The organism is Nocardioides sp., from assembly GCF_036493135.1.
Taxonomy (GTDB): domain Bacteria; phylum Actinomycetota; class Actinomycetes; order Propionibacteriales; family Nocardioidaceae; genus Nocardioides.
Genome location: NZ_DASXQG010000014.1, coordinates 1 through 48,824 on the forward strand (window position 1 = coordinate 1; position 48,824 = coordinate 48,824).

At 71.0% G+C, this 48,824-nt stretch carries 51 protein-coding genes; 36 read left to right on the plus strand and 15 right to left on the minus strand.

All coding sequences use genetic code 11. The annotated features are described in order from the left end of the window. The coding region (locus VGJ24_RS02330) for an NAD-glutamate dehydrogenase domain-containing protein (RefSeq protein ID WP_331498875.1) at window positions 1-2,448 on the plus strand (2,448 nt) is incomplete at its 5' end. Between the two features lie 330 nt (window positions 2,449-2,778). On the opposite strand, the gene VGJ24_RS02335 is transcribed toward VGJ24_RS02330, so the two are convergent. Together VGJ24_RS02335 and VGJ24_RS02340 are read right to left on the minus strand one after the other, a co-directional pair. Then, on the minus strand, window positions 2,779-4,044 hold the full coding sequence (locus VGJ24_RS02335) for a HAMP domain-containing sensor histidine kinase (protein ID WP_331498876.1): 1,266 nt from the start codon (window positions 4,042-4,044) through the stop codon (window positions 2,779-2,781). Next, a complete protein-coding gene (locus VGJ24_RS02340; protein WP_331498877.1) occupies window positions 4,041-4,700 on the minus strand; it encodes a response regulator transcription factor in 660 nt (219 codons plus the stop codon). The genes VGJ24_RS02335 and VGJ24_RS02340 overlap by 4 nt, the downstream gene beginning before the upstream one ends. A gap of 118 nt (window positions 4,701-4,818) precedes the next feature. Between VGJ24_RS02340 and VGJ24_RS02345 the strand changes: the two genes are divergently transcribed. From VGJ24_RS02345 to VGJ24_RS02360, 4 genes are all read left to right on the plus strand, one after another. After that, window positions 4,819-6,606 (plus strand): ABC transporter ATP-binding protein, encoded by a 1,788-nt coding sequence (locus VGJ24_RS02345; protein ID WP_331498878.1) that lies wholly within the window; start codon window positions 4,819-4,821, stop codon window positions 6,604-6,606. Then, window positions 6,603-8,462, plus strand: a complete 1,860-nt coding sequence (locus VGJ24_RS02350) for an ABC transporter ATP-binding protein (RefSeq protein WP_331498879.1) — start codon at window positions 6,603-6,605, stop codon at window positions 8,460-8,462. The genes VGJ24_RS02345 and VGJ24_RS02350 overlap by 4 nt, the downstream gene beginning before the upstream one ends. Window positions 8,463-8,565: 103 nt before the next feature. Then, window positions 8,566-9,078 carry a sigma-70 family RNA polymerase sigma factor gene (locus tag VGJ24_RS02355; protein ID WP_331498880.1) on the plus strand — a complete coding sequence of 171 codons (513 nt, stop codon included), beginning with the start codon at window positions 8,566-8,568 and terminating at the stop codon, window positions 9,076-9,078. Further along, window positions 9,075-9,785 (plus strand): zf-HC2 domain-containing protein, encoded by a 711-nt coding sequence (locus VGJ24_RS02360; protein WP_331498881.1) that lies wholly within the window; start codon window positions 9,075-9,077, stop codon window positions 9,783-9,785. The genes VGJ24_RS02355 and VGJ24_RS02360 overlap by 4 nt, the downstream gene beginning before the upstream one ends. A 78-nt stretch (window positions 9,786-9,863) precedes the next feature. Here VGJ24_RS02360 and VGJ24_RS02365 read toward each other — a convergent pair whose 3' ends face one another. Together VGJ24_RS02365 and VGJ24_RS02370 are read right to left on the minus strand one after the other, a co-directional pair. After that, the gene (locus VGJ24_RS02365; protein WP_331498882.1) at window positions 9,864-10,256 is read right to left on the minus strand and encodes a hypothetical protein; all 393 of its coding nucleotides are present in this window, start codon (window positions 10,254-10,256) and stop codon (window positions 9,864-9,866) included. Window positions 10,257-10,332: 76 nt separating this feature from the next. After that, the gene (locus VGJ24_RS02370) at window positions 10,333-12,654 is read right to left on the minus strand and encodes a CDP-alcohol phosphatidyltransferase family protein (RefSeq protein WP_331498883.1); all 2,322 of its coding nucleotides are present in this window, start codon (window positions 12,652-12,654) and stop codon (window positions 10,333-10,335) included. Window positions 12,655-12,740: 86 nt separating this feature from the next. Between VGJ24_RS02370 and VGJ24_RS02375 the strand changes: the two genes are divergently transcribed. The 5 genes from VGJ24_RS02375 to VGJ24_RS02395 are packed head-to-tail and all read left to right on the plus strand — an operon-like array spanning window position 12,741 to window position 16,869. Then, a complete protein-coding gene (locus VGJ24_RS02375; protein ID WP_331498884.1) occupies window positions 12,741-13,745 on the plus strand; it encodes a zinc-binding alcohol dehydrogenase in 1,005 nt (334 codons plus the stop codon). Continuing rightward, on the plus strand, window positions 13,745-14,143 hold the full coding sequence (locus VGJ24_RS02380; protein WP_331498885.1) for a 6-carboxytetrahydropterin synthase: 399 nt from the start codon (window positions 13,745-13,747) through the stop codon (window positions 14,141-14,143). The genes VGJ24_RS02375 and VGJ24_RS02380 overlap by 1 nt, the downstream gene beginning before the upstream one ends. After that, complete coding sequence (locus VGJ24_RS02385; RefSeq protein WP_331498886.1) at window positions 14,140-15,228, plus strand: glycosyltransferase family 4 protein; 1,089 nt, start codon at window positions 14,140-14,142, stop codon at window positions 15,226-15,228. The genes VGJ24_RS02380 and VGJ24_RS02385 overlap by 4 nt, the downstream gene beginning before the upstream one ends. Beyond that, on the plus strand, window positions 15,225-16,181 hold the full coding sequence (locus tag VGJ24_RS02390; RefSeq protein WP_331498887.1) for a lysylphosphatidylglycerol synthase transmembrane domain-containing protein: 957 nt from the start codon (window positions 15,225-15,227) through the stop codon (window positions 16,179-16,181). The genes VGJ24_RS02385 and VGJ24_RS02390 overlap by 4 nt, the downstream gene beginning before the upstream one ends. Continuing rightward, the gene (locus tag VGJ24_RS02395) at window positions 16,174-16,869 is read left to right on the plus strand and encodes a RibD family protein (protein WP_331498888.1); all 696 of its coding nucleotides are present in this window, start codon (window positions 16,174-16,176) and stop codon (window positions 16,867-16,869) included. The genes VGJ24_RS02390 and VGJ24_RS02395 overlap by 8 nt, the downstream gene beginning before the upstream one ends. Here the strand turns inward: VGJ24_RS02395 and VGJ24_RS02400 are convergent. Further along, the gene (locus VGJ24_RS02400) at window positions 16,833-17,243 is read right to left on the minus strand and encodes a hypothetical protein (protein WP_331498889.1); all 411 of its coding nucleotides are present in this window, start codon (window positions 17,241-17,243) and stop codon (window positions 16,833-16,835) included. The two genes, VGJ24_RS02395 and VGJ24_RS02400, sit on opposite strands and share 37 nt — an antisense overlap. 145 nt (window positions 17,244-17,388) lie before the next feature. On the opposite strand from VGJ24_RS02400, the gene VGJ24_RS02405 reads away from it, so the two are divergent. Further along, entirely contained in the window at window positions 17,389-18,786 is a 1,398-nt protein-coding gene (locus VGJ24_RS02405; protein WP_331498890.1) for an amidase, read from the plus strand. Window positions 18,787-18,791: 5 nt separating this feature from the next. Here the strand turns inward: VGJ24_RS02405 and VGJ24_RS02410 are convergent, their stop codons facing one another. Further along, window positions 18,792-19,550, minus strand: a complete 759-nt coding sequence (locus VGJ24_RS02410) for a VOC family protein (RefSeq protein ID WP_331498891.1) — start codon at window positions 19,548-19,550, stop codon at window positions 18,792-18,794. A gap of 197 nt (window positions 19,551-19,747) precedes the next feature. Between VGJ24_RS02410 and VGJ24_RS02415 the strand changes: the two genes are divergently transcribed. Next, the gene (locus tag VGJ24_RS02415; RefSeq protein WP_331498892.1) at window positions 19,748-20,371 is read left to right on the plus strand and encodes a hypothetical protein; all 624 of its coding nucleotides are present in this window, start codon (window positions 19,748-19,750) and stop codon (window positions 20,369-20,371) included. Next, window positions 20,368-20,565, plus strand: a complete 198-nt coding sequence (locus tag VGJ24_RS02420; protein WP_331498893.1) for a hypothetical protein — start codon at window positions 20,368-20,370, stop codon at window positions 20,563-20,565. The genes VGJ24_RS02415 and VGJ24_RS02420 overlap by 4 nt, the downstream gene beginning before the upstream one ends. 23 nt (window positions 20,566-20,588) lie before the next feature. Here VGJ24_RS02420 and VGJ24_RS02425 read toward each other — a convergent pair whose 3' ends face one another. From VGJ24_RS02425 to VGJ24_RS02440, 4 genes are all read right to left on the minus strand, one after another. Continuing rightward, entirely contained in the window at window positions 20,589-21,860 is a 1,272-nt protein-coding gene (locus VGJ24_RS02425; RefSeq protein ID WP_331498894.1) for an RNA polymerase sigma factor, read from the minus strand. 92 nt (window positions 21,861-21,952) lie between these two features. Further along, the gene (locus tag VGJ24_RS02430) at window positions 21,953-22,327 is read right to left on the minus strand and encodes a YciI family protein (RefSeq protein ID WP_331498895.1); all 375 of its coding nucleotides are present in this window, start codon (window positions 22,325-22,327) and stop codon (window positions 21,953-21,955) included. Window positions 22,328-22,409: 82 nt separating this feature from the next. Next, entirely contained in the window at window positions 22,410-22,949 is a 540-nt protein-coding gene (locus VGJ24_RS02435; RefSeq protein WP_331498896.1) for an AAA family ATPase, read from the minus strand. Then, window positions 22,946-24,622, minus strand: coding sequence for an MFS transporter (locus VGJ24_RS02440; RefSeq protein ID WP_331498897.1), 1,677 nt, complete (start codon window positions 24,620-24,622; stop codon window positions 22,946-22,948). Before VGJ24_RS02440 ends, VGJ24_RS02435 begins: the two co-directional genes overlap by 4 nt. 102 nt (window positions 24,623-24,724) lie before the next feature. Here VGJ24_RS02440 and VGJ24_RS02445 point away from each other — a divergent pair, with 102 nt between their 5' ends. Further along, window positions 24,725-25,207: a GNAT family N-acetyltransferase gene (locus VGJ24_RS02445; RefSeq protein ID WP_331498898.1), complete on the plus strand. Its 483-nt coding sequence runs from the start codon at window positions 24,725-24,727 to the stop codon at window positions 25,205-25,207. A 145-nt stretch (window positions 25,208-25,352) separates the two neighbouring features. Next, window positions 25,353-25,553 (plus strand): hypothetical protein, encoded by a 201-nt coding sequence (locus VGJ24_RS02450; protein WP_331498899.1) that lies wholly within the window; start codon window positions 25,353-25,355, stop codon window positions 25,551-25,553. A gap of 21 nt (window positions 25,554-25,574) precedes the next feature. On the opposite strand, the gene VGJ24_RS02455 is transcribed toward VGJ24_RS02450, so the two are convergent. Further along, window positions 25,575-26,438: a Ku protein gene (locus tag VGJ24_RS02455; RefSeq protein ID WP_331498900.1), complete on the minus strand. Its 864-nt coding sequence runs from the start codon at window positions 26,436-26,438 to the stop codon at window positions 25,575-25,577. Between the two features lie 181 nt (window positions 26,439-26,619). Between VGJ24_RS02455 and ligD (VGJ24_RS02460) the strand changes: the two genes are divergently transcribed. The 10 genes from ligD (VGJ24_RS02460) to VGJ24_RS02505 all read left to right on the plus strand — a co-directional run bounded on the left by ligD (VGJ24_RS02460) (window position 26,620) and on the right by VGJ24_RS02505 (window position 37,640). Then, on the plus strand, window positions 26,620-27,537 hold the full coding sequence (gene ligD, locus VGJ24_RS02460) for a non-homologous end-joining DNA ligase (protein ID WP_331498901.1): 918 nt from the start codon (window positions 26,620-26,622) through the stop codon (window positions 27,535-27,537). Then, window positions 27,534-28,241 carry a L,D-transpeptidase family protein gene (locus tag VGJ24_RS02465; RefSeq protein WP_331498902.1) on the plus strand — a complete coding sequence of 236 codons (708 nt, stop codon included), beginning with the start codon at window positions 27,534-27,536 and terminating at the stop codon, window positions 28,239-28,241. The genes ligD (VGJ24_RS02460) and VGJ24_RS02465 overlap by 4 nt, the downstream gene beginning before the upstream one ends. Further along, entirely contained in the window at window positions 28,238-29,149 is a 912-nt protein-coding gene (gene ligD / locus VGJ24_RS02470) for a non-homologous end-joining DNA ligase (protein ID WP_331498903.1), read from the plus strand. The genes VGJ24_RS02465 and ligD (VGJ24_RS02470) overlap by 4 nt, the downstream gene beginning before the upstream one ends. Window positions 29,150-29,431: 282 nt before the next feature. Then, complete coding sequence (locus tag VGJ24_RS02475; RefSeq protein WP_331498904.1) at window positions 29,432-30,109, plus strand: response regulator transcription factor; 678 nt, start codon at window positions 29,432-29,434, stop codon at window positions 30,107-30,109. Between the two features lie 102 nt (window positions 30,110-30,211). Then, a complete protein-coding gene (locus VGJ24_RS02480) occupies window positions 30,212-32,470 on the plus strand; it encodes a GAF domain-containing protein (protein WP_331498905.1) in 2,259 nt (752 codons plus the stop codon). Window positions 32,471-32,474: 4 nt separating this feature from the next. Continuing rightward, window positions 32,475-32,855, plus strand: coding sequence for a response regulator (locus VGJ24_RS02485; RefSeq protein WP_331498906.1), 381 nt, complete (start codon window positions 32,475-32,477; stop codon window positions 32,853-32,855). Further along, complete coding sequence (locus tag VGJ24_RS02490; protein ID WP_331498907.1) at window positions 32,852-33,991, plus strand: adenylate/guanylate cyclase domain-containing protein; 1,140 nt, start codon at window positions 32,852-32,854, stop codon at window positions 33,989-33,991. Before VGJ24_RS02485 ends, VGJ24_RS02490 begins: the two co-directional genes overlap by 4 nt. Beyond that, window positions 33,988-35,577 carry a peptide ligase PGM1-related protein gene (locus tag VGJ24_RS02495; RefSeq protein ID WP_331498908.1) on the plus strand — a complete coding sequence of 530 codons (1,590 nt, stop codon included), beginning with the start codon at window positions 33,988-33,990 and terminating at the stop codon, window positions 35,575-35,577. Before VGJ24_RS02490 ends, VGJ24_RS02495 begins: the two co-directional genes overlap by 4 nt. Window position 35,578: 1 nt before the next feature. Then, a complete protein-coding gene (locus VGJ24_RS02500) occupies window positions 35,579-36,223 on the plus strand; it encodes a histone deacetylase (protein WP_331498909.1) in 645 nt (214 codons plus the stop codon). Between the two features lie 40 nt (window positions 36,224-36,263). Further along, window positions 36,264-37,640 (plus strand): NAD(P)-binding protein, encoded by a 1,377-nt coding sequence (locus tag VGJ24_RS02505; RefSeq protein WP_331498910.1) that lies wholly within the window; start codon window positions 36,264-36,266, stop codon window positions 37,638-37,640. Between the two features lie 10 nt (window positions 37,641-37,650). Here the strand turns inward: VGJ24_RS02505 and VGJ24_RS02510 are convergent, their stop codons facing one another. Genes VGJ24_RS02510 through VGJ24_RS02520 form a run of 3 tightly spaced genes read right to left on the minus strand, consistent with a single transcriptional unit; the run spans window position 37,651 to window position 39,117 of the window. Further along, window positions 37,651-38,256, minus strand: a complete 606-nt coding sequence (locus VGJ24_RS02510) for a helix-turn-helix domain-containing protein (protein ID WP_331498911.1) — start codon at window positions 38,254-38,256, stop codon at window positions 37,651-37,653. Then, window positions 38,253-38,684: an SRPBCC family protein gene (locus VGJ24_RS02515; RefSeq protein WP_331498912.1), complete on the minus strand. Its 432-nt coding sequence runs from the start codon at window positions 38,682-38,684 to the stop codon at window positions 38,253-38,255. Before VGJ24_RS02515 ends, VGJ24_RS02510 begins: the two co-directional genes overlap by 4 nt. A 34-nt stretch (window positions 38,685-38,718) precedes the next feature. Continuing rightward, window positions 38,719-39,117: a GFA family protein gene (locus tag VGJ24_RS02520; RefSeq protein ID WP_331498913.1), complete on the minus strand. Its 399-nt coding sequence runs from the start codon at window positions 39,115-39,117 to the stop codon at window positions 38,719-38,721. A 209-nt stretch (window positions 39,118-39,326) separates the two neighbouring features. On the opposite strand from VGJ24_RS02520, the gene VGJ24_RS02525 reads away from it, so the two are divergent. The 8 genes from VGJ24_RS02525 (at window position 39,327) to VGJ24_RS02560 (ending at window position 45,904) form a co-directional block, all read left to right on the plus strand. Then, a complete protein-coding gene (locus VGJ24_RS02525) occupies window positions 39,327-41,246 on the plus strand; it encodes a glycosyltransferase family 61 protein (RefSeq protein ID WP_331498914.1) in 1,920 nt (639 codons plus the stop codon). Between the two features lie 123 nt (window positions 41,247-41,369). Next, window positions 41,370-42,623: a CpaF family protein gene (locus VGJ24_RS02530; RefSeq protein ID WP_331498915.1), complete on the plus strand. Its 1,254-nt coding sequence runs from the start codon at window positions 41,370-41,372 to the stop codon at window positions 42,621-42,623. After that, window positions 42,623-43,477 carry a type II secretion system F family protein gene (locus tag VGJ24_RS02535; protein ID WP_331498916.1) on the plus strand — a complete coding sequence of 285 codons (855 nt, stop codon included), beginning with the start codon at window positions 42,623-42,625 and terminating at the stop codon, window positions 43,475-43,477. The genes VGJ24_RS02530 and VGJ24_RS02535 overlap by 1 nt, the downstream gene beginning before the upstream one ends. Next, window positions 43,474-44,415: a type II secretion system F family protein gene (locus tag VGJ24_RS02540; protein ID WP_331498917.1), complete on the plus strand. Its 942-nt coding sequence runs from the start codon at window positions 43,474-43,476 to the stop codon at window positions 44,413-44,415. Before VGJ24_RS02535 ends, VGJ24_RS02540 begins: the two co-directional genes overlap by 4 nt. 28 nt (window positions 44,416-44,443) lie before the next feature. Continuing rightward, the gene (locus VGJ24_RS02545; protein WP_331498918.1) at window positions 44,444-44,638 is read left to right on the plus strand and encodes a hypothetical protein; all 195 of its coding nucleotides are present in this window, start codon (window positions 44,444-44,446) and stop codon (window positions 44,636-44,638) included. 3 nt (window positions 44,639-44,641) lie between these two features. Beyond that, window positions 44,642-45,025 (plus strand): TadE/TadG family type IV pilus assembly protein, encoded by a 384-nt coding sequence (locus VGJ24_RS02550; RefSeq protein WP_331498919.1) that lies wholly within the window; start codon window positions 44,642-44,644, stop codon window positions 45,023-45,025. After that, entirely contained in the window at window positions 45,022-45,468 is a 447-nt protein-coding gene (locus tag VGJ24_RS02555) for a hypothetical protein (RefSeq protein ID WP_331498920.1), read from the plus strand. The genes VGJ24_RS02550 and VGJ24_RS02555 overlap by 4 nt, the downstream gene beginning before the upstream one ends. Continuing rightward, window positions 45,461-45,904, plus strand: a complete 444-nt coding sequence (locus VGJ24_RS02560) for a pilus assembly protein TadG-related protein (protein WP_331498921.1) — start codon at window positions 45,461-45,463, stop codon at window positions 45,902-45,904. The genes VGJ24_RS02555 and VGJ24_RS02560 overlap by 8 nt, the downstream gene beginning before the upstream one ends. 15 nt (window positions 45,905-45,919) lie before the next feature. On the opposite strand, the gene VGJ24_RS02565 is transcribed toward VGJ24_RS02560, so the two are convergent. Then, window positions 45,920-46,111, minus strand: a complete 192-nt coding sequence (locus tag VGJ24_RS02565; RefSeq protein WP_331498922.1) for a hypothetical protein — start codon at window positions 46,109-46,111, stop codon at window positions 45,920-45,922. A gap of 234 nt (window positions 46,112-46,345) precedes the next feature. On the opposite strand from VGJ24_RS02565, the gene VGJ24_RS02570 reads away from it, so the two are divergent. The 3 genes from VGJ24_RS02570 to VGJ24_RS02580 all read left to right on the plus strand — a co-directional run. Further along, on the plus strand, window positions 46,346-47,113 hold the full coding sequence (locus VGJ24_RS02570) for an NPCBM/NEW2 domain-containing protein (RefSeq protein WP_331498923.1): 768 nt from the start codon (window positions 46,346-46,348) through the stop codon (window positions 47,111-47,113). Window positions 47,114-47,145: 32 nt separating this feature from the next. Next, complete coding sequence (locus VGJ24_RS02575; RefSeq protein WP_331498924.1) at window positions 47,146-47,949, plus strand: hypothetical protein; 804 nt, start codon at window positions 47,146-47,148, stop codon at window positions 47,947-47,949. Window positions 47,950-48,027: 78 nt separating this feature from the next. Next, on the plus strand, window positions 48,028-48,824 hold a 797-nt coding region (locus VGJ24_RS02580), incomplete at its 3' end, for a PCRF domain-containing protein (RefSeq protein WP_331498925.1).

Consider the following 48,824-nt stretch of genomic DNA (forward strand, 5'->3'; position numbering starts at 1 on the left):
CGCGGCGGCAAGGTGGCGCGCGGCGGCATCCGCTGGTCCGACCGCAAGGAGGATTTCCGCACCGAGATTCTCGGGCTGATGAAGGCGCAGATGGTCAAGAACGCCGTCATCGTGCCGGTCGGCTCGAAAGGCGGCTTCTTCTGCAAGCAGCTGCCCGACCCGGCGGACCGCGACGCGTGGCTCGCCGAGGGCATCGCCTGCTACAAGACGTTCATCTGCGGCCTGCTCGACATCACCGACAACCTCGTCGAGGGCGCGACCGTCCCGCCGAGCGACGTCGTGCGCCACGACTCCGACGACTCCTACCTGGTCGTCGCCGCCGACAAGGGCACCGCGACGTTCTCCGACATCGCCAACGGCGTCGCGAAGGACTACGGCTTCTGGCTCGGCGACGCGTTCGCCTCGGGCGGCTCGGTCGGCTACGACCACAAGGCCATGGGCATCACCGCCCGCGGCGCCTGGGTCTCGGTGCAGCGCCACTTCCGCGAGCGCGGCATCGACTGCCAGGCCGAGGACTTCACCTGCGTCGGCATCGGCGACATGTCCGGCGACGTGTTCGGCAACGGCATGCTCTGCTCGGAGCACATCCGGCTGGTAGCGGCGTTCGACCACCGCGACGTGTTCCTCGATCCCGACCCCGACCCGGCGAAGTCGTTCGCCGAGCGGAAGCGGATGTTCGACCTCCCGCGCTCGAGCTGGCAGGACTACGACGCCTCACTGATCTCCGAGGGTGGCGGCATCTACCCCCGCTCGCTGAAGTCGATCCCGATCAGCTCGCAGGTACGCCGAGCGCTCGGGCTCGACGAGTCGGTGACCAAGCTGACCCCGGCCGAGCTGATGAAGGCGATCCTCCAGGCGCCGGTCGACCTGCTCTGGAACGGTGGCATCGGTACGTACGTGAAGTCCTCCGCCGAGACCCACGCCGACGCCGGCGACAAGGCCAACGACGCGATCCGCACCGACGGGCGCGAGCTCCGGGCCCGGTGCGTGGGGGAGGGCGGCAACCTCGGCCTCACCCAGCTCGGCCGGATCGAGTACGCCGAGTCCGGCGCGGCTCGCGGTGCCGTTCGACCTGGCGGTGCGATCAACACCGACTTCATCGACAACTCCGCCGGGGTCGACACCTCCGACCACGAGGTGAACATCAAGATCCTGCTCGACCGGGTGGTGGCCGACGGCGACCTCACCGAGAAGCAGCGCAACCACCTGCTCGCCGAGATGACCGACGAGGTCGCCTCGCTGGTGTTGCGCGACAACTACGAGCAGAACCTCGCCCTGGCCAACGCATCCGCGCACGCGACGTCCCTGCTCCACGTCCACGAGGACTGGATGCGGACCCTGGAGAAGAGGGGCGTGCTCAACCGTGAGATCGAGGGGCTGCCGCCCTCGCGCGAGGTGCGCCGCCGGATCGAGCGCGGGGAAGGACTCACCACGCCCGAGCTGTCGGTGCTGCTGGCATGGACGAAGATCGTGCTCGCCGACGAGCTGATCGAGTCCGACCTGCCCGACGACCCCTACTGCCACGTCGACCTGGTCGCCTACTTCCCGACCCAGCTCAAGGAGGGCTTCGAGTCCTCCATCGCCGCCCATCCGCTCCGCCGGGAGATCATCGTGACCCAGGTCGTCAACGACCTGGTCAACGGTGCCGGGATGACGTTCTGGCCGCGCCTCGCGGGCGAGACCGGCGCGACGCCGGAGGAGCTGACGCGGGCGAACTTCGTGGCTCGCGAGATCTTCGGCTCGCTGCCGTTGCGCGAGGAGCTGCACAACTACGACAACGCGCTGGACGCCGGCTGCCAGACGCGGATGCGCGTCGAGATGCGCACCTTGGTCGAGCGGGCGTCGCGGTGGCTGGTCAACAACCGGCGTCCCCCGCTGGACAGCCAGGGCACGGTCGACTACTTCAGGGGGCCGGTGCAACGGCTGATGGCCGAGCTGCCGTCGCTGCTGACCGGCCGCGAGCTGCGGGCCTACGAGGGCCGGATGTCCCGGCTCGTCGATGAAGGCGTTCCCGAGGACCTCGCGTCCCGGGTCGCGGTGCTGCACCCGGCCTACCAGCTGCTCGGCATCCGCGAGATCGCCGACCGCATGGAGCTCGACCCGGTCGAGGTCACCCGGTTGCACTTCGCGCTCGGCGAGCGCCTCGGGCTGCCCGACCTGGTCGCGCGCATCCTGGCCCTGCCGCGCGACGACCGGTGGCAGACCATGGCGCGAGCCGCGCTCCGCGACGACGTGTACGCCGTGCACGCCCAGCTCAGTGCGCAGGTGCTGCGCGACACCGACGGATCGGACACGGTGCCCGTACGCATCCAGGAGTGGGAGGACGGCGACGCCGTCGTGGTCTCGCGTGCGGCCACGACGCTGGAGGAGATCTGCGCGGACGAGAACGCCGAGCTGGCCCGGATGTCGGTCGGTCTGCGGGTCGTCCGCGGGCTGCTGGCCAACTGACGCCCGTCCGGCCGGTTGCCTCGCCGAGGCTCCGCCTCGGGCCGGCCGGAGCGGGCCCACCCGGCGGCCCCCCATCACCGACCACACGACGGTCACGACAGCCACGGTCAGAGTCAGGGTCAGGGTCAGGGTCAGGGTGATGATCGCGCCACCCTTGATCCACGACGCACCACCGGGCCCCGTCGAGGAGACGGGACCCGGCGGCCTCGGGGTCCGGGCCGGCCCGGGGCCCGTCCGGGTGTCGCCGGCCCAGGTCTTGGGAGGCTCTGTGCCGGCGACACGCCTCCAGAGTGGGTCCGGGTTCCTGCCACGCTCCTGATCGGTACGGCTTCAGCGGGCGGGCACCCGCACCTCGAACCGGCCGCCCGGGCCTGGTCGGGCGACCACGTCGCCGCCGATCGCGCGCACCATCCGCCGTGCCAGGGACAGGCCGAGCCCCGACCCGTCTCCGTGCGTGGTGTGGCCGGGCTCGAAGACCCGCTCGAGGTCCTCCGCGGCGACGCCGGGTCCGTCGTCGACGACCGAGATCACCACGGTCCGCCCGTCTCGGCCGACCTCTATCCGGGGCTCGCCCGCCCCGTGGCGGCCGGCGTTCTCGAGGAGCGGGCGTACGGCGGCGGCCAGCGGCGCGACCGGCGCGGCCAGCACGACCTCGTCGTACGCCGTGCGCGGGAGGTCGAGGGCGCCCATCAGCTGTCCGATCGTGGTCCGGTCCCCGCCGGAGGAGTGCGCGCGAGCCACCGAGAGCATCGTGTCGATCGAGTCGCGCATCCGCACCGCGGCGGCGTGGATGTTGTCGAGGCCCTCGCGTTGCGCATCCGTGGCGTGCTGGCGTGCCAGGTCGGCCTCGGCGAGCACCACCGCGAGGGGGGTCCGCATCTCGTGGGCGATCTCGTCGGTCAGTCGCCGTTCGGCGGAGAGCGAGTCGACGATGCGGTCGAGCATCTGGTCCAGGGTGCGGCCGAGGTGCGCGATCTCGTCGCCGCCCTCGCCCGGGTCGAAGCGGCGGCCGACGTCGTGCTCGCGCCAGTCGTCGGCCAGGTCCGCCATCGCCTGCACCCGCCGCAACGACCGGGTGGCCGCGACCCAGGCCGCGGCGGTGGCGAAGACCACGGTGACCAGCCCGAGCACGACGGAGAGCCACAGCGAGTGCCGCTCCGCCTTCTCGTACGGCTCGAGGTCCTCGGCGGCGACGACGGTGGCGACCTGCCTCCCGGCGCGGGTGACCGGCTGGGCGACGTACACGACCTCGTCGACGGTGCGCTGCTGGGCCGTGGTCGCGCCGGACAGGGAGCCGACGGTGCGAGCGAGCGCGGACTGCGGCAGCCGGCCCTCCAGGAGCTTCCGCCGGGAGTCGAAGGTCCACACGTTCTGGTCCAGGACCGCTGAGCGCTCCTCCAGCACCCGGACCCGTCCGCCGGATACCTCGACCGTCGCGCCCGCCGCCACCGCACGCGACTGGGCCCGGGAGACCGCGGTCGCGTCGTTGCTGCGTCCGAGGATGACCTGAAGACCGACCACCAGCACCGCCGCGGTGAGGGTCGAGACGAGCAGCGCCGTCGCGGCCATCCGGGCGCGCAGCGAGGGTGGCCTCACCGCCACCGGTAGCCGACCCCGCGGACGGTGCTGATCGCCGCCAGGTCCAGCGGCTCCAGCTTCTTGCGGATCCGGCGGACGTAGGAGTCGAGGGTGTTGTCGCTGACCATCGCGCCGTGCGGCCAGGCGGCGGCCACCAGCGCGTGACGGCGTACGACGGTGGTCGGCTCGGCCATCAGCCGCCCGAGGAGCCGGAACTCCGTGGGCGTCAGCGACACCTCGGTCTCGTCCAGCACGAGGGCATGACGCGCCGGGTCCAGGACGGCACCTCCGGGATCGGCCGCCGCGGGTGCCGGCGTACGACGCAGCAGCGCGTCGAGGCGCACCCTCACCTCGTCGAGGTCGAAGGGCTTGGTCAGGTAGTCGTCACCTCCCGCCTCGAAGCCGGCGATCTTGTCGTGGAGTCCGTCGCGTGCGGTCAGGAACAGGACGGGTGCGTCCACCCCGGATGCCCGAAGGGCCAGGCAGAGGTCGCGCCCGTCGGCGTCCGGGAGCCCGATGTCGAGGATCATCACGGCCGGCCGCTGCCTGGCGAAGGCCCGCAGCGCCTCGGCCGCGGTCGCCACGACCAGCGGCTCGTGACCCATCGCCCGCAGCGCGCGCGTGAGGACCGAGCGCAGGGCGGGCTCGTCCTCGCAGACTCCGACGAGAGGCACATCCGGAGCCTAGGAGAGACCGCCTGGCCGGAACCTGACTGTAAGGGGCACTCACGGCGTTCGCGTCGTACCAAATGATTCGGCGGATGTCGGCGCGACGGATTAGAGTCGAGCAACGATGCCTGCCGATCTCGCCGACCCCACCGTCCCGCACAGCCATCCGCCCGCCAGCGTGAAGTCGCTCTGGCGCCTGCGCGGCTACCTCCGGCCACACGTCCCCGCGCTGGTCATCATGCTGATGACCTCCATGACGGGCGTCGGCGTGGCGATCGCGATCCCGCTGGTGATCAAGGCGCTCATCGACGGCCCGATCGAGGACCACCAGGCCAGCGGCATCCTGCCGCTGGGTCTGCTCGTGCTCGGCCTCGGCGTCCTGGAGGCGTTCCTGATCTGGTGGCGCCGCTGGGTGCAGAACAAGGCGGTGCTCGCGGTCGAGACCTCGATGCGCCGCGACCTCTACCAGCGGCTGCAGGAGCTCCCGATGAGCTTCCACAGCCGGTGGCAGTCCGGGCAGCTGCTCTCGCGGGCCACCACGGACCTTTCGGCGATCCGCCGGTTCTTCGGCTTCGGCATGTTGTTCCTGCTGGTCAACATCACCCAGGTCGTGGTGACGACGCTGGTGCTCCTCCACATGTACTGGCCGCTCGGGCTCGTGGTGGCGGCGACCTCCGCGCCGATCGTGTGGCTGTCCATGCGGTTCGAGAAGCGCTACGTCGTGATCTCCCGCGACGTCCAGGACCAGCAGGGCGACCTCGCCACGCTGGCCGAGGAGGGCGCGGTCGGCATCCGGGTGATCAAGTCCTTCGGTCGCTCGCCCCACGTCTCCGCCCAGTACGACGCAGCGGCGCGCACCCTGCTGGAGACCAGCGTGCTGAAGGTCCGCCTGTCGGCGAAGTTCTGGACCTTCCTCGAGATGATCCCCAACCTCGCGGTCGTCGTCGTCCTGCTCCTCGGCGCGATCGGCGTGGGTCGCGGTGCGCTGACGCCCGGCGAGCTGGTCGCCTTCATCACCCTGATGCTGTCGCTGGTCTGGCCGGTCGCCTCCCTCGGCGTGATCCTGGCGATGGCCCAGGAGGCGATGACCGCTGCAGCGCGGGTGCTCGAGATCTACGACATGAGGCCCGACATCGTCTCCGGCACGGCCACGGCTCCGCACGCGCTGGGCCACCTGCGCTTCGAGCACGTCGACTTCACCTACCCCGGCTCCGACACCCCCGTCCTCCGTGACGTCAACCTCGACCTGGCGCCCGGCGAGACGCTGGCCCTGGTCGGCTCGACCGGCTCGGGCAAGACCTCGCTCACGGCGCTGGTCCCGCGGCTCTACGACGTCAGCGGCGGGCGGGTGACCATCGACGGGGTCGACGTCCGCGACTACTCCCTCGTCGAGCTCCGCTCGCTGGTGGCGACGGCGTTCGAGGAGCCCACGCTGTTCTCGATGAGCGCCCGCGAGAACCTCACGCTGGGGCGCGCCGACGCCACCGAGGACGAGATCGCAGAGGCGCTCGAGATCGCCCAGGCCGGCTTCGTCCACGACCTCCCCTGGGGGCTCGACACGCGCATCGGTGAGCAGGGGATGTCGCTGTCGGGTGGCCAGCGTCAGCGGCTGGCGCTGGCGCGCGCCGTACTCGCCCGACCCAAGGTGCTGGTGCTCGACGACACGCTCTCGGCGCTCGACATCCACACCGAGAAGCTCGTGGAGGAGGCACTCCAGCGCGTCCTGGCGTCCACCACGGGCTTGGTCGTCGCGCACCGGGCCTCCACCGTGCTGCTCGCCGACAGGGTCGCCCTGCTCGAGGGCGGCACGATCACCCACGTCGGCGAGCACCGACATCTGCTGGCCACCGTCCCGGCGTACCGCGAGCTCCTCGCCGCCGATGCCGAGGAGCTCGAGGAGCAGTCAGCATGAGTGCCCCCACGCAGACCCCGCCGGCCGAGCAGGTGCCCGAGGGCCAGGACTGGCGTGGCGTCGCCGCCGACGGCCGCGACGACCTCACGGCCGAGACCACCGCGCGGCTCGCCGACCGGTCCCGTCGACTGCTGAAGAACCTGTTGACCCCCTACCGCAGCGAGGTCAAGCTCCTGGCGGTCGCGGTGCTGATCGAGAACGCCGCGCGTTTGTCCATCCCCCTGCTCGTGGCCCTGGGCATCGACAAGGGCATCCCGCCGATCGCGCAGGACAACAACCTCCAGCCGCTGTTCGTGGTCGTGGGCTGCGTCCTGGCCGCCACCCTGATCCAGGCGGTCTCGCGCAACATCTTCCTGGTGCGCTCGGGCCAGATCGGGCAGGACATCCTCTTCGAGATCCGGCAACGGATCTACCGGCAGTTCCAGCGCCTGAGCCCGGCGTTCCACGACTCGTACACGTCCGGCCGCGTGATCTCGCGCCAGACCTCCGACGTCGACGCCATCTACGAGATGCTCGAGACCGGGTTCGACGGGCTGATCACCGCGGCCCTGACCCTGGTCGGCACGGCCGTCCTGCTGCTCTACCTCGACGTCAAGCTGGGCCTGGTCGCCCTGCTGTGCGGGCCGTTCCTCGCCTGGGCGACCAACTGGTTCCGCAAGGAGTCCGCCAAGAGCTACCGGGTGACCCGGGAGAAGGTCGCCCTCGTCATCGTCCACTTCGTGGAGTCGATGAACGGCATCCGCGCCGTCCAGGCGTTCCGCCGCGAGCCCCGCAACCAGGAGATCTTCGACGACGTCAACGACCAGTACCGCGCGGCCAACCTGGTGGCGTTCCGACTGGTGGCCTGGTTCATGCCCGAGATCCGTCTCATCGGCAACGTCACCATCGCCGTCGTCCTGATCTACGGCAGCTATCTCGCCTTCGACGGTCAGGTGACCGTCGGCGTCCTGGCCGCCTTCCTGCTCTACCTGCGCCAGTTCTTCGAGCCGATGATGGACATCTCGCAGTTCTACAACACCTTCCAGTCCGCCAACGCCGCGCTGGAGAAGATCTCCGGCGTCCTCGAGGAAGAGCCGGGAGTCCCCGAGCCGACCGACCCGATCGCACTGTCCGACGCGCGGGGCGACCTCCGGTTCGACCATGTCCGGTTCGAGTACGTCGAGGGCGTTCCGGTGCTGCCCGATCTCGACCTCACCGTGCCCTCCGGCCAGACGGTGGCGCTGGTGGGCACGACCGGTGCCGGCAAGACCACGATCGCCAAGCTCGCGACCCGCTTCTACGACCCCGCCGGCGGGGCGGTCACGCTCGACGGCGTCGACCTGAGGTCGCTCACGTCGGTGGACCTGCACCGGTCCGCGGTGATGGTGACGCAGGAGAACTACCTCTTCTCGGGCTCCATCTCCGACAACATCCGCTTCGGACGGCCCGACGCCACCCAGGAGGACGTCGAGCAGGCGACCCGCGCGTTGGGCGCCCACGGGTTCATCGCGACCCTGCCCGACGGCTACGACACGCGGGTCTCCAACCGCGGCGGCCTGCTCAGTGCCGGGCAGCGTCAGCTGATCGCGTTCTCGCGGGCGTTCCTGGCCGACCCCGCCCTGCTGATCCTCGACGAGGCGACGTCGTCGCTCGACGTACCGTCCGAGCGGCTGGTCCAGCGCGCACTGCGCACGATCCTCAAGGGCCGCACCGCGGTGATCATCGCCCACCGGTTGTCGACGGTGGAGATCGCCGACCGCGTGCTGGTGCTCGAGCACGGGCACATCGTCGAGGACGGAACCCCGTCGGACCTGATCGCCGGCGGCGACGGGCGCTTCTCCGACCTGCACCGGGCCTGGCTCGCCTCCCTCGCGTGAAGCGTCGGTGGGTCAGCCACTCTCTGACCCAGGAGTGTGGTGCCCACCTGCATCATTGAACCGATCGGACCACGGCTCCGTATACCGGGTGTGAGGAGGTGTGATGACGGACAGCCCTGACGTCGTGATGCAACGCCTGCACGATGACCACGCGGGCGCGCTGTGGGGTCATTGCCTCCGCCTCACCAACCACGACCGTGCCCGCGCCGAGGACGTGTGCCAGGAGACGCTCCTGCGCGCCTGGCGCAACGCCTCGCTCCTGGACGAGACCCAGGGGTCGGTCCGCGCGTGGCTGTTCACCGTGGCTCGCAACATCGTCATCGACGAGTCGCGCACCCGGCGCGCCCGCTCCGAGATCCCCATGGGTGACCTCCCGGAGCCGGTGTCGACCGGAGACGCCAGCGACGAGCTGCTGATGACCTGGGTGGTCGCGGACGCGGTCACCCGGCTCTCACCCGAGCACCGCGCGGTGCTCCAACAGACCTACTTCAAGGGTCGCCCGGTCGCCGAGGCCGCACGTCGCCTCGGCATCCCCGAAGGCACCGTGAAGTCCCGCACGCACTACGCCCTCCACGCCCTCCGGCTCGCACTGGAAGAGATGGGGGTGGTCGCATGAGTACGCCGCACGGCTCATCGATCGACTGTCCGTACGAGATGTGGGGCGGCTCCTACGTCCTCGGCTCGCTGTCCCCGGCCGAGCGCCGGGAGTACGAGGCTCACCTCGACGGATGCCGGCCGTGCTCGCGCGCCGTACGAGACCTGGCCGGGCTGCCCGGCCTGCTGGGCCGGATCGGCCCGGAGGTCTTCGACGAGCTCGAGCCCGAGCCGGTCCCCGAGACGCTGCTGCCGCGGCTGTCCCGGGCCGTACGTCGCCGCCAGCACCGCCGTACCTGGCTCACCGCGGGCATCGCCGCGGCCGCCGCGGTCGCGGTGACCGCCGGTGGCGTGCTCGCCCTCGACCACTCGACGTCGTCACCGACCGCCGGTCCGACCACCCCGTCGGTCGTGCAGCCGTCCAGGCAGCCGATGACCCAGGAGTCCCGCGATCCCATGATCGCGAGCGTGGCGCTCACGCCGGTCGCGTGGGGCACCAAGCTCGAGCTCACCTGCAGCTACCCGCCCGGGACCCTCCGGTACGAGCGCGGCGCCTACGCGCTGGTCGTGCACACCAAGGACGGCCGCAGCGAGCGGATCGCCACCTGGAACGGCCTGCCCGGCAAGTCGATGCAGGTCAGCGGCGCGACCGCCTCGTGGAAGACGGACATCGCCTCGGTCGAGGTGACCAAGCTCGACGGCCGCCCGGTCGCCCGGCTCACCCTCTGAGCCCGCTCCGACCCGTTCACCGGCACGAAGAACGCCGAGTCGTCCTAGGACGACTCGGCGTACTTTCTGTCTCCGTCCTCACTCAGCGGCGACGGTGCTGTGCTCGGGCGCGGGCTCGGTCAGCAGCTCACGCGACAGCGAGTACAGGGAGGCGAGGATCGCCACGGACTCCGCGATCGCGGCCGCCCAGACGTAGTTGCCCTGCCACTTCTCGTGGTCGCCGAAGAGGCCGGCAGTCGTCGTCGCGATCGCGAACCCGGCGAGGGTGCTCGCACCGAAGCCGAACGCGAGGAACGGCGCGAACCAGTGCTTCCAGGTGACCAGCAGCACGGCGATCACGACGCCGGCCACGATGTTGACCACGAACAGCGGACCGATCACGTGGACGTGGCGCATGCCGTTGAGCCACTCATAGAGGTGGACGTACGCCGACACCAGGACGGCGAGCGCGGCAATGATTCGTGCGGTCATGGGGCTTTCAACTCCGATCCGGGCCCGGACGGCCCTCTCACCCAGGAGACACGGACCAGCGAGCCGGTCGGTTCGATCAGCGTATCGCCGGGTTCGCGTCGAACGCGTCGAGGAAGCGGTCGCGGAAGTCGTCCATGGGCATCACCGGGCCGTTGCTGTCCGGGCGCAGCCCGGCGGCCCAGCCCCAGCTCCTGATCCGGTCCAGGACCTTCGGGTCGTGGGCGATCAGCGAGATCGGGACGTCGTGGGAGACACCTGTGCCGCTGACGTTGGTGTTGGGCTGGTGGTCGCCGAGCACGATCATCACCAGCTTCTTGTCGTGCGCGTGACGGACGAAGGAGACCAGGGAGCGCAGGGAGTACTGGATCGAGCGGGCGTAGTCGCGCTGCTGGTCGGGACCGCCGAGCAGCTGGAAGAACGACGTGTGCGAGGCGTGCATCCCGTCGTACACCGAGCCGTTCCCGAGCCGGGACCACGGCACCATCCGCGGGAGCGGCGTCCACGGTGTGTGGCTGGAGACCAGGTCGATCTCACCCATCACCGGACCTCGGTCGGGGCGGTCCAGCTCGCGCTGCGTGAACGCGCGGAACGTGTACTGGTCGGGGATCCGCGCGTAGCTGAAGCGCGGCCCCTGGTAACCGACGTTATGGGAGTCGTACATCTGGTCGAACCCGTAGAAGCGGCGGCCCTGCTCCCACTCGCCGTCATCGGACGGGATGTCGCTGACGGTGCGCCAGCCCGCGTTTCCGAACGCCCGGGACAGGGTGAACCGGTCACCGGAGAGCACCTGGTCATAGCGCTGCTGGGAGTCGATCCAGAGCCCGGTCTGCAGGGTCGAGTGCGCCAGCCAGCTGATGCCGCCGAACGTCGGGGAGCGCATCCACCCGCTCCGCGCGTGGAACCCCTCCATCGTCAGCTGGTCGGTCGAGACCCCCAGGGTCCGGTCGACCATGGGCGAGAACCACGACCCGTCGACGGCCACCCGTCCGTAGCTCTCCACGAAGACCAGGAGCACGTCCTTGCCGCGAAGTCCGGTGAGCAGGTCGGCGCTGGGCGTCGAGGCGTGGTCGTCGTGGGCGAGCGCGTGCTCGAAGACCGCACGGTCGTGCAGCTCTGCGCGCACGCCGTGGACCTGGGAGCCCACCAGCGAGGCGGCCGGCGCCGACGCCACGGGGATGCCGGAGACCTGTGCGCCGCCGGTCGCGGCGACGGCCCAGACCACGGCCAGCACCACCACCACGCGGGACCACGCCTGCGGGGCACCATGCACCGCGCGACGTACCCGCACCGTCGCCCAGACGCACAGGGCCAGCGCGAGCACGAGCCCGAGCAGGACTCCGCCGGCGGCCAACACCTCGCCACCGCGCCCGGCCGACCGATGCACCAGGTCGAGCCCGGAGCCGACGTACCCGGGGTCGCTGAGCGGGTTGAACGGACGGTCGAACGCCTCGTAGAACCCCAGGTCGAGGGCGGTGAGCACGAGGGTCGCGGTGAGCAGGATGCCGGCGACCACCGCCAGCACCCTGCCTCCACGCGACGGCAGGACGACCGCGAGAGCGGCGAACACCAACAGCTCGAGCGGGATCGCGAGCAGGGCCCCCCAGGAGAGCTGGTCCGGATGACGGGGCACCACCAGGGCCAGCCACACCACCGCGACCGCGACCAGATCGACCACCGGACGCACCCAGGCCGCCCGGGCGACCACCTGCTCCTTGCGCATGCGCCACAGCACCACGACCTGGTGCCCGAACGACTCGACGAGCAGGGCCAGGGACCCGAGCGCCAGCGCGGTGGCGAGACCGCGGGGGAGGACGTCCGCCCCGACGGCGGTCAGCACGATGCCCTGTACGGCGGCGACCACCTTGGCCCAGCGGCGCGGCGGTGCCGGCGCGGTCAGCCAGGGCCAGACCAGGCCCGCGAGCAGCAGAAGGTAGCGGGCGAGCCCGATCAGCAGCACCCACGCCCCGACGACCGGGACGGCGTACACGCTCAGCACGAGGATCAGGAAGGCGTCGACCTCCATGTCGAACGCCGCGCCGAAGCGGGTCACCTGGCTGCGCATCCGGGCCAGACGCCCGTCGATCAGATCGGTGAGGAGCGCGATCGTCGCGAGGACCACGACCGGGGCGCGCGGCACAGGGGCGTGCCAGGACTGGACGACGAGCGCCGTCACGCCGGCGGTCAGCGCGGCGCGGAGGAGCGTGACCAGGTTGGCCGCGCCGAGCCGGACCAGACCTTCTCGGCGTACGCCGCGGTCGACGAGCAGCCAGGTGGCGAGCGCGACGGTCGCACCCACCACGGCCGCTCCGGCGCCCAGGCCGGGGGCCGCCGCCAGTGCCAGGAGCAAGGCGGCGGCAGCCGGCAGTACGGTCAGTGGACCGAAATGAACCGTTCGCACCCTGCCTCCGTATTTTCGGTTACCAGTCATACGAGGGCGGGTCGGCGTCGGTTCAGGACCCAACGCCGGACGTGGAGGGAGCCGACGTGTCACGAACGGCCCGCGCTTACTGGCTGCGTGAGCCCGGGTTCGGTGAGATCCGTTCCGCGGATCTTCCGGATCCGGGTCCGGGGGAGGTGCTGGTCCGGACCCTCGTGTCGGGTGTCAGTCGCGGCACCGAGGCCCTCGTCTTCCGTGGCGGCGTTCCCGAGAGCCAGCACGCCACGATGCGCGCGCCGTTCCAGGAGGGCGACTTCCCCGGCCCGGTGAAGTACGGCTACCTCAACGTCGGCCTCGTCGAGGCCGGACCGGTCGACCTGATCGGCCGGACCGTCTTCTGCCTCTACCCACACCAGACGGCGTACGTCGTGCCGGCCGAGGCGGTCACGGTCGTCCCCGACGACGTTCCCGCTCGCCGCGCGGTGCTGGCCGGAGCGGTGGAGACCGCTGTCAACGCGCTGTGGGACGCCCGCCCGCTGCTGGGCGACCGGGTCGCGGTCGTCGGCGCCGGCATGGTCGGCCTCAGCGTCGCCCGGCTGCTCACGGGGCTGCCCGGGGCGAAAGTGACGGTCGTCGACACCGACGTGACCCGCGCCGAGCTGGCCGAGGCGTTCGGTGCGAGCTTCGCCCGGCCCGGTGAGGCTCCCGACGACCTCGATCTCGTCTTCCATGCCAGCGGCACCGCCGCAGGCCTCCAGGTCGCCCTCGACCTGCTCGCGGCCGACGGCGTGGTCACGGACCTCAGCTGGTACGGCGACATGCCCGTCGAGCTGAACCTCGGCGGTCGGTTCCACTCGGCGAGGCTCGGCATCCGGGCCAGCCAGGTCGGCGAGATCGCGCAGCCGCGACGCGGCCGGCGCACCCACGCCGACCGGATGGCGCTCGCCCTTCGGATGCTGGCCGACCCCGCGTTCGACGCGCTGCTGACCGGCGAGTCGGGGTTCGACGAGCTGCCGCAGGTGATGGGCAAGCTCGCCTCGGGCTCCATCCCGGCTCTGTGCCACACCATCACCTACCCGGCCGACTCTGCCGATGACGCAGGGGAGCGCTGATGTTCGAGGTGACCGTCAGCGACCACATGATGATCGCGCACAGCCTGCGCGGCGACGTCTTCGGTCCGGCCCGGGCGCTGCACGGCGCGACGTACGTCGTGGAGGCGGCGTTCGCCCGTCAGCAGCTCGATGCGGACGGCATCGTGCTCGACATCGGCCGAGCCGGCGACGCGCTGAAGGCGGTCCTGGCCGACCTCACCTACCGCAACCTCGACGAGGTCGAGTCCCTGGCGGGGCTCAACACGACCACCGAGGTGCTCTGCCGCGAGATCGCGGACCGGCTCGCCGCCCGCGTCCATGACGGCTCCCTCGGCGTCGCGTCCGGCGACCTGGCCCGCATCCGGGTGACGCTCCGCGAGACGCCGGTCGCCTGGGCGAGCTACGAGAGGGCGCCATGACGGTCCCTCTGTACGCCGTGCTTCCCGCCGGCCTCGACGACCCAGGTCGGCCCAGCGGCGGCAACAGCTACGACCGTCGGGTCCTCGACGGGCTGGTCCACCGGGGCCGGCCGGTGGTCGAGCTGCCGATCGCGGGCAGCTGGCCGGCACCCGGACCCGCCGACCTCCACGAGCTCGACGCGCTCCTGGTCGGCATCCCCGAGGGCTCGCTCGTCCTGGTCGACGGGCTCATCGCGTCGGGTGCGGCTTCGGTGCTCCCGCGCTACGCCGTTCGGTTGCGCCTGGTCGTCCTCCTGCACATGCCGATCGGGCCCGACGCCGGCGAGGCGCAGGTGCTCGGCTCGGCCGCCGCCGTGGTGACGACCAGCGTCTGGTCGCGCGAACGCCTGCGCGGCTGGTACGGCGTGCGCCCGGTCCACGTCGCCCTGCCGGGGGTCGATCCGGTCGACCCGGCCCCGCCTCACCGCAGCGCGGCCGGGGGCACGTCGTTCCTCTGCGTCGCCGCGGTCCACCCCGGCAAGGGGCACGACCTGCTGTTCGAGGCGCTGGCCGCGCTCGGCGACCGGGCCTGGACCCTCACCTGCGTCGGCTCCCTCGAGGTCGATCCCGACTACGTCGCGGCGCTCCAGACCCAGGTCTACGCGCGATCCTGGGAGCGCCGGGTGATCTTCACTGGGCCGCTGACCGGCCCCGCCCTCGGTGCGGCGTACGGCGTAGCCGACCTGCTCGTGCTGCCGTCCCGCTCGGAGAGCTACGGGATGGTCGTCGTGGAGGCTCTGGCGCACGGTCTGCCGGTCGTCGCCACGTCGGTCGGCGGTGTGCCGGAGGCACTCGGGCACGCGCCGGTCGGCGCGCTCCCGGGGCTGCTCGTGCCCCCCGAGGACCCGCTCGGCCTGGCCGGCGCCCTGCGCGCCTGGCTCGACGACCCGGGTCTGCGTGAACGCCTCGGGTACGCCACGGCACGCCGCCGCCCCGCCCTGCGCCGCTGGGAAGCGACCGTCGACGACCTCGAGGCCGTCCTCGATCGGGTGGCCACGGCCGTGCCGGCCGGACCGGCGCGCGCCCGGACGGGAGGCCGGTCGTGAGCTCTGCCCTCCCCCACGGCGTACGTCGGATCCGGCCGGCCCTGCGGCTGGCCGGCGGCGCCCTCGTGATGGTCGTCCTGGTCTGGCGGTTCGGCACCGGCCCGTTCGCGGCCGCGTGGCGGGTCACGACCTGGGGCTCGGTCGCGGCCGCTCTGGCCCTGACCGGCCTGGCCACCCTCGCCAACGCCTGGCGCTGGCGGGTGGTCGCGCGCGCCCTCGGCGCACCGCTCACGCCGTTCGGCTCGGTCGCGGCGTACTACCGCTCGCAGTTCCTCAACGCCGCCCTGCCCGGAGGTGTCCTCGGTGACGCCCACCGGGGCGTCCGGCACGGCCGCGACGCGGGCGACCTCGGCGTGGGCCTCCGGGGCACGGTGTGGGACCGGGTCACCGGCCAGGTGGTGCAGGCCGGGTTGCTGGTCGTCGCGCTGGCCCTCCTCCCCACGCCGTTGCGCCCCTATGCGCCGGTCGCGTTCGCCGGCCTCGGGGCCGTCGCGTTGTTCGCCTGGTGGCTCGGGCGCCGGCAGGGCGCGGTCGCGTTCGTCGGACACGACCTGCGGGCGCTCCTCCGGCCGGGCGTCGCCGTCCGGGTGGTCGCCGGCTCCTGTGCCTCCACCGCGGGCCACGTGGCCGTCTTCCTGGTGGCCGTGGCCGTCGTGGGCGTCGACGCCACCCCCGCGCTGCTCGTCGCGATCGCGCTGGCCGTGCTGGTCGGCTCGGCGGTGCCGCTGAGCGTCGCCGGCTGGGGTCCCCGCGAGGGCGTCACCGCCGGCGTGTTCGCCCTGGCCGGGTTGGGCTCCACGACCGGGCTGACGGTCAGCGTCGTCTTCGGCGTCCTAGCCGGCGTCGCGACCGTGCCCGGGGTGCTCGTGCTGCTCGCCGATGCCGTCGTACGTCGTCCTCGGCCGACCATGGAGGAGCAGGCCCCCGCCCTCGAGGAGGCCCGTCGTGGCTGACCGGCCGTACACCCTGCTCAGCTGCAGCATGTCGATCGACGGCTACATCGACGGCGCCAAGGAGACTCGCCTCCTCCTGTCCAACGACCTCGACTTCGACCGGGTCGACGAGGTGCGCGCGGGCGTCGACGCGATCCTGGTCGGCGCCACCACGGTCCGCAACGACAACCCGCGCCTGCTCGTCCGCGACCCCGCCCGCCGGCGGGCCCGGCTCGACCGCGGGCTCACCGAGCACCCGGTCAAGGTGACGGTCACGCAGCGGGGCCGGCTCGACCCCTCGCAGCGCTTCTTCGCCGACGACGGCAGCCGGAAGCTGGTCTACGCCGGCAGCCGGGTCGCCGGGGCTCTCGACGACCGGCTCGGTCGGGTCAGCGAGGTCGTCGACGCGGGTGACCCGGTGCGGATGGCCGACCTCGTCGGTGACCTGCACGCGCGCGGCGTACGCCGGCTCATGGTCGAGGGTGGGGGAGCGGTGCACACCCAGTTCCTGGCCGACGACCTCGTCGACGAGCTGCAGCTGGTGGTGGCACCGTTCTTCGTCGGCGAGCCCGGGGCACGCCGGTTCGTGGGCGAGGGCCACTTCCCGTGGCACCCCGGCCGCCGCGCTGTCCTGGCCGAGACCCGGCAGCTGGGTGACGTGGTGCTGCTGCGCTACGCCCTGTCCGACCGGTGCGCGCCGACGGACTGAGCCCGCACCGGCACCACCACCTCGGGCTCCGGGTCCTCGAGCATGATCGCCAGACCCATCACGATCGCGATGATCTCGACCGTGGCAGCGCCGAACACCGAGAGCCCCGCCCACTTCTCGTGGGTGCCGAACAGACCGATCGTGCTGGCCAGGGTGAAGGCGCCGAGTGTCGACATCCCGAAGCACGCGGCCAGGACGCCCGCGCCCGGGTGGCGCCAGCGCACGAGCAGTGCGGCGATGACCAGCCCACCGGTGACGTTCAGCAGGAACGCCGGGCCGATCACGTGCACGGACCGCATCCCCTGGAACCAGAGGGCGAGGTGGATCGCCACGGAAGCCAGGACGGCCACGGCCGCCACATATCGCAAGGTCATGATGTGTGTCCCCTTCGCCGCCCGTCGGGCGGCCCACCGGTGACACGGCTCCGACCCCCTGCCGGTTCGGTCACCGCGAGGATCTTCACCCCTTCCGGGTCGCGGGCGGGCGCGAACGAGGAAAACTTGACTCTAGGCTTCGCACGTGGCACCGCCTGAGACCGATCCTGCGCCGACCGCCGCCGAGATCGTCGACCGGATCACGGCCGGGACCACCACGCCCGAGGCCGAGGTGGCACGCGCGCTGTCCGCGATCGGCGCGCGCGACGGGCGGCTCAACGCGTTCTCCGTCGTGCTCGCGGACGAGGCGCGAGAGCAGGCGCGGTACCTCGCCCTCGGGCACGGCGAGACCCGTGGCCCGCTGTACGGCGTACCGGTGGCGATCAAGGAGGAGCTCGACGTCGCCGGCTGCGTGACGACGTACGGCGGCAGGGGCAACAGCACGCCCGCGGCCGAGGACGGCGAGGTGGTACGGCGGCTCCGCGCGGCCGGCGCGCTCGTCGTCGGCAAGACGAACATGCCGGAGTTCGGTGCGTACCCGTACACGGAGTCGGTCGCGCACGGCTACACCCGCAACCCGTGGCGTACGGCGTTCTCCCCGGGCGGCTCCAGCGGCGGCTCCGCGGCGGCGGTTGCGTCGGGCATGGTGCCGGTCGCGATGGGTGGCGACGGCGGTGGCTCGATCCGGATCCCGTCGGCCTGCTGCGGGCTGTTCGGGCTGAAGCCGCAGCGCGGCCGGGTCACCAGCGCCCCCCACGAGCACCTCTGGTGGGCGCTCGGCACCGCCGGCCCGCTGACGCGCACGGTCCTCGACTCGGCGATCGTCTACGACGTGATCCGCGGCCACCTGCCGAGCGACCGGTGGCAAGCGGGAGAGGTCGGCTCGTTCACCGATGCCGCACGGCGCGAGCCGGGTCGGCTCCGGGTCGGCTGGTCGGTGAAGCCGGTGGCCAGAGGAGTCCGCCCGCACGCCGATGCCGTCGCTGTGGTCCGTGAGACCGCACGCCTGCTCTCCGACCTCGGCCACCGGGTGCGCGAGGTCGACCCGCACTACCCCGACCCGACCGCCGCCTTCGTCCCGCAGTTCTTCGGCGGCATCCGCTCCGAGGCCGAGCAGGTCGAGCATTTCGAGCGACTCGAGCGGCGTACCCGCGAGACCTGCCGCCTGGGCGCCTGGGTGACGCCCACGGTCATGAACGCCGCCCTCCGGGCCACGGAGCGTGTCTCCGAGAAGGCCAACCGGATCTTCCAAGACGTGGACGTCCTGCTCACTCCGTCGATCGCCCACCGGCCGCCCCGGGTCGGGATCCTCGACCGGACCGGCACCGTCCGCGCCTCGCTCAGGTCGCTGCCGGCGGTCGCGTACGCCGTGCTCTGGAACGTCGCCGGAAACCCCGCCTGCTCGGTCCCGTCGCGCACGGGCAGCGACGGGCTCCCGGTCGGCGTGCAACTGGTCGGCCCGACCGACGGTGAGGAGGTCCTCCTCAGCCTCGCCGCTCAGCTCGAGACCGCACGCCCCTGGCCGCGGGTCGCGCCGGACTGACCGGTTCAGGAGGCCTCGAGGTTGGGGCCGAGCACGCAGAACGAGATGCCCGCGGGGTCGATCATCGTCGCGATCCGGCCGTACGGCGTGTCCGCGGCCGCCGAGACGACCTCGGCGCCGATCGACACCGCCTTCGCGGTCGTCTCGTCGGTGTCGGCGACCTGCAGGTAGAACTGCCAGCGGGCCGGCTCGTCACCCAGGAAGCCGCTGGCGTCCATGATGCCGGCGCGGGCGTTCTCGTTGAGTCCGAGCGTCGTGTACCGGAACTCCGGGGTGTCGCCCATGACGTGGGTCTCCCAGCCGAACGCGTCCTGGTAGAACGCGACCGCCTCGTCGTACCGCGTCGTCAGCGTCTCGAACCACGCAGGCGCGTTCTCCTCGTTCCGGGTCGCGAAGCCGGGGAAGGTGTCGGCCTGCCAGGCGCCGATGGCCGCCCCGGAGGGGTCGGCGAGCTCGGCGAAGGAGCCGAGGTCGCCGACCGGCATCGGCTCGATCAGAACGCGGCCGCCGGCCGTCTTCGCCCGCTCCACCGTGCCGGCCAGGTCGGACGTCGAGAGGAAGACCGACCACGTGCTGGGGAGATCGTCGGGCGTCGGCACGAGGCCGGCGATCGGCTGGTCGCCCCGGAAGAACATCCGGTAGCCCTGGTACTCCTCGCTCGGCGCGCCGGCCGACCACTCGAACAGCTCGCCGTAGAACGAGATCGCGGTGTCGACGTCGTCGGTGGTCAGCTGGATCCAGCAGGGTTCTCCGATGGTGTCCATGGCTGCTCCTCATGGGGATTCCGTGACGCCAGTTTCCTCCAGACGTGCTGGAGGCGCATCACCGCGACCCGGCCGTCTCCACAACTTCTCGGGACGATCGCCACCTCGTCGCCACGTCCGGAGGCTCCCGATCCGGGAGGGTTCCCCGCGCAACAGACCACGGGGGTCTGGTGTCCACACCAGAAAGCAGAACAGAGATGACCAACACACGCAGGGCGACCGTAGGGGTCGCCGCAGTGATCGCGTCCGGGGCCGCGATCGTGGCGACCTCGCACGCGGACGCCGCCAGCAAGACGAACAACTTCCAGATGCACCGATCACCGGGCATCGTGGCCGCGGGCTGCCTGCCCGACGCGAAGGCGAAGGTCAGCGTCCGCAATCGCGGACCGGTCGAGGAGATGAAGGTCCACGCCACCGGACTGCCGCACCGCACCGACTTCGACCTCTTCGTGATCCAGGTGCCCAACGCACCGTTCGGGGTGTCGTGGTACCAGGGCGACCTCGAGACCGACCAGCACGGTGTTGCGAACGGCACGTTCGTCGGCCGCTTCAACGAGGAGACGTTCGCGATCGCACCGGGCACCGCACCGGCGCCTTCGGTGCACTCGTCGCCGATCCCCGACGCGACCAGCAACCCGGCCTTCGGCCCCGTCCACACGTTCCACCTGGGGCTGTGGTTCAACTCGCCGGAGGACGCCGTCAAGGCCGGCTGTCCCGGCGCCACGACCCCGTTCAACGGCGAGCACAACGCCGGCGTCCAGGTGCTGAACACCGACCAGTTCGGTGACCGGCACGGACCGCTGCGGCGTCTGAAGCCATGACCGGGGACACGATGGGCGGGCTGACGGCCTGTCCGGAGTGCACGGCGACCGCCGAGGTGACCGACCGGGTGATGCTCGACAGCACCGATGGACCGGTGGAGCACGCGCGCATCCGTTGTGTGCGGCGGCACTGGTTCTACATGCCAACGGCCGGACTCGTGAGCGGCATGGCGCCCGAGCCGGTGGCGCGCTGACCTGAGACCAGGCTAGGGCGCGATCACGTCGCGCACGCCGCGGCCCGTTGGAGGAGCAGCGCGCGTTCGCCGGCGTTGCCGGTCAGGCCGGCAGCCTCGGTGAACGCCGCTGCCGCCTCGGCGCGGTGACCCGCTCGCTCGAGCAGGTCGCCGCGCACGGCCGGGGCCAGGTGAGATCCGGTCAGGGACCGATGACCGGCCACGGCGTCCAGCACCGCCAGCCCGGCCTCGGGTCCGAACGCTCGTCCATGGGCGACCGCGCGGTTGACCTCGACCACGGGGTTGTCTCCGAGATGTGCCAGCAGGTCGTACCAGTCGGCGATGCCACGCCAGTCGGTCTCCTCCGCGGTCGTGGCGCGGGCGTGGCAGGCCGCGATCTGGGCCTGTACGACGTACGGCCCGAACGGGCGTCCCGACGAGCTGACGGTCATCGCTCGGTCGAGGGCGGCGAGCCCGCGACGGATCATCAGCTCGTCCCAGCGCGAGCGGTCCTGGTCCTCGAGCAGGACCGGTCGCCCCTCCGCGTCGGTGCGTGCGTGCAACCGCGATGCCTGCAGCTCCATCAGCGCGAGCAGCCCGTGGACGTCGGGTTCGCCCGGTGCTACGTCGACGAGCATCCGAGTGACCCGGATCGCCTCGGCACAGAGGTCGGGCCGCGTCCAGTCGTCGCCGGTGGTGGCGGCGTACCCCTCGTTGAAGATCAGGTAGAGCACCCCCGTCACGTCGTCGAGCCGGCGTTCGCGCTCCGGCCCGACAGGGAGCTCGATCGACTCGCCCTCGAGGGACGTCTTCGCCCGCGAGATGCGCTGCCCGACGGTGGCGTCCTTGGTGAGGAAGGCGCGGGCGATCTCGGGCACGGTCAGGCCGCCGACGAGCCGGAGCGTGAGCGCCGCGCGGCTCTCGGGGGACAGGGCCGGATGGCAGGTGAGGAAGATCAGTCGCAGCACGTCGTCCTCGATGTGGTCGACGAAGGTGTCGAGGTCGGGCATCTCCACCTCCTCCCGTTCCAGGGCGTGACCGAGCTCCGTCGTACGACGGCGCAGGGTGTCGGCGCGCCGGAACTGGTCGACGGCGCGGCGTTTCGCGGTCTGCATGAGCCAGGCCGCAGGGTTGTCGGGGACCCCGGACTCCGGCCACTGCTGGAGGGCGGCGACCAGCGCGTCTTGGGCGAGGTCCTCGGCGAGGGCCAGGTCGCGGGTCATCCGGGTGAGGGCGCCCACGAGTCGTGCCGACTCGTCGCGCCACACCCGCTGGACGACCTCCTGGGGGTCCTGGGCGGTCCCGGCCTCGCTCACACGAGGAGCCTAGGGCGTCGCTCCCCCATCGCCCGGCGTCGCGCAGCGGGCCATGGATGGGGAGGGACGCGCTTCGGGACCGCCCCCGGACGTCAGGACCCGGTCGGCGCCTCGTCGGGCTCGGCGATCCGCCGGATCTCGATCGCGCCCTCCCAGCCCGGCCAGTGCTTCAGGTGCAGGTCGGCCATCGCCTGACCCTCGCTGCGGGCTTCCTCCTCGGAGTCGAACTTGACGATGGCCCAGCCGCCGATGACCTCCTTGGCCTCGGCGTACGGGCCGTCGGTGACGGTGACGTTGCCGCCGCGGACGCGGAACTCGACGGCATCGGCCTTGCCGTACAGCCCGCCGCCGTCGACGAAGGAGCCGTCGGCGATGGCCGCGCCGACGTGCACGTCCATGGCATCCATGAGCGCCTGAGGCGGGTTGGCCTGGGACTCGTCCATCTTCACGAAGCACAGGTAACGCATCGGTGTGTCCTCTCGGTGGGTGATCGTTCGCCCGTACGTCGCACGACCGATCCCGGTTTCGACATGGACTCAGAACTTTCTCTCATACGTGCTCGCCGAGCGCCACCAGCAGCGCGCGATAGGTCGTCTCAGGGTCGGTGCTCGGGACGCGCACCGCCGGGAGTGCATCGAGCCGTGCCGACACCGTCAGCAGCGCCGCATCGCCGCCCTCCGCGACCCAGAACCCCGTGGCGTACGACGTCCACTCGTCGTACGCGGCATCGTCCCGGGCGTGGAAGCGCCGGACCACGGTCTCGGGATCGGTCGTCAACATCACGTGGATGTGCTCGGCGCCGGCTTCGCGCGCTGCGGCCGCGAACCGGCCCAGCTGGTCGTGGCGAGCGACCAGCTGGGGCAGCACGACGTCGTACCCGGTGGTCAGGTAGCCGGTGACCAGGGCGAGCGCCGCGGTGCGGACTCGCCCGGCGGCACCGTCGTCGTCCTGCCAGCCGCCGATCATGGTGCGGAGCACGTCGATGTCGCAGAGGAGGACGCCCGGGTGCTCGACGGCGTACCGACGAGCCAGGGTGGTCTTGCCGATCCCGGGCGGCCCGTTGAGGTGGATCAGGCGAGCCCCGCTCATTCGGGCTCCTGCGTGGGGTCGCCCGGCGAGAAGCGCTCGAGCAGCTCGTCGACGTGGCCGCTGGTCACCTCGCGACTGGTCTCCCATCCGGTGACCACTCCCACGAAGCGGTCGCCGTCGAGCAGCCGCACGTCCATCGCGGTCGTGGCCCGGACGGTCGCCGTACGCGGGACCTGTCGCAGCAGCGCGATCTCGCCGACCAGCTCACCCGGTCCGACGGTCGCGATCGGCTGACCGTCACCGAGCACGTCGGCGTTCCCGCTCTCGATGATGAAGCAGCCGTCTCCCGCATCGCCCTGTCGGTAGACGATCTCGCCGGCGGGTACGTGGCACGGGCGGAGCCCGGCGGCGAGCTGCTCGAGGGCAGGCAGGGGCAGCGGGTCGAAGACGGCCACGCGGCGGAGCAGGCTGAGATCCTCGTCGCGGGCCACCATCGCGTCGTCGATCCGACGCAACTGGAACCAGAAGACCAGGACCAGCACGGGTCCGACCGCGCCGACGATCCACAGTGCCTGGCGCAGATCGGTCGACGTCGCGAGCCAGGCGGCCAGCACCGACCCGCCGCCGACGAACAGCCCGCCGATGCATTCGAGCAGCCCGTAGACCCGGGCCAGCACGCGCTCGGGAGCGAGCCGGGCGACGAGCGTGAAGAGGCCGACGTCGACCAGTGCGTTGCCGACCCCGATCAGCGCGAACAACGCCAGGGCCGCCGGTCTGCTGGGGTAGGCGGCGAGAACGACCAGGGGTGCGCCCCACATGGCCACGCCCGTGCCGAACCAGACGGCCAGCCTGCGGTTGCCCACGAACAACGAGGCGAACAGCGACCCGACGATCGCGCCCGCGCCGATCGCCGCGGTCAGCGTGCCGACACCCGGCTCGCCGAGGCCAAGGAGGTCGACGGCCACGAGGACGCTGAACACCGACAGGGCGCCACGGGTGAGGACCTGGGCGGCCAGGAGCGTCAGCAGCACCCGGAGCTGGGGCGAACGGGCCGAGACCTTGGCGCCCAGCAGGAGGCCGGAGAGGACCGAGCCGCGACTGGCCTGGTGCTCGGGCTCCTCGACGGTGAGGCCGAGCGTCACGGCCGCCGAGAGTCCCGAGACGACTGCGACCGCGAGGAAGCCCGACGACGTACTGCCGCCGACCAGGAGTGCGGCGGCCAGCGCCGGACCGACCAGGGTCGAGATGGAGTCGAGGAGCCCGCGGACGACGTTCGCCGACGCGAGCTCCGACGGCGTATGACACAGCAGGGGGAGCAGGGCGGAGTTCACCGGGCGGTAGAGCAACGCGGCGGCGGTCGAGAAGATCGCCAGGGCGTACACCGCCACCTGGGAGCCACCGGCGGCGACGATCAGGGCGATGCCGGCAGCGGTCGCACACCGCGTTACCGAGACGACGGTGAGCGCCAGGTCGCGTCGCCAGCGGTCGGCGAGGGCCGAAGCGAACGGCGCGAGGATCGCCGACGGCACCATCCGCAGCAACGACACCAGGCCGACCGCCTTGGCGCCGCCCTCGTTGAACGCGTACACCGAGAGCACCACGGTGAAGGTCCACTCGGCGGTGCAGGCGCCGGCGAACCCGAGCTGGAGCCGGCGTACGTCGGGGTTGCGCGCGCTCGCGACGAACGAGTCTCCGGCAACACGGAGTCGCCGGCGCCATCCCTCCCCCGTCACGAGGCGAAACCTAACGTCGCCATGGCCGCGTCAGCCAGGGCGACGCACGTCTGGCGGGCCGATGTGCTGTGCCCGGAGGCGACCGCGGGCTACCGTTCCGCCATGCGGGAGCGCCCCGCGCTGTTTCTCGGGCTGCTCGCGGACCAACCAGAACTCATCGCCGAGGTCGGCGTCCTCCGCTGGCGTGCGTCGGGGCAGGGCGGCACCGCCGGCCCGTGGATCGAGTCGACCGCCCGGGACGCCGGACAGGACGGGCTCCCACTGACGCTGGTCGCGATGGGCATCGAGGGGCAGGCGATCGGGGCCCTGACCCTGGGGCACCGCGACGACGACGTCACCGGCTGCGAGGGGCTGGCTCCGTGGCTGGTACGGATGGTGGTGCGCCCGGAGTCACGCCGGTGCGGCATCGGGCGGCTCATGGTCTCGGCCGCCGAGGATCTCGCCCGGGAGCGTGGCTACGACCGCGTCTGGGTGGCGTCGCGCGACGAGGACCTCGAGTTCTACCGACAGTGCGGTTGGGCCGAGAGCGACCAGCCGGGGTACGACGCCACGGCCGTGCTCTGCAAGAGCCTGGGCACCGGCTGAGCCATTTTCAGGGCACCTGCCGGGGCGACCGCTCGACGGGGTTGCGAGGGCGGTCCGTGGGCCGAGGATTTTGTCTCCTCGCATGGCGCCTGCGCGGCGTACAGTCTCGACACGTATCGCCGTGGTGCGACCAGGAGGAGGGGCCATGCCCGCGATCGTCTGGGTGGTCGGAGCTCTGGTGGTGATCGTCGGAGCGCTTCTCGCGGTCGACTGGTTCACCGCAGGTCGGGTCAAGGGTCGGATGCTGGTCCGGGCCCGCGACGGCAGCGAGTCGGACTCGAACGTCAACTACACCCACCACGAGCAGACCGTCCGGGGGATCCAGCACTGGGACCAGGCCCCCTGATCCAGCTCGGCCGGATTCCGCTCAGCTGGCCTTCTTCTTGGCAGCCTTCTTGGCGGTCGCCTTCTTCGCGGCCTTCTTGGCCGGCTTCTTCTCGTCCTTGTCGTCGGACTCGCCTCGCGCGGTCTTGGCGGCGTCGACGGAGCGCTGCAGCGCGGCCAGCAGGTCGACGACCTCGCCGGAGGACTTGGTCGTGGTCGGGGTCTTCTTGACCTCTCCGCCCTCGATCTTGTTCTTGACCAGCTCCTCGACCGCCCCGGCGTAGTCGTCCTCGTACTCGCTGGCGTCGAAGTCGCCGGCCAGGGTCTCGACCAGCATGTTGGCCATCGAGACCTCGGCGTCCTTGACCTCGCCGGTGTCGACGGAGAAGTCGGGGGTGCGGATCTCGTCGGGCCACATCATCGTCTGGAGCACGATCACGTCGTCCTTCACCCGCAGCACGCCGACGGTCGTCCGTTGTCGCAGTGCCACCGTCACCACCGCCATCCGGTCGGCGTCGAGCAACGCCTGGCGCAGGAGGGCGTAGGGCTTGGCACCGGTCTTCTCCGGCTCGAGGTAGTAGCTCTTCTCGAAGAGCATCGGGTCGATCTGGTCGCTGGGCACGAACTTCTCGACCGCTATCTCGCGCGACGACTCGCTGGGCAGCGCGGCCATGTCGTCGTCGGTGAGGATGACCATCTCGCCGTCCTCGGTCTCGTAGCCCTTGGCGATGTCGGCGTACTCGACCTCCTCGCCGTCGATCGCGCACACGCGCTGGTACTTGATCCGGCCGCCGTCCTTGGCGTGCACCTGGCGGAACGAGACGTCGTGCGACTCGGTCGCGGCGTACAGCTTCACCGGCACGCTGACGAGCCCGAACGACACCGCACCCTTCCAGATCGCACGCATCCCATACCTCCGTGAGCTCGTCGTGTGCGTCCAGTATCAGGGAGTGCGCGCCCGAACGCACGTGCCCCACGGGGTCGCCCTCACGAGCCCCGGTTCGATAGTACGTATCAAACAGCCGGGACCGACTCGGGCGAATGCGGCCGGATGATACGTACTATCGGCCCCTGCGAAGATGAGTTGCATGCGTCCCATGCTCGCGACCCGCGGCACGCGCGTGCCGGCCGGTGACGAGTGGCAGCACGAGGTGAAGTGGGACGGCATGCGCGTGCTCGTCGACGTACGCCGTGGCGCGGCACGCCTGTTCAGCCGCAACGAGAACGACGCGACCGTCTCCTTCCCCGAGCTGGCCGACGTGCCGACGGACGACGCGCTGCTCGACGGCGAGGTGGTCGCGTTCGCCGACGGGACGCCCAGCTTCGCGGTGCTGGCCGAGCGGATGCACGTCTCGCGCGCCGATCGGGCGCACCGGCTGGCCGAGCGGATCCCGGTCACCCTGCTGGTCTTCGATCTGCTCCGCCTCGGCGAACGCGACCTGATGGACCAGTCGCTAAGCGCGCGTCGCGAGATCCTCGAGGGCCTCGACCTGAACGACGACCGCTGGCAGACGCCACCCGTGTACGCCGACGGCCCGATGCTGTTCGACGCGACGTACCAGCAGGGCCTCGAGGGGATCGTCAGCAAGCGGCTGTCGAGCCGGTACCGGCCCGGGCTGCGCAGCAAGGACTGGCTGAAGTTCGCCCACCGCCGCCGCGAGTCGTACGTCGTGGGCGGCTGGCGCCTCGAGACGGACTCGCGGGACCGGCTCGGCGCGGTGCTGGTCGGACAACCGACCGCCGACGGGCTGCTCTACCGTGGCCGGGTCGGCAGTGGCATCGCCGGTCGCAAGGCCGCGGTGCTGCGCGAGCTGCTCGCACGGCTCACCCGCGACTCCACCCCGTTCGCCGACGAGGTGCCGCGGCTCGACGCCGTCGGCGCGACCTGGGTCGAGCCGGTGCTCGTGGTGGACGTCGAGTCGCTCGGCCCGTCCGCACAGGGCCGCATCCGCCAACCGTCGTACGTCGGCACCCGCGCCGACCTGACCCCGGAGGATCTGACATGAGGAAGCTCGGGCTCCTGCCGCTCGTGATCACGCTGACCGCCGTCACGCTGGCGGCCACGTCGTCACCCGCCAGCGCCGAGACGCGCCACGTCACCCTCGGTGGCGTCCGGGTCGCCCTGCCCGACCACACCCACCAGGTCGTCACCGTCGACCACACCCGCGGCTACCGCGCACGGGTCGCCTACTGGGTGCTTCGCCAGGACCACTGGCAGCGCCTGTACGCCGTACGCGACGGCCGCATCGGGTACGGCGGGCTGGTCGCGCCCCGCAAGCGCCACCAGGGCACCGGCACCACCCCGCTCGGCACGACGCGACTGATCTCGGCGTTCGGCAGCCACCCACGCGGCGACTCCTGGAGCCTGCCCTACCGACGGATCCAGAAGGGCGACTACTGGGTCGAGGACAACGGCTCGCGCTACTACAACCGTTACCGCAACAGGTCGCAGGGCGGGTTCCGCTGGTGGCTGCCGGCCAGCAACGACAACAGCTCCGAGCGGCTGCGCGACTTCCCGGTGCAGTACGAGTACTCGATCGTCACCAGCTACAACCGCGCCCAGGTGCGCCACCGCGGCGCCGGGATCTTCCTGCACGTCAACGGCAGCGGCGCCACCGCGGGATGCGTCAGCGCGCCGCGCTCCTTCCTGAGGAAGCTGATGTGGCGTCTCGACCCGGACAAGGTGCCGGTCATGGCGGTCGGCAGATGAGTCCCGGCAGCGGAGAGGAGGTCCGGGTCGAGGTCGAGGGCCGCACCCTCAAGCTGTCCAACCTCGACAAGGTCCTGTATCCCCGCACCGGCACCACCAAGGGCGAGGTGCTCAACTACTACGCCCAGGTCGCACCGGTGCTCCTGCCGCTGCTGAAGGATCGGCCGGTCACCCGCGTCCGGTGGCCGAACGGCGTCGAGAAGGCCCGCTTCTTCGAGAAGAACGCACCGGCCGGGACGCCGCGCTGGGTCCGCACCGCCGACGTCCCGACGACCGGCTCCCGCGGCGAGAGCCGGCACGGCGACCGCCTGGTGTTCCCGATCATCGACGACCTCGCGACCCTCACCTGGGCCGCCAACCTCGCCGCCCTCGAGCTCCACGTCCACCAGTGGACGGTCACCAGGCAGGGCAAGCCGCGAGGTGCCGACCGGATCGTGATCGACCTCGACCCCGGCGAAGGAGCCGGGCTCCACGAGTGCTGCCGGGTCGCGCTCCTGGTCCGCGACAAGCTGGCCGAGCGCAAGCTCGACACCCGCCCGGTGACCAGTGGCAGCAAGGGGATGCACCTCTACGCCCAGCTGCCTCGCCGCCGCGACCCCGACGATGCCTCGGCCGTGGCCAAGGAGATCGCCGAGCAGCTCCAGACCGAGCACCCGAAGCTGGTCACCGCGACCATGACCAAGGCCAGACGCTCGGGAAAGGTCTTCCTCGACTGGTCGCAGAACGCCGGCTCCAAGACCACCGTCTCGCCGTACTCCCTGCGCGGCGTGGAGCGTCCGTGGGTCGCCACTCCTGTCTCGTGGGACGAGGTCGACGAGGGGGCCGAGGACCCGCTCGGGCTCGAGCAGTTCCGGTACGACGAGGTGCTCGCCCGGGTCGCCGAGAAGGGCGATCTGTTCACCGACTGATGCCCCTACACCACCAGTGGCCACAGACCGGTGGAGCCGGAGCGCGTCGTTACCATTCCGTGGATCGGCTGTGTGTCAATCGTTGCATTGTCTTACGTACGGTTGCGGTGCCCGGTCCCAGCGAGCTCCAACCCGCACGGTGCCGGTGGCCGCCGACTGCCGGGGGGTGGGGTCGGCTGAGCCCGTGGATCCGCCCGTAGTCCCCGCTGCGGGCGGAACCACGCCCCACCGGGCCGGTTCGAACACCGGACTAGTTGATCGCCGCCACTTATGCTCCGAGCCATGTCACACCGCGTTCTGCTCGTGGAGGACGAGAGCGACATCGTCTCGCCCCTCGTGCAGACGTTGGGGCGCGAGGGCTACGTCGTCGACCAGGCCTCGAGCGGCCGAGACGCGATCGCGGCGGCCTCGCGCGCGACGTACGACATCGTGATCCTCGACCTCGGGCTGCCCGACATCGACGGGCTGGAGGTGTGCCGACGGCTCCGCGCGGCCGGCTACAAGGGCGCGGTCCTGATCCTCAGCGCCCGGAGCCAGGAGATCGACCGCGTGGTCGGGCTCGACGCGGGCGCCGACGACTACCTCGCGAAGCCGTTCGGACTGGCCGAGCTCCTGGCGCGCCTCCGCGCGCTGCTCCGGCGTACGTCGGTCCGCGCGTCCGGGGCGTCGGCGGGCGACCACCGCCTCCAGGTGGACGTCGACGCCCACCGCGTGTACGTCGGCGACCACGAGGTCGCACTGACTGGCAAGGAGTTCGACGTGCTGGCCGTGCTGGCTGCCAACCGCGACAAGGTCGTCTCGCGCTCGCAGCTGATGTCGGAGGTGTGGAGCGAGGCCTGGTACGGCTCGACCAAGACCCTCGACGTCACCATCGGCCGACTGCGTCAGAAGCTGGAGAAGGCCGGCCCGGTCGAGCGGGTCGTCACGGTCCGCGGAGTGGGCTTCCGGCTCGAGGGCTAGCACGTCAGCCCAGCGGACGATTGCCGCGGGCGCCGAACCTGAGGACACTCGAAGGGACGTCGTCGCGGCGCCCGGTGCCTCGGGCGACGGGGGAGGCGGGCGATGAGCGATCGCCGAGAGCATGTCAGCGTCGAGCAGCACGAGCAGCTCCGACGAGACTTTGTCGCCCTCCAGGAGCAGTTCGAGGCCGCCGACGAGGTCCTGTCGGCCATGGGCCGCTCCGCCGCCGATCCCGAGACCGTCCTCAACGCGATCGTCGAGAGCGCCCGCCGCCTCTGCCGGTCACAGTCGGCCTTCCTCTACCTCCTCCAGGAGGACGGCTACTACGAGTTGATCATGTCGACCGGAGTCAGTGAGGCGGCGATCCGGTTCATCAACGAGCACCCGATGGCGCTCGACCGAGACACCCTGATCGGCCGGGTCGGCCTCGAGCGCAGGGCCCAGCAGATCCCGGACGTGCTGACCGACCCGGACTACGGCGCGTTCGACCTCCAGCGGGTCGGCGGCTACCGCACCACGATCGGGGCGCCGATGCTGCTCGACGACGAGGTCGTCGGCACGCTCAACCTCTGGCGCACCGAGGTCGACCCGTTCGACGAGCGGGAGATGGCGATCGTCACGGCGTTCGCCGGGCAGGCCGCGATGGCGGTCAACGGCGTGAAGCTCGTGCAAGAGCTGGAGACGCGCGGCACCGAGCTCGCGAAGCGCGTCGACGAGCTCGAGGCGTTGCGCGAGGTCGGCGAGGCCGTCAGCTCGAGCCTGGACGTGGACCGCGTGCTCTCCACCATCGCCATGCACGCCGTCGAGCTCTCCGGCACCGACGGCGGCTCGATCATGGAGTACTCCGAGCGCGACCGCTGCTTCCGGGTACGCAGCGTCTACCGCACCCAGCCCGAGGTGGTGGCGCGGCTGCGCGAGATCCGGATCGACCTCGACGAGACGTTGGTCGGCCGCGCCGCCCGGGAGCGACGTCCGATCTCGATCTCCGACCTGCGCACGGTCGACCTCGATCCGCATCTACGGATCCTCCACGACGCCGGATGGCGGTCGCTGGTCGCCGTACCGATGCTGCGCGAGGACCAGATCGTCGGGTCGTTGATCGTCCGCCGCAAGGAGACGGGGGACTTCACCGAGGAGAACGTGGACCTCCTGGAGACCTTCGCGAGCCAGTCGGCGCTCGCCCTGCTCAACGCCCAGCTGTTCCAGGAGCTCAAGGCTCAGAGTGTCGAGCTGGAGCTCGCCAGTCGGCACAAGTCGGAGTTCCTGGCCAGCATGTCCCACGAGCTCCGGACGCCGCTGAACGCCATCCTCGGGTTCTCGGAGGTCCTGCTCGAGCAGATGTTCGGCGAGATCAACGAGCGCCAGGAGGAGTACCTCCGCGACATCCACGGGTCCGGCAAGCACCTGCTGGAGCTGCTCAACGAGATCCTGGACCTGTCCAAGGTCGAGGCCGGCCGCATGGAGCTCGAGTACGCCTCGTTCGACCTGCCCCAGATGCTCAGCGGCTCCCTGTCGATGCTGCGAGAACGGGCCGCCCTTCACGGCATCACGATGGACGTCGAGGTGGGAGATGGCGTCGGCGAGGTGTACGCCGACGAGCTCCGCCTCAAGCAGGTCCTGCTCAACCTGGTCACCAACGCGGTCAAGTTCACCGGTGACGGCGGGACCGTGACGGTCCGAGCGGACCGCGACGGCGGCGACATCAACATCACCGTGACGGACACTGGGATCGGCGTGCCCGAGAAGGATCGGGAGCGGATCTTCGAGTCCTTCCAGCAAGGTGGGCGGGGTAGCTCGCGCGAGGAGGGCACCGGGCTCGGCCTGACGTTGTCGCGTCGCATCGTGGAGCTTCTCGGGGGCCGCATGTGGCTGGAGACCGAGGTCGGCCGCGGGAGTACCTTCGGGTTCTCGATCCCGAGCGGCGACCGTGGGCGGAGCGCAGCCTCGACGGCCGGTGAGGCCGGACCGGGCGGTCGGGTCGTGGTGATCGAGGACGACCGGCCGTCCCTGGCCCTGTTCGACGCCTACCTGACGGGGGCAGCGCTGGACGTCGTCACCGCGCGGGACGGTCAGTCGGGGCTCGCCGCCGTACGGCGGTCGCGCCCGGATGCCGTCCTGCTGGACATCCGGTTGCCCGGCATCGACGGCTGGGCTGTTCTGAAGGCGCTGAAAGCCGATCCGGAGACGTCCGGCATCCCGGTGATCGTCGTGTCGATCGTGGACGAGCGGACGCGCGGGGTCGAGCTCGGTGCAGCGGCGTACCTCGTGAAGCCGATCCGCCGCGAGGATCTGCTTTCCGCGCTCGCAGGCGTCGGCGTCCCGGTGGCGACGCGCACCGGACCGAGCACGGAGGCGAGGTGAGGAGATGGACCCGAACCGCATCCTGGTGGTCGAGGACAACCCGAAGAACCTGAAGCTGGTCAGAGACGTGCTGACGTACTCCGGCTACGTGGTGATCGAGGCGACGACGGGCGAGGACGGCGTACGGCTGGCTCACGAGAGCTCGCCGGACCTGATCCTGATGGACCTGCAGCTCCCGGGGATCGACGGCGCCGAGGCGCTGCGGCAGATCCGAGCGGCCGAGGAGACCCAGGTCCCCGTGGTCGCGGTGACGGCGTTCGCGATGAACGACGACCGGGAGCGGGCGTTCGCATCGGGCTTCGACGGGTACGTCGAGAAGCCGATCAGTGTGCGGGCCCTCCCCCAGCAGGTGCGCGACTTCCTTCGACTGAGAGGCGCCGGATGAACGACACAGCCCCCGCGAACGCGCGCGTCCTCGTCGTCGACGACCAGCCTCCGAACATCAGGCTCCTCGAGGCGATCCTCACGCCGCGTGGGTACGACGTCCGCGCCGCGTCGTCGGGCAAGGAGGCGCTGGCCGCCATCGACGAGGGCGACGTCGACCTCGTGCTCCTCGACATCGTGATGCCGGGCATGGACGGCTACGAGGTGTGCCGCGAGATCCGGGGGCGGCCGGCCACGGCGTACCTGCCGGTCGTGATGGTCACGGCGAGCGGCGACGAGCAGAAGATCAAGGCCCTCGAGGCGGGTGCCGACGACTTCGTGACCAAGCCGATCGACACCAGCGAGCTCCTCGCCCGCGTGGCGTCGCTGGCGAGGATCAAGCGGTACCAGGACACCATCAAGCGCCAGTCCGACGAGCTCTCCTCGTGGAACCAGGAGCTCGAGGGCCGGGTGGCGGAACAGGTGTCCCAGATCGAGCGGATGGGGCGGCTGCGGCGCTTCCTCTCACCCCAGCTGGCCGAGCTGATCGTCGACTCCGGCGACGAGTCGTTCCTCCAGAGTCACCGGCGCGAGATCGTCGTCGTGTTCTGCGACCTGCGCGGGTTCACCCCGTTCGCGGAGGCGAGCGAGCCCGAGGAGGTGATGGGCGTCCTCGAGGAGTACCACGCCGCGCTCGGCGACCTGATCTTCCGGTTCGAGGGCACCCTCGAGCGCTTCGCCGGCGACGGCCTGATGGTCTTCTTCAACGACCCGGTGCTCTGCGACGACGGTCCGGCGCGCGCGATCCGGATGAGCGTCGCGATGCGCACCCGGGTCCGCGGGCTGGCCGAGTCCTGGGCCCGGCAGGGACATGACCTCGCCCTCGGCATCGGGATCGCCCAGGGCTACGCCACCTTGGGGCGCATCGGCTTCGACGGACGGCACGACTACGCGGCGATCGGCAGTGTCACGAACCTCGCCTCGAGGCTCTGCGCCGACGCCGAGCCGTGGCAGATCCTGGTCACCGAGCGGGTGTTCTCGGTGGCCGGCCCACTCGTCGTGGGTGAGGACGCGGGCATCCGCGAGCTGCGCGGCTTCAGCCGGAGCGTCCACGCGTACGACGTCAAGGGCATCGACAACGCCCGGATCGTGTCATGAGCGGTGATCTCTGGACCCCGCCGGCCACGTCGGCGGACGTGCTCTCGAAGCTGGACGAGCAGGAGCGATACCGGCGCTTCGACCAGCTGCAGGGCCGCATGGGCGAGGTCTGGGACGCGATGCGTCTCAACCACGATGACGAGTCGGTGGTCGTGATTCCCTCGATCACCCTGGACAAGGCGGTGGCGTCGAGCGGCAGCATGACCCAGTCGATGGAGGAGCGGTTCCTGTTCCTGCTCATGCTGCTGCGCCAGCCGAGGCTTCGCATGGTCTACGTCACCTCGCTGCCGATCGCTCCCGAGATCATCGAGTACTACCTCGCCCTGCTCCCCGGCGTGATCCCCAGCCACGCACGCTCCCGTCTGTCGCTCGTCCACGTCGACGACGCCTCGCCGCGCTCGCTGAGCGAGAAGCTCCTGGACCGGCCGCACGTCCTGGCGCGGATCGCCGCGCTGATCCCGAACCGCACACGCTCACACCTGGTGCCCTACAACACCACCGAGCTCGAGCGCGACGTCGCGCTGAGCCTCGGGATCCCGATGTACGGCGCCGACCCGCGGCTCGCGCCTTTCGGCTCCAAGTCGGGCTGCCGCAGGATGTTCGCCGAGGTCGGCGTCCCCTATCCGCTCGGTGTGGAGAATCTGCGCACGCTCGACGACGTGGCAGATGCGGTGGTCGGGATGCGGGCCGAGCGGCCATCGATGGACAGCGTCATCATCAAGCTGAACGAGGGCGTGTCCGGGGCCGGCAACGCACTCGTCCGCCTGTCGGGCCTGCCGGCGCCCGGCGCCTCGGACGAGCGCGCTGCCGTCATGGGGCGCCTGCGGAGCATGGAGCTGGAGTCGCTGACGACGCCTCTCGACGTCTATCTCGCCAAGTTCGCGGAAGGCGCGGGCATCGTCGAGGAGCGCATCGTCGGGGAGGAGATCGAGAGCCCCAGCGTCCAGCTACGAGTACTGCCCGGTGGCGCCGTCGAGCTGTTGTCGACCCATGACCAGCTGCTCGGAGGCGCGAGTGGGCAGAGCTACCTCGGCTGCAAGTTCCCGGCAGCACCCGGCTACGCGCGCGCCATCACCGAGCATGCCGAGACCATCGGGCTGTGGCTGGCGAAGCAGGGTGCACTGGGCCGCTTCGCGGTCGACTTCGTCGTGGTCCGCGGCACCAACGGCGAGTGGACGCCGTACGCCATCGAGCTCAACTTGCGCAAGGGCGGGACGACCCACCCGTTCCTCACCCTTCAGTTCCTCACCGACGGTCGCTACGACCCCACGACGGCGCTCTTCATGACGCCTCGCGGCCACGAGAAGCACCTGGTCGCCACGGACCATCTCGAGTCCGAGATGCTGTGCGGGCTGACGTCGTCCGACCTCTTCGACATCGTGGCCCGGCACGGGTTGCACTTCGACCAGTCGCGGCAGGTCGGGATCGTGTTCCACATGATCAGCTGCCTCACCGAGCACGGCCGGATCGGCCTGACCGCCGTCGGCGACACCCCGACCGAGGCGGACCGACGCTATCGGGAGGCCGAGCGTGTCCTCCTCGAGGAGGCGCGGCTGGCCCTCGAGGAAGCTCCGCTACCGGTCTGAGATGGGGCTGCCGCAGATCTGGTACGTGGCGTACGCCTCGAACCTGGCCATGGCCCGGTTCCGCTGCTACCTGTCCGGCGGGCGTCCGGCGGGTGGCTCACGCGACTACACGGGCTGCCGAGACCCGAGCGATCCCGCGAGAGCGCGGGGTGTCGAGGTGCCGGGTGGCCTGGTGTTCGCGGAGGAGTCCCGCGTGTGGGGTGGTGGGATGGCGTTCTACGATCGCGCGGCACCGGGCGTCGTGGCCGCTCGCGCCTATCTGGTGACCACGGAGCAGTTCGGCGACGTCGCGGCGCAGGAGCGTCGGCTTCCTCCCGGGGGTGAGTTCGCCGAGGACCTGGCGGGACTCCTCCCGGACGTGGAGTCCCTGGTCACCATCGGACCGGGTCGCTACGAGACGGTGGTCCGGCTCGGCGAGCTCGAGGGCGCGCCGATGTTCACGATCACCCACCACGACGTCGGAAGCCTGCGGCTCGCGGCGCCGGCTGCGGCGTACCTGCAGTGGATCTCGATCGGGCTGCGCGAGTCGCACGGGTACGACGGCGCCCGGATCGCCCGGTACCTCGGCGCTGCCCCCGGGATCCGGGGTGCCTGGGCCGAGGCCGAGATCGAGGCGCTCACTCAACAGACGGCCTCGGAGACGTAGACCGTGGACCGGCCGCCGGTGGCGTGGTTGTGTGTGACCCGTGGCGCGCACCGTCGAGGCGGACTATCTCGTGGTGGGCGCTGGCGCCATGGGCATGGCGTTCACCGATGCGCTGATCGACCGCGCCGACGTCCGCGTGGCCCTGGTCGACCGCCGGCACGGTGTCGGTGGGCACTGGCTCGCGGCGTACCCGTTCGTCCGCCTGCACCAGGCCTCGGCGTTCTACGGAGTCCCGTCGACGCTGCTGGGAGGCGGCCGCCTGCAGCAGCACGGGCCGGAGACGGGCCTCCAGGAGCGCGCGACCGCGCCCGAGATCTGTGCCTACTACGACAAGGTCCTGGCCGGGATGCTGGAGTCGGGCAAGGTCGAGTTCTTCCCGAACTGCGAGTACGTCGACCGCACGATCGTCTCGCGCATCTCCGGCCAGCGGTACGACGTGCCGCAGGCCTGCCGGATCGTCGACGCCCGCTACCTCGCCCCCGACATCCCCGAGGAGACTCCGCCACCGTTCGATGTCGCCGACGGCGTCCGGGTGGTCCCGGTCAACGACCTCGCCCGCCTGACCGAGGCGCCGAGTCAGTTCGTCGTCGTGGGGTCGGGCAAGACCGCGACCGACGCGTGCATCTGGCTGTTGCGGCGGGGCGTGGACCCGGATGCCATCTGCTGGGTGCGGCCCCGCGACCCGTGGATGCTGAACCGAGCGCTGGTGCAACCGGATCCGGCGGTGTACCTGGGCATGGTCGCCGACACCATGGCGGCCGGAGAGGCTGCGGCGTCGTTGGACGACCTGTTCCTGCGGATGGAGAGCGCGGACATCATGCTGCGCATCGACCGCTCGGTCACGCCCACGATGGCGAAGACCCCCACCCTGGCCGTCTGGGAGCTGGAGCAGCTCCGCAGCATCGAGCACGTCGTACGTCTCGGGCACATCCGGTCGGTGCGGCCGAGACTGATCGCGTTCGACCACGGCTCGGTGGACATCGCGCGCGACGCGCTCCTCGTGCACTGCGCCGCCTCCGGCCTGAAGTACCCACCGAGCGTGCCCATCTGGGGACCCTCCGCGATCACGCTGCAGCCGGTCCGGGCCGGCTTCCCGTGCTTCGGCGCGGCCATCGCCGGCTACGTGGAGGCCACGCGCCAGGACGACGTGGAGAAGAACCGCCTCTGCCCGCCCTCGCCGTTCCCCGACAGCCTGGCCGGGTGGGCGACCATGAACGTCCTGGGCATGCGGGCGGCGATGTCGTTCGGAGCCGAGCCCGACATCAAGGCCTGGGCCGACACGGTCGCCCTCAACCCGGCACGGATCCCGCCCGAGCACGGCGGGTCAGCAGCGCTGGACGACGCGCTCGAGAGGCTGCAGGCGCACGCGGGCCCGGGCCTTGCTCGTCTTGCCGAGCTGAGCGCGGATGAGCGGTGACGCCTCCTCATCACCTGACCGGAGCCGGCCCCAGCAGGCGCTCGACCGCGTCCACGGCGTACCGCTGCATGGCCCGGTCGACCGCACGCCGCTCGCCGGTGAGGAGCAGGTCGTGGAGGAGTCCGCGCGCGACCGCGAGGTCGAGCCGCGCCTGCTGCCGGGCGGCGAGCCTGGGTACGCCGCGCGCCCTCCACATCGCCTCGAGCGCGTCCAGCCAGGTCGTGACCAGGCGCTCGCGCAGCTCGGCGGCGTGGGGGAGCCCGAGCATCGCGTGGCTGGACAGCTCGAAGAACAGTGGCCCGTAGACCAGGGCGTCGTCGGTGACGAGGTGCCAGTAGCGCAGGCCGGCCTCGAGCGGGTCGGAGTCGGCCTTCGCCTCCTCGACCATCCGGGCGAGCGTGTCGCGCGCGCCCTGCTCGACGGTGTCGACGACGGCCGCGAGCAGGCCGTCGCGCGAGCCGAAGTGGTAGATCAGCATCCGGTGGCTGGTGCCGATCGCCTCGGCGAGCGCCCGCAGGCTGGTGTCGCCGACCCCGTTCTCGGCGAAGTGTCCGATCGCCCGGCCCAGCAGCGCGTCGCGCCCGGTCGCGCCGGCTGGTCTCGGACCCTCCGTCACGCGGTGCTCGGCTCCGCGGCGACCTCGGCCAGCCGGGCGCACTCGAGGTCGACGTAGGAGCGCGACTTCCGGCCCATCAGCGCGTTCACGACCCCGGAGGCCCAGCCGGTCATCTCCAGCTGAAGGGTCAGCCGGCTGCCGCCCCCGGCCTCCGCGCTGACGACGTGCCGCCCGGTGATGCGTACGCCGGGCTGCCGACTCTGCCAGGCGAACACCTGGCCGTCCTCGAGCTCGGTCACGGTCCAGTCGCCGGCGGCCAGACCCTTCTGCTTGACGTGGGCGGAGTCCCCGAGCGCGAGATCGCCGTGCTGGGCACGCCGTACCTCCTCGTAGACCTCGATCCACTCCGGCCACCTCTCCACGTCGGAGACCACGGCCCACAACCGCGACGGCTCGGCGGCCGTCGTCGTACTCGTCTCATACCTCATGTACCAAATGGTACAACGGTGGTGCGAGCCCGCGTCACTCCGTCTCGTACTCGGGCAGGTCCGGTCGCACGTGGTAGTCACTGGCCTCACTAACCCACCAGGCCTCAGTGGTGGCGAGATGGGTCGGCGGGTCGAGGGTGCCCGCGCAGATCGACCACCGCTCGGGCTGGTCGCCGGCCCGCCAGAACAGGCTCGAGCCACACTCCCGGCAGAACCCGTACGACGCGTGCTCGACCGGGCGGTACCACACGAGCAGTCCTTGGCCCTCGAGCTCGATGTCGTCCACCGCGGCCGAGGTCGCCGCCATGTGGTGTCCGGTCCAGCGGCGACACCGGTGGCAGTGGCAGTTGACGACGCCGCGGAGTGGCCCGGCGACCGTGAACGAGACACCCCCGCACAGGCATCGGCCGGTCGGCACGTCGTTCTCACTCATCGCCGCTCCCTCTCGCGGAAGGACCGCGAGTCCAAGGACGCCCCGCCGGCCACGGGGGAGACCGACGGGGCGAGCCAGATCGACGCTAGGGCGTCGGGATCCTGGTCGGCCATACCCCATCCGGAGGAGTTCTCGCCTGGGGTCGATCCCCCCGCGAGTCGCCGCGGTCCATGCGAGGCAGATAGCGCCCCACCGCATAGTCTTCGCGCGTGGACCATCTGCTCGGGAAGCGTGTGGACCGGTCATGGGCACGACTGCGCCGATCGGGGAGATCGGTCACGGCACGCGTCGCGCAGAAGCGTGCGGATCGGGCATCCCAGGCGGGTGCCATCACCGGGCGTCTGCGCGGAACGGCGGCCGAGATGATGGGCAGGGCCGGCGACCGCGCGGTCGTCGTCCTGGCTGACCCGGCCTGTCGGGACGCCGTCCGGAGCTGGCTCCAGCACTTCTCCCGCGACCACGTCACCATGCTCGTCGTCGACGGCCCGTCCCACCGCGGCCTCGACTCTGAGAAGGACTCTGAGCACGACTCTGAGCACGACTCTGGGCAGGACTCTGGGCAGGACCCTGGGCAGGACTCTGTGCAGGAGGTGAGGCGCCCGACCTCCGTCGAGGTGGCCGACCTCGACGACGTGGTCGCCCACCTGACCCGGCTCAACGCCCAGGACGTGGTCCTGGTCGTCCTCGGCCCGGCGGCGCTGTCCTCGTTGGCCGGGGACCACGCCGGTCTGTTCACGCGCCTCTTCCTGCACCTGCGACGTGGCGGCGCCTACGTCGTCGACCGGACCGTCGAGGGGGTCGGCGCTCCGGGCGGTCCGACCGGCGGTGCACCGGACCGCTTCCTCCAGGTGCTCGCTGCCGGCCGGGATCACGACCTCGACATCGGGCTCGGCCGTCGCGAGCTCGAGGTCGCGCACCACGTCGAGCGTGTGCTGGTGAACCAGAAGCTCGTCGTGGCCACCAAGCTCGGGCGCAACCCCCTGAAGCTCGGGGAGAACCACGTCGGAGCTCTCATCGCGGCGCGGGAGCCCCAGATCGAGGTGTCGGTCCTGGAGACGCGCCCCGCGGGCCGGCTGATCGCCACGATCAACGAGGCGTCGTACGGACCCAGCCGCGCCGACGCGTGGCCCGGGACCCTGGAGTACCCGGAGATGACCGTGCGGCACTACGAGGGGGACGTCGTCAGTCTCGGCTCGATGCGCCTCTACACCGGCAACACGATCCTGCCCGAGTCGTTCCGATGGCCTCGGGCGAGCTACCTCACCCATCCGAAGCTCCAGTCGGTGACGCCGTTGTTCGCGCGCCTCGATCGACCGACCCCCACCGACGTCCTCCACGGGGACTTCTACTTCCTCGACTGCGTGTTCCCGAGCCACTTCGGGCACCTCACCACCGAGGTGCTGTGCCGGCTGTGGGGCTGGGAGCGAGCGAAGCGCGAGATTCCGGGGCTCCGGGTGCTCTTCCACACCAATCCCGCCCATGGACGCGACGGATCGCTGGAGCGCCGCCTGTTCACCGCCTACGGGATCCCGGAGTCGGACCTGACCTGGTCGGACCGGCCCGTACAGCTGCGGAGCGTGGTGGCTGCCTCACCGATGTGGCACAACCGCGAGCCGTACTACGCGCACCCGGACCTCCGGGAGACCTGGGCCAGGATGACCGCCGGGTTGCTCGCCGGCGCCGAGCCCGCTCCCTACGAGCGGATCTTCGTCTCCCGGGGTGCCGCCCTGCGCCTGCGCCGAGGTTGCCGCAACCAGGGGGAGGTCGAGAGCTTCTTCGCCGCCCGTGGGTACCACGTCTTCTACCCGGAGGAGCTTCGGCTGGCCGAGCAGGTCGCGCTGTTCGCGGGCGCGCGGGTGGTGGCCGGGTTCGCCGGATCGGCGATGACCAACCTGATGCACTGCCGGCGGCTCGAGGCCGTCGTCGTGATCAGCCACAACGCGTACGTCGCCCGCAACGAGCATCTGTTCGCCTCGGTGCTCGGCTCCCAGCTGCACTACTTCTGGCAGAAGGCGGACATCGAGCCGCCGCCCAAGGTCAGGCGGACCAAGGCATCCGACCGCTCCTCCTTCGCCTTCGACCTCGCCGCCCAGGGGGAAGACCTGGGGCGGGTGCTCGCCGGGCTCTGATCTGAGGCGGCCCGTCGCATCTTTCGTCTCGGATCATCCACAGATTCGCGCTGGCCCCTTCCCGAGCAGACCGCCGCGGTCGTAGGTTTCTGACACGGATCTCTTACTCGGGAGGGATCGCCGTTGTCTGTCGTCGCCGCGGACGCGCACGCCGACCTGGTCGAGTCGCTCGACCAGCGGGTGCGCGAGGCCGTGCGCCGCGAGGGTGTCGACCCGCAGCGCGACGCGCTCGTCGTACGTCGTCTGGCCGAGGCCGTGGTGCTCGCCCACGACGAGCGCAGCCTGACCGGGGTCGTCGCTCCGGTCAGCGACGTGGACTCGATGGTCGGCGAGCTGGTGGCCCGGGTGTCCGGCTTCGGCCCGCTCCAGCAGTTCCTCGACGACCCGGCCGTCGAGGAGATCTGGATCAACGACCCCTCCCGCGTCTTCGTGGCGCGCCGCGGGCGGCACGAGCTGACCAATCTGATGCTCACCAGCGCCCAGGTGCAGGAGCTGGTCGAACGCATGCTCAAGGCGTCGGGTCGGCGCATCGACATCTCCCGACCGTTCGTCGACGCGATGCTCCCCGAGGGCCATCGCCTCCATGTCGTGCTCGAAGGGATCAGTCGCGGCTGGACCGCGGTGAACATCCGGAAGTTCATTCTCACCGCCGCTCGACTCCCCGAGCTGGTCGAGCTCGGGACCCTGACCGCACCCGCCGCGGCGTTCCTCGAGGCGTCGGTCAGGGCCGGCCTCAACATCCTCGTCGCCGGCGGCACGCAAGCCGGCAAGACCACGTTCCTCAACTGCCTCGCTGCGGCGATCCCCGGCGGCGACCGGGTGGTGAGTGCCGAGGAGGTGTTCGAGCTCCGTTTCCCGCACCCCGACTGGGTCGCGATGCAGACGCGGCAGAGTGGGCTGGAGGGCACCGGTGAGATCAGGCTGCGCGACCTGGTGAAGGAGACCCTCCGCATGCGCCCGAGCAGGATGCTCGTCGGTGAGGTCCGCGCCGAGGAGTGCCTCGACCTGTTGCTCGCCCTCAACGCCGGGGTCCCGGGAATGTGCACGCTTCACGCGAACTCCGCCCGCGAGGCTCTGGTCAAGATGTGCACGCTGCCGCTGCTGGCGGGGGAGAACATCTCGGCTCGTTTCGTGATCCCGACGGTGGCGGCCAGCGTCGATCTGGTGGTCCACCTCGGCATCGACCAGCACGGCGTACGCCGCGTCAACGAGATCATGGGGGTGCCCGGCCGGGTGGAGCATGACGTGATCGAGATCGAGCCGATCTTCGAGCGTCGCTCCGGGGACCTACGGCGCGCCGGCGGGATGCCGCCTCGTCCGGGCAACTTCGAGCGGATCGGCATCGACATCCACTCCGTCCTGCGGGGAGCCGACTGATGGGCGTCCTCGCGGGCCTCGGCCTGGGTGTCGGCCTGCTGCTGATCTGGTCCGCCTTCGCCCTGCCGCGTCCGACACCTCGAGTACGTCGCCACCGGTCGCGCGTCGCGGACCTGCTGGCCAGAGCCGGTCTCGGCCATATCTCGTCGTCGGCGTTCCTCACCCTCTGCGTCGTCACCGGCTGCTCGGCGGCGCTGTTGGTGCAGGTGCTGACGCGCACTCCGCCCGTGGCGCTGGTGTTCGGTGCGATGGGTGGGTACCTGCCGGTCCTCGTCGTGGCGAGCCGGGCGCGGCGTCGCCGACGCGACTTCGCGGAGGTCTGGCCGGAAGCCGTCGACAACCTCGCCAGTGCCGTCCGGGCGGGTCTTTCCCTGCCCGACGCCCTGGCCCAGCTCTCGGTGCGCGGACCTGGGCCGCTGCGCTCGTCGTTCGAGGCGTTCGCGCTGGACTACCAGGTGACCGGCCGCTTCGGGGAGTGCCTCGACCGGCTCAAGAACCGCCTGGCCGATCCCGTCGGCGACCGGGTGATCGAAGGTTTGCGCGTCGCTCGCGAGGTGGGGGGCGGCGAGCTCGGACGTCTGCTGCGCAACCTCTCCGGGTACCTCCGCGACGAGGCCCGCACCCGCTCCGAGCTCGAGGCACGCCAGGCCTGGACCGTCAACGGCGCCCGACTCGCGGTGGCGGCGCCCTGGTTGGTCCTGCTGATGATGAGCTTCCAGCCCAGCGTGATCCGGCGCTACGCCTCGCCCACGGGCACGATCGTGCTGCTGTTCGCTGCGGGCGCCTGCGTCGTCGCCTACCGGCTGATGATGCGCATCGGTCGACTGCCGCACGACCGCCGGATCCTGTCGTGAGTCCGCTCCTCGTCGGCGTCCTGCTCGGTGCCACGACCGGGTTCGGACTGGTGCTGGTCCTCGCGCGCCTGCATGCCCTCCACCGACCGACGCTCGCGCTTCGCGTGCTGCCCTACGTCCGCGACGTCCCCCGACTGGGTCGGCCCGCGCGCATGGACGAGCCGACGTCGTCTCCGGTGTCAGCTGCGGCGGGGGTGTTCGGTCCGGTGCTCCGAGCGGCGGCCGACGCCGTCGAGCGGATCCTCGGTGGCGCCGCCTCCGTACGACGTCGGCTGATGCGGGCCGGGCTGGACAAGACCGTGCACGACTTCCGGGTCGAGCAGGTGCTCTGGGGCGTCGGCGGGTTCGCGGTGGTCGCGGCGTACTGCCTGCTCACCACGCTCGGCGGCCACGGCGACACCGTCGGCTCGCTGCTCCTCTCCACGGCCGGCGTCGCGACCGGCGTACTCGCCCGCGACACCTACCTGAGCTCGCAGGTCACCGTCCGTGAGCGCAAGGTGCTCGCCGAGTTCCCGGTGCTGGCAGAGCTGCTCGCCCTCGCCGTCGCCGCGGGCGAGAGCCCGGTCGCGGCGCTCGACCGCGTCGTACGTCGTAGCGGCGGAGAGCTCTCGCGCGACCTCGCTTCGGTGCTGGCCGCCGTCCGTACCGGCGAGCCGGTGGCCCAGGCCTTCGACCGGATGGCCGCGACCACCGGAGTCCCGTCAGTGGCGCGCTTCGCCCAGGGTGTCGCCGTCGCGGTCGAACGCGGCACCCCACTGGCCGACGTCCTGCACGCCCAGGCAGCCGACGTCCGCGAGGCCGGTCGCCGAGAGCTGATCGAGGTCGCCGCCCGGAAGGAGATCTTCATGATGGTCCCGGTCGTGTTCCTCGTCCTCCCGGTCACCGTGCTGGTCGCCTTCTGGCCCGGCGTGATCGGCCTCCACCTGACGACCCCCTGACCACCGTCACCCGCAGAGAAGAGGAACGATGAACTCGCTCACCAGCCTCCTGGTCCGCTGTCTGCTCCACCTCACCGCGCCGCGGCCGCGCGACGAGCGAGGCGACGTTCCCGGCTGGGTGCTGGTCACCGTGATGACGGCCGGGCTGGTCGGTGCGTTGTACTCGCTGGCCAAGCCCCAGCTCACCGACATGCTCACGACCGCTCTCAACAGCGTGCACTGAGCCGTGTCTGCCCGGCGCGACCAGCGTGGTGCCGCGGTGGTCGACTTCGTGCTGGTGCTCGTCATCCTGGTGCCGGTGTTCCTCGGTGTGCTCCAGGTGGCGTTGGTGCTGTTCGTCCGGAACACCCTGGCCGCCGCCGCGTCTGAGGGAGCAAGGTACGCCGCGACCCTCGACCGTGACCCCGCCGACGGGGCGGCCCGCACCCGCAGCCAGATCGAGGGAGCCCTCGCCGGCCGCTATGCCCGCGACGTCACGGCTCGCGAGGTGACCATTGACGGCGCACCGGCCGTGGAGGTGACCGTCCACGTCGTCGTCCCGGCGCTCGGCATCGGCGGTCCTGCCGTCTCGCTCGATGTGTCGGGGCACGCGATCGAGGAGCAGCCATGAAGCGTGGTCGCGACCAGCGAGGCAGCGCGCTGGTCGAGCTCTCGTGGCTCGGGATCCTCCTGGTCGTGCCGGTGCTCTGGATCGTGATATCGGTCTTCCAGGTCCAGCGCGGCGCCTTCGGCGTCATGGCAGCCGCACGGGCCGCCGCACGCGCCTACGCCTTGGCACCCGACGATGCGTCCGGGCTCGTCCGGGCCCGGACCGCAGCTCGCGTCGCCCTCGACGACCAAGGGGTGCACGGCGTGACGCCCGACGTGCGGGTTACCTGTACGCCGTACCCCGGCGACTGCCACCAGGGCACCTCGGTGATCACCGTCTCGGTGCACTCACGGGTCGTGCTGCCGATGATGCCGAGCGCGCTGGGCGGCAACCGCCCGAGCTTCGCCCTCGACGCGACCCAGACGGTGCCGATCGGGCAGTTCCAGGAGGACACCGGTGGCTAGGCGGGGGAGCGAGCAGGGCACCGTGACGCTGCTGATCGTGGGGTTGGCCCTGGTGCTGCTGATGATGGCGGCGGTCGTCACCGACGCCTCCGCGGCGTACCTGCAACGCCAGGGCCTCGACACCCTCGCCGACGGCGCCGCGCTCACCGCGGCCGACGCCGGTGCGTCCGGGGACGAGGCGTACGGCGTCGGGCTCGACGCCGACCTGCACCTCGACGCCGATGTCGCACGGTCGGCAGCGCTCGGCTACCTCCATCGCGTCGGCGCCTTCACTCGCTACCCGGGCCTGACCGCGACGGTGTCGGTCGACTCGTCGGCTCAGCGCGTCATCGTCGAGGTGCACGCGCCCATCCACCTGCCGCTGCACGTGCCCGGCTCACCCGAACGCGCAGACATCGGCGCGACCAGCGCGGCGACGGTGGGTGTGGACGAGTAGCGGACGGGCTGGCCCTCAGACCTCGACGACGGTCTGGTCGACCGTGACCCCGTGGTCGTCGACGATCGTCGTCGTGGCGAGCATCTGACGGTCGTCCGACAGCACGAACTCGACGCTCACGACTGCTCCGAGACGAACCAGGTCCCAGATGCGCTCGTAGGTGTCATCACCGTGTACCTGGACGACCCTGCGGTGCTTGCCCGCCATCCGACCCTCCTCCGGGTGGTTGCCAACTGCAGCTCAACAGGGGGGAAGAAGACACAGACTAGAGGGTCGCGCACCACCTGTCGGGTAAAGGTTTGCGGTTCCGCGTGGGTGAGTCGCCGGGATACCCAGAAAACGGGAAGAACGGCGTCCCCGCGACCGAACGGATCGGCCGCCCTGTGCATCGGACACTGCGACGGACCTCCACCGAGCGGTCCCCGAACGAGGAGAAATCGTATGCGCAAGCTCGCCGCCGCAGGCGCGATGGCACTCGGACTCGCAATGCTGCCCTTGACGGCCGCGCACGCGGGTCCCAACTGGCTGGTCGGCATCAAGGCCAACAAGGTCCAGGTCGTGGCCGGCCACAAGATCGTGTTCCACGGAACCGTTCGACCCCACGCCGCGGCCGCGGGGGAGAAGGTCGTGCTGCAGGAGAAGTTCAGGCCGGGGAAGCCCTGGGCCGACCAGAAGAGGGTCACGGTGCAGAGGGACGGCAGCTATCGCGTCAGCGACACCCCGACCACCAACTTCACCCATGCCTACCGAGTCGTCGTTCCGGGGACCTCGAAGCACGCCAAGGGCATCAGCCCCACGGTCAAGGTCAAGGTCTACAAGTGGACCCGGCTGGCCGACCTCGACTCGGTCAACGACCAGGGCATGGTGTCCGGCAACGTCAACATCAACGGCAAGGCCTACCAGCACTCGGTCTTCGCGCGCTGGTCGTCCGACACGCACATCGAGTACAACGTCAACCACACCTGCACGAAGCTCCAGGCCTCCTTCGGCATCTCCGACGACTCCTCGACCGGCGGTCAGGCGGAGGTCGACGTTCTCGCCGACGGCACCCCGGTGTACACCCACACCTTCGACGTCGGCCAGCACCAGACCAAGACCATCGCGCTGAACGAGCCCCTCAAGCTGCGGCTCGAGGCGACCTCGACCAGCACCGGCGGCCCGTTCGGTCTCGGCGCATTCGGCAATGCGACCGCGCTGTGCACACGATGAGGCACGCGATGAGTCACGCGATGAGGCACGCCATGAGGAGGGTGACGGACCTGCGCACGATCATCCGTACGGTGGTCGTGGCGGCCGCCCTGGCCGGCGCCGCTCTCGCGCTCCCGAGCCCGGCCCAGGCGGCGAAGCCGAACTGGCGGGTCACCATCCACGCGAACCACACCACGGTGAAGGCCGGGAACAAGGTCTGGTTCCACGGCAAGGTCGCGAAGTCTGCCGCCGGCAAGCTGGTCACGCTCCAGGAGCGCCTGTCCGGCAGCACCTGGAAGACCCAGCGCAACGCATTGGTCCACCGCGACGGCACCTACACGACGTACGACGCGCCGAGGGTCAACCGCCGGCACGCCTACCGAGTGGTCATGCCCGCCAGCAAGAACCACCAGCGCGGGGTGAGCGCCAAGGCGGTCGTCGACGTCTACAAGTGGACGCCTTTGACGACGATCCCGTCGGTCAACGCCGAGTCCCTCTATGCGGTGACCTCCGTGGCGTTCAACGGCATGGCGTTCCCGTCGTCACTCGAGGCGTGGATGTACGACGGCTCCCCGACGACGCAGTCGATCGAGTTCAACCTCGACCACGCGTGCACCAGGTTCCGCGGCACGTTCGGCATCTCGGACGACTCGGAGAGCGGCAGCCAGGCCTCGGTGCGGGCGTCCGCCGACGGGACGTCGTGGTACGACCACACCTTCGCCGTCGGGCAGTCGCAGCCGAACTCGTTCACGTTCGCGACGCCGCCGCTGAAGGTGCGCTTCGACACGACCTCGCTGGTCGCCGGGTTCGACGGACTCGGGGCTGTCGGGACGCCGCAGGTGTACTGCGAGGAGTAGACACATGTCTGGCGCCGTCCTGGGGGCGGCGTCCGGCGATGCGATCCGGCCACGAGGGGTGCCGTAACCTTGCTCCTCGTGGCCGGTATCGATTTCGACGTGGAGATCAAGCAGCTCCGCGCGACGATGAAGACCGTCGGCCAGGTGCTCGACCTGGACCGCATGCGCGCCGAGATCGCCGACCTCGGCGAGCAGGTCGCCGCCCCCGACCTGTGGGACGACCAGGCCAACGCCACGCGGGTCACCGGTCGGCTCTCGGCCCTCCAGAGCCAGCTCGACCGCTTCACCGAGCTCGACGGCCGCATCGACGACGTCGAGATCATGGTCCAGCTCTCGCAGGAGGAGAACGACGCGAGCTCGCTGGCCGATGCCGAGGCCGAGCTGGGCAAGATCCACTCCTCCGTCGAGGCGCTCGAGGTGCGCACCCTCCTGTCCGGCGAGTACGACGAGCGCGAGGCGCTGCTCACGATCCGTTCCGGCGCCGGCGGCGTCGACGCGGCCGACTTCGCCGAGATGCTGATGCGCATGTACACGCGCTGGGCGGAGCGCAACAAGTACCCCGTCGAGGTCTACGACACCTCCTACGCCGAGGAGGCCGGCCTCAAGTCGGCCACCTTCGCCATCCACGCGCCGTACGCCTACGGGACGCTGAGCGTCGAGGCCGGCACCCACCGACTGGTGCGGATCAGTCCCTTCGACAACCAGGGCCGCCGGCAGACGTCGTTCGCGGCGGTCGAGGTGGTCCCGGTGCTGGAGCAGACCGACGAGATCGAGATCCCCGAGGAGGAGATCCGGGTCGACGTCTACCGCTCCAGCGGCCCCGGCGGCCAGAGCGTCAACACCACCGACTCCGCGGTCCGGCTCACCCACATCCC

Bases quoted from the DNA above. Each gene is read 5' to 3' on its own strand.
- ligD (WP_331498903.1), top strand. From the start codon at position 28,238: ATGAGTCCCGGCAGCGGAGAGGAGGTCCGGGTCGAGGTCGAGGGCCGC.
- VGJ24_RS02570 (WP_331498923.1), top strand. From the start codon at position 46,346: ATGCGCAAGCTCGCCGCCGCAGGCGCGATGGCACTCGGACTCGCAATG.
- VGJ24_RS02500 (WP_331498909.1), top strand. From the start codon at position 35,579: ATGGGGCTGCCGCAGATCTGGTACGTGGCGTACGCCTCGAACCTGGCC.
- VGJ24_RS02400 (WP_331498889.1), bottom strand. From the start codon at position 17,243: ATGACCTTGCGATATGTGGCGGCCGTGGCCGTCCTGGCTTCCGTGGCG.
- VGJ24_RS02350 (WP_331498879.1), top strand. From the start codon at position 6,603: ATGAGTGCCCCCACGCAGACCCCGCCGGCCGAGCAGGTGCCCGAGGGC.
- VGJ24_RS02380 (WP_331498885.1), top strand. From the start codon at position 13,745: ATGTTCGAGGTGACCGTCAGCGACCACATGATGATCGCGCACAGCCTG.
- VGJ24_RS02365 (WP_331498882.1), bottom strand. From the start codon at position 10,256: ATGACCGCACGAATCATTGCCGCGCTCGCCGTCCTGGTGTCGGCGTAC.
- VGJ24_RS02475 (WP_331498904.1), top strand. From the start codon at position 29,432: ATGTCACACCGCGTTCTGCTCGTGGAGGACGAGAGCGACATCGTCTCG.
- VGJ24_RS02435 (WP_331498896.1), bottom strand. From the start codon at position 22,949: ATGAGCGGGGCTCGCCTGATCCACCTCAACGGGCCGCCCGGGATCGGC.
- VGJ24_RS02555 (WP_331498920.1), top strand. From the start codon at position 45,022: ATGAAGCGTGGTCGCGACCAGCGAGGCAGCGCGCTGGTCGAGCTCTCG.
- VGJ24_RS02360 (WP_331498881.1), top strand. From the start codon at position 9,075: ATGAGTACGCCGCACGGCTCATCGATCGACTGTCCGTACGAGATGTGG.
- VGJ24_RS02455 (WP_331498900.1), bottom strand. From the start codon at position 26,438: ATGCGTGCGATCTGGAAGGGTGCGGTGTCGTTCGGGCTCGTCAGCGTG.
- VGJ24_RS02565 (WP_331498922.1), bottom strand. From the start codon at position 46,111: ATGGCGGGCAAGCACCGCAGGGTCGTCCAGGTACACGGTGATGACACC.
- VGJ24_RS02535 (WP_331498916.1), top strand. From the start codon at position 42,623: ATGGGCGTCCTCGCGGGCCTCGGCCTGGGTGTCGGCCTGCTGCTGATC.
- VGJ24_RS02485 (WP_331498906.1), top strand. From the start codon at position 32,475: ATGGACCCGAACCGCATCCTGGTGGTCGAGGACAACCCGAAGAACCTG.
- VGJ24_RS02445 (WP_331498898.1), top strand. From the start codon at position 24,725: ATGCGGGAGCGCCCCGCGCTGTTTCTCGGGCTGCTCGCGGACCAACCA.
- VGJ24_RS02410 (WP_331498891.1), bottom strand. From the start codon at position 19,550: ATGGACACCATCGGAGAACCCTGCTGGATCCAGCTGACCACCGACGAC.
- VGJ24_RS02490 (WP_331498907.1), top strand. From the start codon at position 32,852: ATGAACGACACAGCCCCCGCGAACGCGCGCGTCCTCGTCGTCGACGAC.
- VGJ24_RS02430 (WP_331498895.1), bottom strand. From the start codon at position 22,327: ATGCGTTACCTGTGCTTCGTGAAGATGGACGAGTCCCAGGCCAACCCG.
- VGJ24_RS02420 (WP_331498893.1), top strand. From the start codon at position 20,368: ATGACCGGGGACACGATGGGCGGGCTGACGGCCTGTCCGGAGTGCACG.
- VGJ24_RS02355 (WP_331498880.1), top strand. From the start codon at position 8,566: ATGACGGACAGCCCTGACGTCGTGATGCAACGCCTGCACGATGACCAC.
- VGJ24_RS02450 (WP_331498899.1), top strand. From the start codon at position 25,353: ATGCCCGCGATCGTCTGGGTGGTCGGAGCTCTGGTGGTGATCGTCGGA.
- VGJ24_RS02480 (WP_331498905.1), top strand. From the start codon at position 30,212: ATGAGCGATCGCCGAGAGCATGTCAGCGTCGAGCAGCACGAGCAGCTC.
- VGJ24_RS02495 (WP_331498908.1), top strand. From the start codon at position 33,988: ATGAGCGGTGATCTCTGGACCCCGCCGGCCACGTCGGCGGACGTGCTC.
- VGJ24_RS02575 (WP_331498924.1), top strand. From the start codon at position 47,146: ATGAGGAGGGTGACGGACCTGCGCACGATCATCCGTACGGTGGTCGTG.
- VGJ24_RS02515 (WP_331498912.1), bottom strand. From the start codon at position 38,684: ATGAGGTATGAGACGAGTACGACGACGGCCGCCGAGCCGTCGCGGTTG.
- ligD (WP_331498901.1), top strand. From the start codon at position 26,620: ATGCGTCCCATGCTCGCGACCCGCGGCACGCGCGTGCCGGCCGGTGAC.
- VGJ24_RS02385 (WP_331498886.1), top strand. From the start codon at position 14,140: ATGACGGTCCCTCTGTACGCCGTGCTTCCCGCCGGCCTCGACGACCCA.
- VGJ24_RS02345 (WP_331498878.1), top strand. From the start codon at position 4,819: ATGCCTGCCGATCTCGCCGACCCCACCGTCCCGCACAGCCATCCGCCC.
- VGJ24_RS02545 (WP_331498918.1), top strand. From the start codon at position 44,444: ATGAACTCGCTCACCAGCCTCCTGGTCCGCTGTCTGCTCCACCTCACC.
- VGJ24_RS02465 (WP_331498902.1), top strand. From the start codon at position 27,534: ATGAGGAAGCTCGGGCTCCTGCCGCTCGTGATCACGCTGACCGCCGTC.
- VGJ24_RS02415 (WP_331498892.1), top strand. From the start codon at position 19,748: ATGACCAACACACGCAGGGCGACCGTAGGGGTCGCCGCAGTGATCGCG.
- VGJ24_RS02520 (WP_331498913.1), bottom strand. From the start codon at position 39,117: ATGAGTGAGAACGACGTGCCGACCGGCCGATGCCTGTGCGGGGGTGTC.